Origin of the sequence: Kutzneria sp. CA-103260 (assembly GCF_018263855.1) — a bacterium.
Classification (GTDB): domain Bacteria; phylum Actinomycetota; class Actinomycetes; order Mycobacteriales; family Pseudonocardiaceae; genus Kutzneria.
This window is the reverse complement of the sequence record NZ_CP073318.1, coordinates 2,410,930-2,468,600: the sequence shown is the minus strand read 5'-3', so window position 1 is coordinate 2,468,600 and position 57,671 is coordinate 2,410,930. Positions and strand designations below refer to the sequence as shown.

Sequence of the window (57,671 nt, the reverse complement as noted above, 5' to 3'; positions counted from 1 at the left end):
CTGACCGAAGCCCGCCTGACGAAGCACGGATACTCGCCCGGAACCGGCCGCGTGGTGCGGCGCCGCCGCATCGAGGCGTCCCGGCGGCGATGACCCGCCATGTCCGGTGACGCCGTCGGACCGACCGAACCGGCCCAGGCGCTTTGGCGGATTGCTTCTGCCCAGCTTGCGTGCGCCGGGCTAGGGCCGGGCGACGTGACGGTTGGTGCTGTGCAGGACCAGGGCGATCGCGCCGAGAGCTTCGGCTCGATCACCCGCCTTGCCCAGCAGGACCGCGGCCTGCGCGTGCACGAAGGGCAGCGAGTCGCGCTCAAGCGCGGCACGCAGTGGCCCGAGCATGATCTCGCCGGCGGCCGCGAGTTCGCCGCCGATGATGACACGGTCGGGATTCAACAGGTTGCACAGCACGGCGGCCGCGGCCCCGACCCGGTGACCGGCGTCCGCGAGCGCTCGCGCGGACCTGCGGTCGCCATCGGTGGCGAGCCTGATCATCCGGGCGGCAGTCAGGTTCGGACCGTACTGGCCCTGCAGTTGGCCCAGCAGCGCCGGCACACCGACGAAGGTCTCCAGGCATCCCCGGTTGCCACAGCGGCAGATCTCCCCCGCGGGATCGACCGTGACGTGGCCGAACTCCGCTGCCGTGCCGCCCGCGCCCCGATAGAGCCGGCCGTCGATGACGATGCCCGCGCCGACGCCGGTGCCCAGCTTGAGGTACGCGCAGACCTTCGCGCCCTGGCCGGCGCCCCAGACGAATTCCGCGAGCGCGCCGAGGTTGGCGACGTTGTCGACCATCACCGGCAGGTCGAGCAGCGTGGCAAGGTCATCGGCAGGGCGAAGCCCGACCCAACTCGGTGCGATGCTGGAGGAGCCGATCGTGCCAGTATGCGCGTCGACCGGGCCAGGCAGCCCGGCACCGACACCGATCACCTTCGCACGGTCGACGTCCGTGTCGGCCAACAGACACTCCGTGAGCTCGGCGGCGGTGGCCATCGCCTGCCGGGCGTCGTGGTCGCGCGCCAGTGGCTCGTGCGCCTCGGCGAGCACCGTGTGCGCCAGGTCCGCGATCACCACCCGCACATGCGTGTGCCCGAAGTCGATGCCGACGGCGGCGCCGGCCGACGGGTTGAGGGTGAGCAGCGCCCCGGGGCGACCTGGCTGCGGCAGCCAGGTCGACGTCGCCGGACTGGTCTCGACGACGAGCCCGCCCCGCTGCAGCGCGCCAACCGCAGTGGACACTGTCGCCCGCGAGACTCCGAGCAGCCGCACGAGGTCCGCACGGGTCAGAGCGCCGCGCTTGCGTAGCAGTTCGACGATCCGTTCATGCGTGGGCACGGGAGGAGGTGAGACATCGAAAGGCCCAGGCATGACGGAACGTGTACACCTGCCCGGACTGGATGACAAGCTTTGAACAAATCACACCAGCAATCACCCCCGACGTCCGGATCACCTGACAAAACGTACCGGACCATCGGAATATAACGGAAGGGTTTGTTCAGTTCGTTGACATAACTTCGATTGCTGTCTGACGATCTGTGGCACTCACAGGGCGTTGCCCCCGGGTGTGGAAGGCAGGCGATGACGCCGTGGCTGAGAAGTCCTCACGACGCACGGCCGAACCGGCCGGCCACGACCCCGCCCACGTCACACCGCACTAGCGCGACCAGACCGGCGCCTCCACTCCGCGGGCACAGCGGGGGATCTCGCCGAGCGCCTAGGGAAAACCTTGCTCCGGAGCACCACGTCACCGCCACGACCGGCAGTCCGACAAGGAGTCTCCATGAAAACGCGATCACCGCGCTCCCGCCGCCTGAGGACCGCCGCCGGCGCTCTCGCGGTCATGCTGCCGCTGGGCATGACCCTAGCCGCGGAACCAGCCGACGCCACCACGCTCGCGACGACCGGAACCACGGTGGCCGTGCACGCCGACGGCTCCTACACCATCGACACTGCCGGCCCGAATTACCACTTCGCCGGTTCGGTCGGCACGCAGGTGAGCAACGTTCGACAGTCGGCCGGAACCGACAGCGTCGGCGCCTACCGCGAGGTCGACTTCGGCTACACGGCAGGAGGCGTCGGGCGTGGCAGCGGCATCCGGGCCTACGACAACGTGCCGGCGGTGCTGTTCACCACGACATACCGACAGGCCGGGGCCAACGCCGATCCGTTCCCGGCGCTGTCGGCCAAACCCGCCCTGCCGCACAACGAGACCTTCGCCAACAACTGCTTCGCGCCGCAGCAGTTCGATGCCGCCGGCGACCCCGGCTTCAGCCCCTACCTGGCCTTCGACGCGACCGGCGCCGGCTATCTGCTCTCCGCCGCGTCGGACTTCTCCACCGCTGTCACGAAATACGACGCCAGCGGCTCTCTCACCAGCGGCATCTCCGTGGGCGTGAGCACCCTGCCGGCCGGATTCACACACCGCACGATACTGGCCTTCGGCACCGGCATCAGCAACGTCTACCACACCTGGGGCCGGGCACTGACCGGCTTGTCCGGCAAGCACCTGGCGGCCTCGGACGCCACCAACACGTTGGCGAAACTCGGCTACTGGACCGACAACGGCTCCACCTACTACTACAAGCCCGACCAGAACCTCGGCTACCAGGGCACGCTGCGCGCGGTCCGCGCCGACTGGCAGGCCAAGGGCGCGCCCATGGGCAACCTCCAGCTGGACAGCTGGTTCTACCCCAAGGGGCCCAACGCCGACTGGGCCGACAACGCCGACGGCGAGTACCGGTACGAGGCGGACTCGACACTGTTCCCGAACGGGCTAGGAGCCTTCCAGCAGAGCGTCGGCGTGCCGCTGATCACCCACGCCCGGTGGATCGATCCGGCCAGCCCGTACCACCAGCAGTACCAGATGTCCGGCAACGTGATCACCGATCCGGCGTTCTGGCAGGACCGGATGAGCTACCTCAAGTCGTCCGGTGTCGACATGTACGAACAGGACTGGCTGTGCACCCACGCGCAACCCGCCTTCAACCTCACTGATCGGGACGCGTTCCTCGGCGGCATGGCCTCGGCCGCGGCGGCCAACGGCCTGGACATCCAGTACTGCATGCCGCTGCCCAAGGACATTCTGCAGAGCACCCTCTACAACGCCGTCACCAACAGCCGAGTGTCCGACGACCGGTTCGACCGGTCCAAGTGGGACCACTTCCTCTACACCTCGCAGCTGGCCGGTGCGGTCGGGGTGTGGCCATGGGCCGACGTCGCCATGAGCACCGAGACGCAGAACCTGCTGCTGCAGAACCTGTCCGCCGGGCCGGTCGGCGTCGGCGACGCCGTCGGCGACGAGAACGTCGACAATCTCCACAAGGTCGCCGAAGCGGACGGCACGATCGTCAAGCCGGACACCCCGATCGTCCCGGACAGCGCCACCTACGTCCGGGACGCCTCGGGCGAGGGCAACGCGATGGTCGCCACCACCGGCAGCCGGCACGGCACGATGTCCGCCGGCTACGTGTTCGCCTACCAGCGGCCGAACTTCACCCCGAAGCCGGACCACATCTACCAGGCCGAGGATGCCACCCTGGCCGGCCCGATCGTGGCCAGCGACAACCTCGGGCACACCGGCACCGGATACGCCGACTACCAGCACGACTCCGGCGACTACGTGCAATGGAACGTCACCGTTCCCACGACCGGCACCTACACCCTGCTGTTCCGGTACGCCAACGGCGGGACGACCACCAGGCCGCTCGCGGTGTCCCTGGACGGCACCGGCTCCGCGACGCCTGCGTTCGCCACAACCGGCGGCTGGAGCGACTGGTCCGTGCAGCCGGTCGTGATCACGCTGTCCGCCGGCCAGCACACCGTGCGGGCCACCGCCACCGGCAGCAGCGGTCCGAACATCGACTACCTCGGGGTGAGCGCCGGCACCGTCACCCCGAGCGCGACCACCGACACCGCATTCCGACCCGCCGACCTCGGTGTCACCGGTCAGGCCTACGTCTACGACTACTTCGCCGGCACCGGCAAGGTGGTCGACGGCAGCTCCGCACACACCATCACAGTGGACAGCAACGGGGCGTACTACCAGGTGGTGCCGGTGGGCCGGTCAGGGATCGCCTTCCTCGGCGATGCCGGGAAGTTCGTGTCACTGGGCCAGCAGCGGATCCGCTCGCTGAGCGACGACGGCGCCGTGCACGCCACCGTCGCGTTCGCCACCGGTGACAGCCCCGTCATCCTGCACGGCTACTCCCCCACGCCGGTGTCGGCGACCGCCGTCGGCGGCGGCGCCGACAACGTCAGCTATGACGCTGGCAGCCACCTGTTCTCGGTGCGGATCACCCGTGGCGGCGGCAGCACCACGTCAGTGACACTCACTCGGCGCTGAGCGGACTCGGGCCCGGCCACGCCAGGTCGGCGTGGCCGAGCTCAGGAAATCGATCCAGGGCATGCTCAGATCGAGCAGCACCAGTGACGGGCGTTGACGGCCTTGGCCACGCAGCCGCGCCAGTACCATGTCGCTGTCGTCTTTGAAGCAGGTCAGCGCTACGGCCAGGGTGAGGCGGGCGTAGTAGATGTTCGCCGCCAGCAGTGCCGGCACCAGACTGTGGATCAGCACCGCCAGCCGGTGTGGCGCAGCCAGTCCTCGAAGGTCATCACGTCGGGATGCAGGCGGCGCAGCAGGGTGATGTCCCGGTCCTGGGCGTAGACGTCCCGCTCGGCGAAGAACCGGAACATCGCCGCGTAGTCATGGCCGAAGTCGGGAACCGCGGCGCGCAAGTCGTCGTGCGACATCGGGACGTAGGTACTGGGAGTCCCCGTGACCTGGGCGAAGGTGGCCGCGATCTCGTCACCGGTGAGGCTGTCGCCGATCACCGCGAGGTCGCGGGCGCCCCAGGACTGCCAGTTGTCGAACATGTGGCCGGCGAACCAGGCGATGTCGGCCAGGGCGACGAGCGGGTAACGGGCGGCACCGAGAGGAAGCCTGAAGACCAGGCCGCCCCGACCGTCCGGCGCAGGGGTGAGCCGGTCCCGCAGGTTCTCGAAGTACGGCGCCGTGGTCAGTACCGAGACGTGCTCGGTGTACCAGCCGTCTGTCTCCTTGCGGAGCATCTCCTCCGACCGCATCAGGTTGATGTGGGCGGCGACGGCGGCCTTGCTGTCGAAGTGTGGGACGGGGTGGCCGGTCAGGGACACCGCGCTGTCCAACGAGGACCAGATGAACCGCTCCACGCCGGCCCGCCGCGCGGCGGCCAGCAGGTCCAGTCCTTGCCGATACTCCCCCACGGCGCTGCCCGCCGCGAAGAAGTCGGTGTTGGCGAACACTCGGTCGGCCGGCTCGACCAGGGCGTCGAGGGCAGTCGGATCGAAGCGGACCAGTCGCACCCGACCGGGCGCGGTAGCGGCGAGTTCAGTGGCGTGGTCGGAGTCAGGATGGCGGGTGGGGACGGTGACGGTGGCGTCTGCGGTGGCGAGCAGGTGTCGGACCATGTGGCGGCCCATGGCCCCGGTGCCGCCGACGACGAGGATGTGTGTCATGGCCTTTCTCCTTGGTGTGTAAGGACGTGTCCGGCCATCTGACCGTGGGTTGCGATCCAGACGTCGTCGGACGCACGGATGAGGTCGAGGATCTGGCCGACCATGCCCGCCAGGAGCGGCCGGCCGCCGACGTGGGCGTGGACCGTGAGGTGGAAGACGCTCGGGCCGGGAGCGGCGAGTAGTTGATCCAGCAGCGCACGGTGCAGGTCACGGTAGGCGTACGGGCCGGCCGCGGCGTCACGGACATCGGAATGGTCGCTGTGCATGACAGAGACCAGGGGCCCGTGTGCGGTGGGCAGGATCTGGGGAAGGTCATGGTCGCCGTGATCGCCGGTCCAGCGGTAGCCAGCCTCGGTGAGCAGGTTGGAGGTGTGCTTCGAGCCCGTCGCCCGTGGGCTCATCCAGCCGGTCGGCCGGACGCCGGTGACACGATGGAGAATGTCGGTACAGCGGCGGATGTTGTCCCGCTCGGCGTTCAGGTCGAGTAGTGCTGGTACGACGTCCTGGGTCCAGGAGTGCGCGGCGATCTCGTGTCCCGCGTTGTGGATGGCCACCACCGTGTCGGGATGTCGTTGGGCGACCAGGCCGTTGACGCCGACGGTGGCGGGCAGGTCGCCCAGGACGTCGAGCAGCCGCCAGATGCCGGTGGTGACGCCGTAGTCCACCCAGGAGGTGCTGTGCGTGTCATCGACACCGGCCAGCGGCCACGCCGCCGCCATCGGCGCGTAGGCGGGCCAGTGCCCCGGCGACCACAGCTCCAACGCGACCGTGACCACCGCGGCGACCTTCCGCCCGCCCGGCCAGCCGATCTCCGTGTTCATGTGGTTTCGCTGTTCAGTGGCTTCACGCCGTCGACGCTAATCAGGCGCCAGGTACCGCGAGGTTCCTGGCGGCGGGCTACCGTCGGGGTGTGCGCGAGTACTCCGGCAGCGTTTTCCTGGCCGACTGTCCGGCCCGGTTGGCGATCGAGATCATCGCCGACAAGTGGGCTGTGGTCACGGTGTTCGCGTTGAGCCGGCAGCCGTGCCGGCACGGCGAATTGGTCGCCCTGATCGGGGGGATCTCGCGGAAGGTGTTGACCCAGACGCTGCGCCGGTTGCAGGGTTACGGTCTGGTCGTCCGCCACGCCAAGGCCGGGAAGGTCGAGTACAGGCTGACGGATCTGGGTCGGACGTTGGTGAAGCCGATCGCCGTGCTGACCGAGTGGGCCCACGAGCACGGCGGGGCAGTGGTGGAATTCCAGGAGTCCACATAGAACAGACGACCCGGGAGGACGCCGCTCCAGCAGTGACGCGGCAACAGTGACGACGGAATTCCTTGCAGAAACCGCCACGCACGCTTGGCGCCGGTAGCGCGGCGATCTCTGCCAGGCCGGGAAAACCATCCGGGGCGGCAGGACTACAGGCCCCAGCCCCAGCGCAGCTGAGCCACGCCGGAAGCATTGTTCACCGCCAGGCCGCTGCCGCTCTGCCGCGTGATCGAATAGGTGTCCCCGGAGCGCAGGCCGGGCCAGTAGACGACGCCGATCTGCCGGGACCTCGCCAGGTCGGTGGTGGCGGCGAAGTAGGCGGTGAAGTTGTTGCCGTCCTGGTGCCCGGCCGAGTAGTCCAGTCCCGTCGTCATCGGGGCGCCGGCCTCGTCGATGATGGTGCGGGACGAGTACGAGCCGAGCCGGTTGCTGAGGTTGGTCGTCCACGCCGCGCGAGTTGTGTCCGAGGCCCAGTAGCCGTAGAAGTGCAGCGACAGCAACGTGCCGTTCAACGCGCTCGCCGCGCCGACGCCGGTCACGTTGTCGTTGTAGCCGGTGCCGCTGATCACGACCCGGCCGCGGGGGATGGTCGAGTGCCGGGACAGCCAGGTCGAGCAGAACGAGACCCAGGCGTTCAGGCTGTAGCCGAACGGCTCGTTCATCGGTTCGAAGTAGACGTTGCCGTTGCCGCCGTAGTCGGCGGTGACCTGGTCCCACATGGTGTTCCATGCGGCCGTGTCGTCGACCAGGCCGTCCTTGTTCGCTTCCCAGTACCCGAAAATGACCTTCATGCCGTGGGCCAGCGCCGAGTCGGCGGCGCCCTTGTACCGGGACCACCAGTCCGAGTTGACGCTCTGCGGGTTGATCGGCAGCCGCACAGTGTTCGCGCCCAACTGCTGCTGAAAGCCGGCGATGATGCCGTCCGCCTTGGTGCGGACGGTGTTGTAGCTGTCCCCGGCGGTGAGCCCGGTCGGGATGACCCACCCGTCCACGTAGTTGTCACGACTGTCCGCCCAGTTGACGCCGCGGAAGGTGTTGGTGGCGGCGGAGGCGGCGGGCGGGACCGTGAGCAGTGGCACGGCGAGAACGGTGGCGATGACGGCGCGTAGCAGGGCGCGGGAGCGCTTCATCCGAACTCCGATGTCCGAGAGTGCTGCCGATGTTTACGTCAACATGCGTTGCGAGAATGCGCCCGCCCCGTGACAGTGTCAAGCCCCAGAGCCGTGCGACCTCGACCGGGACACCGGCCGAGGTCGACCTTCCAGACCGCAGTCCAGCGACGACGCGCCGATGACTTCGATCGATTCGACGCCAGGTTCACACGGAACAGCTGGATTCGCTGCTGGGTCAGCGCCCGCCTCAGTCAACCTGACCTCGCTCGTCAGGTACGCACGGGCGAAAAGACCATCCCGTCAGCGGCTTCTCACGCTGCGGCATCCTGGCAACCTCGTGATCAGCTGGCAGATTCCGCAGACACGGGAAGGACCGCGATGACCGGAACAGCCCTACTCATGATCGACATGCAGAACGGCTACCTCGCCAACGACGGGGTGCGAGACGCACTCGGCTGGCCACCGATCTGGCAACTGGACAGAGTCATCACCACGTGCGCCGACCTCCTCGCCCACGCGCGCTCGCACGGGATCCCGGTGCTGTACTCGCGCGTGGTCGCCAGCCAGGCAGGAGCGCTGGGAACGAACCCCCGGTCCGCCCGCCATCTGCGGAGCCGCGCCAGCCGGATGCCTGAGGTGTCCGACGAGCACAAGCAGTGGAAAAGCCGGATCATCGATACGGTGGCGCCACAGCCAGGAGACCTGGTGCTCGACAAGACCCGACCCAGCTTCTTCACGTACACCGAACTGGAACCGCTGCTCAGGAATCTCGCCATCACCCGGCTCATCGTCGCAGGCCTGCAGACCAACGTCTGTGTCGAAGCGACGGTGCGCTCGGCGTTGGAGCGAAACTTCGAAGTGGCCGTGCCAGAAGACGCGGTATCCACCGACGGACCCGCACTGCACTTCGGCGCGCTCAACTCAATGCGGGTGCTCTACACCGAAGTCGCTCCCTGGCGCGAACTGGTCGCACCAGACGCACCCTGGGATCGGGCCTTCCGGACCCCCGACTACGGACGCGACCCGCGGTACTGGACCGAGACCGCGTCAGACGAACTCCACCACGAGCAAGCATAGGATGTCCGTCCCCCGTCACCAACGTCACGGCCTCGTACAAGCTAGTCGAGCGTTCGGGGCAGGCCGAAGTACGGCGCGACCGCCGTCTCGAACCGGGTGAACTCGCAGATCCTGTCGCCGGCGAGGCCGACCACGATGACGCCGGCGAGGTGCAGGCCACCGGTGACGTGATCGCGCATGTACTCGCCCCACGCCGGCTGGCCGTTCGCCCGGACCGGCACCATCCGGTCGATCCGCCCCAGCAGGGCGCTGATCGCGCTGAAGAAGCGGTGCCCGTCGGCGCTCCCGCGGTATTCGAATGGAAGCGGCGGCATCCGCACCCAGATGTCGTCGGTCATGAGCGCGATGAGCGTGTCGACGTCGAGTTCGGTGAAGGCCGTGACGAAGCGGTCGAGCAGCGCACGTTCCTCCGGCCCGCCGAGTGGGGGTGGTGGCGGGTTGAGGGAGCGAGTCGCGTTCATCGTCGCGCGGGCGCGTTTGAGGGCGCTGGTGACCGCGTCCTCGGTGAGCCCAAGCACCTCGGCGGTTTCGCTGGCGCGGTACCCGAGCACGTCGCGCAGCAGGAGCACGGCGCGCTGGTTCGGTGGCAGCAGTTGGACGGCGGTGACGAACGCGAGCGAGATCGCCTCGCGGGACTCGTACCGGGCTTCGGGCCCGGGTGCCTGATCGGAGAGCTCGTCGAGCAGCACGTCGGGATACGGCTGCAGCCAGAGCACCTCACCCAGGCGGCTCGGCTCCGGCAGTGGCGCCGACGCCGGCGCGGTCACCGGCTGCCGGCTGGCCGAGCGCAGCAGGTTGAGGCACCGGTTGGTGGCGATGCGGTAGAGCCAGGTGCGCAGGGACGAGCGTCCCTCGAAGCCGTCGAGGCCGAGCCATGCCGCCAGCAGCGTCTCCTGCAGCGCGTCCTCGGCGTCCTGCAGCGAACCGAGCATGCGGTAGCAGTGCACGCGTAGTTCGCCGCGGTGCGGCTCGACCAGGGCACTGAACGCGTCCCGGTCGCCGGCGCACGCCCGCTGGAACAGTTCCATCTGCCACCTCCGTCTGAATCCTCTCTCGTACTGACACCGGCGGGCGGCAGAACTGGTCGCCGTCGACGCGCCCAGTTTCGGGCGGGCGCCGTGTCTGTCCCCTGTGAACGCATCCACTTCATCAGGAGACGGCATGACCATCACAGACACGACGGTCCTGGTGACCGGGGCCAACCGAGGCATCGGACAGGCACTGGTCGAGGAGGCCCTGCGGCGAGGCGCAAAGCGGGTGTACGCCGCGGCGCGCCGGCCCGTGGCCCATCCGGACGGGCGAGTCACGCCCGTGACACTGGACGTGACCAGCGAGGAGCAGGTGCAGGCCGCCGCACAGATCGTGGCATCGCTCGACGTCCTCATCAACAACGCCGGCATTGCCCTCCCCGACGACCTCAGCGATCCGTCCGCGCTCGAACAGCACCTCGCTGTCAACCTCTTCGGCACCTACCGCGTGACCCAGGCTTTCCTGCCGGCGTTGACCCGCTCGCAAGGAGCCATCGTCAACGTGCTGTCGCTCGCGTCGCTCGCCACGGTGCCGATCACTCCGGCGTACGCGGTCTCCAAGGCGGCCGCGTTCTCGCTGTCGCAGTCGCTGCGCGCCCTGTTGGCGCGGCAGGGCGTGACCGTGCATGCCGCCCTGCCCGGCCCCGTGGACACCGACATGATCCGCGACTGGGACATCCCGAAGACCTCTCCGGCCTCCGTCGCACGAGCCATCGTCGACGGGCTGGAGAACGGCGAGGACGACATCTTCCCCGACCCCATGTCGGCGGCGCTGGCGGAGAGCTGGCGCAACGGTGCCGTCAAGGCGCTCGAACGGCAGAACTCGGCACTGCTCGACGCCGTGCCGGTGAACTGACAACCAGGAGTGACAGTGCTGCTCGACAAGAAGAACGCGATCGTCTACGGCGCCGGCGGTGCCGTAGGAAGCGCGGTCGCTCAGGCCTTCGCCGCGGAGGGCGCACGGGTCTTCCTCGCCGGACGCACCAGCGCCACGCTGGAGGCGATCGCCGACAAGATCCGGGCCTCGGGTGGCGTCGCCGAGGTCGCCTTGGTGGACGCGCTGGATGAGAACGCCGTCGAAGCGCACGCCGACGCGGTGGTCAGGGCCGCCGGTGCCCTCGACATCTCGTTCAACGCGACTAGCCTGCCTCAGACCGGCATTCAGGGCACGAGGATGCTCGACCTCTCGCCCGACGCATTCGACCTGCCCATCACCACCTACTCCAGGGCCAACTTCCTGACCGCCAGGGCTGCCGCTCGGCGGATGACCGCGCAGGGATCGGGCGTGATCGTGACGCTCACGGCGAGTCCGTCACGGATGGCCGTCCCGCTCATGGGAGGCATGGCGCCGGCCTGGTCGGCGATCGAAGGTCTGTCCCGGGGGCTGGCCGCCGAACTCGGACCGTCTGGCGTCCGAGTGGTGTGCCTGAATGCGGCGGGGATGCCGGAAACGCCGCAGCTGTCCGAGGTGTACGGCTTGCACGCCAATGCCTACGGCATCACCCGCGACACGTTCACCAGCCGCATGGCCGACCTGACCCTGCGCAAGAAGTTGCCCACGGTCGCCGAGATCGCCAACGTGGCCGCCTTCGTCGCCTCGGACCGGTGCAGCGCGATGACCGGGGCAATCGCCAACCTCACCGGCGGCTTGATCGCCGACTGACGGTGCGCACTCACGACGTGAAGGACACTGATGACCGCTGACTTGAAGGCGTATGCCGTGCAGTTCCGGGAGCTGCATCACGCCGAGGAGATGCTCGTTCTGCCGAATGTGTGGGACGCGGCCAGCGCCAAGATCATGGCCGAGGCCGGGTTCCCCGCGGTCGCCACCAGCAGCGCCGCGATCGCGGCGATGCTCGGCTACCCGGACGGCGAGGGCGCGCCCTGGCCGGAGATGTTCGCCGCGGCCGGCCGGATCGCCCGTGTGGTGGCGGTCCCGGTCACCGTGGACGCCGAGGCCGGATACGGCCTGCCGCCGCGGGAGCTGGTGGACCGGTTGCTGGAGATCGGCGTGGTCGGCTGCAACCTGGAGGACACCGACCATCGTGCGGGCGGACTCGTCGACGCCGGTGCGCAGGCCGAGCGGCTGGCGGCCGTCCGAGCCGCCGCGGACGACGCCGGGGTGCCGATTGTTGTCAACGCGCGCGTCGACACCTTCCTGCCGGGGGCCGGGGTGGCCAAGGAGGAGCGGGTCGCGGAAGCGGTCCGTCGGGGCCGCCGCTACCTGGCGGCCGGAGCCGACTGTGTCTACCCGATCGGCGTCGGCGACGAGCGGGACATCGCCGCCATGGTCGCCGAAGTGCCCGGGCCGATCAACGCCAACACCACGCCAGACGTGCTTGACCTGGCCAAGCTCCGGGCGCTGGGCGTGGCGCGGGTCTCCTATGGCCCCCGGTTCCACCGCCAAGCGCTAGCCAACCTGAAGGTCGCGGTTCGTCAGGAACTGCGGGCCTGACAACGAGCCCGACCGGCGTTTGGTCCTCCGGCCAGCGCTCACGCCGCGCACCATTCGTCGTGGTGCGCGGCGTGAGCCGCTAGTAGCGCCGGGTTCACGGCAGGTATGACTGGTCGTCGAGCTCCACGCGGATGGGGGCGGCCTCGGGGGCGGTGAACTGCCAAGCATGGCCGGCCAGACCCGCGTCCGTGCAACCCTCGCAAGGGCCAAGCCCGGTGCGCGTGACCGGACGCGACTCGTGGTGGTGGCATGCCAGTCGCGTCCGGTCACCCCGCACTAGCCGGCCTTGACGGTGTTGGCGAAGTTGTAGCCGTTGGCCGCGTCCCAGTTGATCGACCAGTCCATCGCCCCGCCGATCCCGCCCCACGTCTGCGGCGGCGTGAACGAGCCGCAGTTGTTGCCCGTGGCCAGGCAGTCCAGCGCCTTGGTGACGTTGGCAGGGTCCTGGTAGCCGCTGCCAGCGCCGGACGACGAGGCCGGCAGCCCGAGCCCGACCTGGCTCGGGTTCAGCCCGCCCTGCAACTGGGTGCACGCCAGCGCCGTCAGGAAGTCCTCGGTGCCTTCAGCGTAGACGTTGCCGTCGCAGCCGTTCATGGTGCCGGAGTTGTAGTACTGGGTGTTGACGACGGTCAGGATGTCCTTGATGTTCAGCGCCAGCTGGAAGTAGCCGGAACTGGTGGACTGCATGTCAATGGTCTGCGGGGCCAGCGTCACCACGGAGGCGCCGGAGATCTGGTGCAGCGCCTGCGCCATGTACTGCGGGTTGATCCCGTTCTCCAGGTCGATGTCCACGCCGTCGAAGCCGTAGCTGGAGATCAGGGACGACACGCTGGTGGCGAAGTTGGTGGCGCTGGTGGAGTCGCTGACGCTGATGGCGCCGTTCTGCCCGCCGACCGAGATGATCACCTTCTGGCCGCGCGAGTGCAGGGTCGAGATGTCGTTGCGGAAGTCGCTGTCGCTGTAGCCGCCCAGCGCCGAGGACAGCCCCGAGTCGAGGCTGAAGGTGACCGCGCCGGGCGTGTTCGGGTCGGCGTTGGCGAACGCGACGGCCACGATGTTGTAGCTGGTCGGCACGTCGGACAGGCGTAACGCCGTGGCGCCGTTGGTGAAGTCCTGCCAGTAGCCGGTCAGCGTCTGCGCCGCCGCGTGTGGCTGGGCCGTCGCGACCGATGGGGCCGCGACAGCCAGTGCCAGCGTTGCTGAGAGCGCTCCCAACAGGGCAGGGATCCTGTTGTGTGTCATTCTCACCTCCATGTGGCCCCCTCACAAGATTGGACTAGACCACTTGGGTGATGTCAATCCCTACGAAAGTAGGACGGCTCGCCGAACAGGTCGCGGACCGTGCTCGTCGTCGCTCCGGGTCGATGTGCGGATATGGACGCGAGGGACAGTTGGCGTAACGACCCTTATCAGCCCACTACCCCACCACACTGCGCAGACCAGCACAAACGGTGCACGGCCGGGCTCGGCCTGCGCTCCGGACGGAGCTGGGACGCGGTCACGGAGCCATTACGGTCAAGCCGGAGAAGCCAAACCTGCCCGAGGGCTGTGGCCATGTCGCTCCCGGACATAGGTGAGGACTGCTCGACTCCTCACGACTGAGCGCAAGGCACACTCGCGGTGATCGGTTTGACCGTGGTGGTGAGACTGCTGTTCTCCCCCTGCCCACGACCGGCTTCTTGCAGTGCCGAACAAGGACGTCTGTGCTCGGCCGAGAACGACCGGTCCGGCCGCGGGATCTCAGTGCACTGTCCACTCGGGACGTCGGCGGTGACGTGGTCGAGCAGCCTGGCTGAGCCGACGTGCACCGAGACCTGGTCCACGTGGAAACCCCGGCCCGATGCCGCCGCCGGCGCGGGCGTCGGCACGGGTGAACCGGTCGAACGCCCGCGGCAGGAAATCGGGATCGAAGCCGGGCCCGTGGTCACTGACCTCGATCGCCGCCACGTGCTCGGTCACATCGGCGCAGACCTTGATGATGATCGGCGACGACGAGCACACGCTCGCCGTCACCAAGCCGATCTTCGACGGTCGCCGCGACTTCTACCGCCGCGCCACGCTGCTCGGCCGCGAACCCGCCTGACATCGACCCGCGTCTGGTGGCGTGATCCGGCCCTCGACCCGGATCACGCCACCCGCTCCAGTCACGCTCCAGCCGCAGTGACGATGGCGTCAGTCGCGAAGCCCAGCAGCAGGCCCACGAACACGCCCCAGGTGGTGATCTCCTTCAACGCCGCCTTGCGGGCGACCGCGAGCAGCTCGATCACGACGTAGAGGATCGAACCGGCAGCCAGCCCCAGAAACGCGATGGACAGGGTGTCGTTGACGAAGCTCTGGCCGACCAGCGTGCCGACGAAGGTGGGTCCGCCGCCGATCAGGCCGAGCAGCGCGAGGAAGCGCCAGGACGGCCGGCTGCCGGTGAGCGGGGCGACGATGCCGAAGCCCTCGGTGGCGTTGTGCAGGCCGAACCCGATGATCAGCAGCACCGCCAGCGCCAGCTGGCCCTGGGCGGCGGAGTTGCCGATGGCCAGACCCTCGGCGAAGTTGTGCAGCCCGATGCCGACGGCGATCATCAGCGCCAGTTCCCCGGAGGCGCTGCGCCACGTGCCGGCGGCGAGCTCGCTGACGGCGGCGGCGCCGGGACCGGGACGGGCCGCCCGGCGGGCCGACCAGCGGTCGAAGTAGACCAGCCCGAGCAGCCCGGCGCCGAGGCAGACCGCGAGCACGGCGCCGTTGCCCAGCGCGGACCCGATTTCCTGGTGGCCGAGTGCCTCGTCGATGGGCTCCCACGCGTGGGTGAGCACGTCCCAGAGCAGGAACGTCAGGATGCCGATCGCGACGGCGTTCAACCCGGCCCGCAGGCGCGGCATCGGCGCGCGCAGCCGGCCGATCGGCAGGCCGAGGTAGATGGTGAAGCCAGCGATGGCACCGAGCAGGGCGATCTGCGCGGATGACATGGATGTGACTCCCTGAGGTCGACGGTGTGCCCCCAAGCGGCGCACACCGTAACCCAGGCAAGCCTCACCTAACAACTACAGTAATGTAGATGTGACGTGATACCACTGAGGCGGCCGCACACCGGCTTCTCCGGTGGCGTGACGACGACATCGACACGGTCGGAGCACGCGGTCGTCACAATGCGCGATTCACACCAGCGTCGGTTCCGGACATGGGTCGATCTTCGTATACTCGGCGTTGCTGTCTTCAGCACATGTGAGGATCACTCGAATGTCTGACCGGGACCGCGGCAACCACCGCACGAGACGCTCGACCGTCATGTCGTGCACCGCCGGAATCAGCGGTCTCGCGCTGATGGTTGCCGGCGTCGTCGCCCCATACACGGCCGTCCCGCCAGGAGATGACTGGTGCTTCTCCTGTTCTGCGCCCACCGGCGGTCCACCAGCGCCCGGGACCTCGACGTCGCCGAGCCTGTCATCCTCAGCGCCGGTCGGGCTGGCGACCACAGGTGCGGTTCGGGCGCGACAGGACGTGGCCATTCCGACCATGCCCACAACAACGATCGCGGCAGACGATCCGCCACCGATTAATCCGGCGAGCAAACACGGTGAGCACGGCAACGGCGACGTCATCGCGCCCGGACGAGACGCGGATGACGACGGGCCGAGCTCACTGTCGACCGGGCGAGACCGAAACACGGCCACCCACCCTCGCCCGAAGCGGCAAGACGGCGACGCGCAGCACCGCGGTCAGCGATCCCAGCACAGGGTGACCGCTGACCGTGCACAGCACGCTGGAAAGTCCCGCACAGCCCTCATGGACCCGACGCCTGGATAGAAATGCTCACCGCGCCGCAGTACGGCTGCTGCGCAGCTGCCCCCGCACAGACAGGTGCGCCGCCGCGGAAACAGAAGCCGGATGATCACAAGATGTGATCATGGACCACGGCACCACCCCGTCAACCTCATCCCGTCACGCCACAAACACCAGGTCAGTCCCCATGACGTGGTTTCCGGCACCCACAAGGTCTCCGTCAGGCCCTTTCACCGAAGATAGATCGGCGTACCCATCCACCAGTTGCCCGGCGCATCGGGGTCGGCGCTGGACCAGTACTCGACGGTCGCCCGCGTGAATTCCTCGGTGGACAGGTGACCGTCGCCGTCGGTGTCCAGGTGAGCGAACGCGTCGTGGACCTCGGCGTCGCTCAGCCCCGGGAAATGGCCGGCGACAAAGTTCCGGAACTCGGCGATGTCGACCTCGCCGTCGTGATCGGTGTCGGCGATCGCCAGGAACGCCTCAGCCAGTGCGCCGACCGTCGCTTGGGCGGCGGCCGGGTCGGTGGCCAGCGTCAGGGTCGACCGCAGGAACTGCTCCTTGGAAATCTCCGTGCCGCCGCCCGGGATGTGCGGCAGATGCAGGTCCCGCCAGATCCGCAGGTACGCCGCGATGATCCCAGCCTCGGCCTCGGACCCGGGTTCATGGCCCAACGCCGCCGCGACCCGTTGCCCCATCAACACGTGATCGTGTTCGGTGAGCCGGCCGTCGCCGTCCACGTCGAGATGGTCAAACCCATAGTTGATCTTCGCGGTGAGGATGTCGGAGTCAGCCATGATCCCTGCGTAGTGCACCGCGCGGGCGGCCACCACCGCCGTGCCAGTGAACGTCACCCGCCAAGCTCGCTGTTGATCGGCCTACGGCGGCGCTGCGTCGTTGATGACGGGCAACTCCTGCCGGTTGCACGCCGGGCCTACACCGGCTCCTTCACCGCAGTTCGCTCACACCTCGATGTGCGAGCCCATGATGACCGTGCGGTCACGTGGCAGACCGAAGTATTCGGCCGCGTCGGCGGTGATGTAGGAGGTGGCGATGAACAGTCGCTTGCGCCAGGCGGCCATCGTCGGCGCCTGCCCACGCTGAAGTTCGATCTTGGACAGGAAGTAGGACGCCTCGTCGAGCTGCAGCTGCCCTTCGGTCGCGGCCGGGTCGAGCATCCTCAGCGCGCCGGGCACGTCCGGTGTTTCCATGTATCCGAAGCGGGCGGTGACGTGGGTGATCCCGTCATCGCCGTAGCCGAGGTCGTCGACCACGGTCCGCTCGGCAGCCGGGACGCGGGGAACGGGCTTGGTCTCGATCGCGATGATCACCACGTGCTCATGCCGAACGTGGTTGTGCTCGACGTTGGCCCGCATGGCCAGCGGCGCGGTCTGGGTGCCGCGGTTGAGGAAGACGGCCGTGCCGGGCACCCGTTGCGTCGACAGTCTCCGCTGGCGCAGGTTGTCGACGAACTCGCGCAGCGACCCCTCGCGCCGTTCGCGCTCCGCGGTGACGATCTCGCGGCCGCGCTGCCAGGTGGTCATGACAGTGAACGCGGTGAGGCCGATCAGCAGCGGCAGCCACGCGCCGTGAATCAGCTTGGTCAGGTTGGCCCCGACGAACAGCAGGTCCACCAGCAGCAACACGGCCGCACCGAGGCCGACCAGCCATCGGGGCGCACCCCACTTCCAGCGGGCGACGAAGAAGAACAGCAGTGTGGTGATGGTGATCGTGCCGGTCACCGCCATGCCGAAGGCGAAGGCCAACGCCTCGGAACTACGGAAGGCGAACACCAGGGTCAGCACCGACACCATCAACAACCAGTTGATCCACGGCACGTAGATCTGGCCCATCGTGGACGCTGAGGTGTAGGCGACCCGCAACCGGGGCAGGTAGCCCAGCTGCGCGGCCTGGGACGCGACCGAGTAGGCGCCGGTGATCACCGCCTGGGAGGCGATCACCGTGGCCGCCGTGGCCAGCAGGACCATCACCAGTCGCCCCCACTCGGGCACGAGCAGGAAGAACGGGCTGCTGACGTTGCCCGGATCCGCGAGAATCAGGGCGCCCTGGCCCAGGTAGCTCAGCACGCACGCGGGGAACACGAGGAACAGCCAGGCGCGGGTGATCGGCCGGCGGCCGAAGTGCCCCATGTCGGCGTACAGCGCCTCGGCGCCGGTGACCGCGAGCACGATCCCGGCCAGGGCGAAGAACGCGGTGCCGAAATGGCCGACCATGAACTCCAGCGCGTAGGTCGGCGACAACGCCTTGAGGATCTCCGGGTGGCCGACGATGCCGACCACGCCGAACGCGCCGATGGCCAGGAACCACGCGATCATCACCGGCCCGAACATCCGGCCCACCGCCGCGGTGCCCCGGCGCTGCACCAGGAACAGCCCCACGATGATCACCGCGGTGAGCGGCACGACCAGCGCGTCCAGCGACGGCTCCACGACCTTGAGTCCCTCGACCGCGGACAGCACCGAGATCGCGGGGGTGATCATGCTGTCGCCGAAGAACAGCGCGGCCCCGAAGATGCCCAGCGCCGCCAGCACAAGTGCGACCCGCCGCCCAGGCTGCGCGCTCCAGCGCCGCAGCAGCGTGATCAACGCCATGATTCCGCCCTCGCCGTCGTTGTCGGCGCGCATCGCCAGCAGCACATAGGTGACTGTGACGATGATCATCACCGACCAGAACACGAGCGACACCACGCCGAACACGCTGTCGGAAGTGATCGGGACGGGATGGGGGTCGCTGGGGTTGAAGACGGTCTGCAGGGTGTAGATCGGGCTGGTCCCGATATCGCCGAACACCACGCCGAGCGCTCCGATCACCAGCGCGGGCCGCACCGCGCCCTGTGCGCCCGGACCGTGTTCCGCCGGCGAGCCTGACGCGGATTCAGCGTTTGTCGTGCCCTGACTGGTCACCGTGACCCTCCTTCACAAAGGCGCTGGAGGTCCGGCGCGCCATGCCGGACGATACCGGCGCGCACTCTCAGCCGCTGTAGGCGGGCAACGATATGACGACGGTCAGCCCACCGCCGGGCGTGTCCTCGGCGCTGACGGTCCCGCCCATGGCTTCGGCGAACCCCTTGGCGACGCTGAGACCGAGTCCGATCCCCGTAGTGGTCTCCCGGTCGCCGAGTCGTTGGAAAGGCGCGAACGCCGTCTCGGCCGCGCCCTTGGGCAAGCCCTGTCCGTGATCGACGACACGGAGTTCGACTCGCCCCTGGTCGGCGCTGGCCCGGACCGCGACCTCGGGTTCGCCGGGGCTGTCCGGCAGGCCCTTCTTCCGCACTGCCTTGCCGTGGCGCAACGCGTTGTCGACCACGTTGGCGATCACCCGTTCCAGCAGTCCGACATCGGCGAGCACACGGGGCAACTGCTCGTCCACCTCGACCTCGACCCGGTGGCGATCATCCAGACCGGACAGTGCGCGGGCGACGACCTCGTCGTAGCCGACGGGCGTGAGTCGGGGGTGCACCGCACCGGTGGCCAGCCGCGAGGAATCGAGCAGGTTGTCGACGAGGCCCGACAGCCGGTCGGTCGATTCCGCAGCAGTGGCCAGCAACTCTTCGGTGTCCTCGGTGGACAGTTGCAGCTGCGGTTCCCGCAGACCGTCGATCGCGGCCTTGATCGAGGTCAGTGGCGTGCGCAGGTCATGTCCGACCGCCGAGAGCAACGCGGTGCGCAGCTCGGTGGCGTTCGCGCGGCGTTCCGCCTCGGTGGTCTGCGCCGCCAGGCGCTGCTGCCGCAGTGCCAGCAGCGCCTGGCCCGCCGCCGCCTCCAGCACGCGCCGGTCCGCCGCCGGCAGAGCCCGCCCACGCAGCGCCAGATGAACCTCCGGTGTCACTGGAATGTCCGCGTCGGCGTCGTCGGGCTCATCACAGGGCCGCGGTCCGACGCAGGCCACCCGCTCCCACTCCCCGTGCCGTTTCTCCAACAGCGCGACGGAACTGAGCCCGAAGTTCTCGCGCACCTTCTCCAGCAACCGCACCAACGGGGACGAGCTGGTGAGCACGATGCCGGTGTAGGAGGCGAGCAGAGCCGCCTCGGTGCGGGCCCGCGCCGCCTGGGTCGCCCGTCGGGTCGCGTTGTCCACCACCAGGGCGACGGTCACGCCGATCACCGTCATCGCGACCAGGGTGATCACGTTGGTCTGCGCGTCGACGCTGAGTGTGTAGAGCGGCTCGGTGAAGAAGTAGTCCAGCAACAGGCCGCCGAGGATCGCGGCGAACACGGCCGGCCCGAGCCCGCCGACCACCGCGACCAGCATCGTGGCCAGCAAGTAGTCGATCACGTTGGTGGACAGGATCAGCGTCGACCGAAGCAGCAGCCCGACCACGGTGGCGACCACCGGCAGCAGGACCGCGAGTCCCCAGCCCAGCATCAGCCGTGGCCTCGGCAGCGGGCTGCGGCTCGGCCGCCACCGCGCACCCCGGCGGGTCTCGCTGTGGGTGACCATGTGCACGTCGATCGGCCCGGAATCCTGCACGGTAGTCGCGCCGATGCCCTCCTCGAACAGCCGGGCGAACCTCGATCGCCGGGAGGTGCCCAGCACCAGCTGGGTGGCGTTGACGCCGCGGGCGAAGTCCAGCAGCGCGGTCGGCACGTCGTCGCCGACCACGGTGTGGAAGGTCGCGCCGACGTCCTCGGCCAGCCGCCGGTACTTCGCGATCGTGTCCGCGGGAACACCGGCCAGACCGTCACCGCGCAGAATGTGCAGCACCAACAGGTCCGCACCGGCCCTGGTCGCGATCCGGCGCGCCCGGCGGAGCAGGGTCTCGCTCTCCGGCCCGCCGGTGATCGCCACCACCACCCGCTCGCGAGTCTCCCAGGTCTCGGTGATCTTCTGCTCGGACCGGTACCGCTGCAGCGCCACGTCCACCTGGTCGGCCACCCACAGCAATGCCAGCTCGCGCAGCGCGGTGAGGTTGCCGACCCGGAAGTAGTTGCCCAGCGCCGCATCGATCTTGTTGGCCTTGTAGACGTTGCCGTGCGCGAGTCGCCGGCGCAGCGCCTCCGGCGTGATGTCGACCAGCTCGATCTGCTCGGCCTTGCGCACCATCTCGTCGGGAACGGTCTCCTGCTGCCGAACCCCGGTGATCCGCTCCACGACGTCGTTGAGGCTCTCCAGGTGCTGCACGTTCACCGTCGACAGCACGTCGACACCCGCGTCCAGCAGCTCCTCGACGTCCTGCCAGCGCTTCTCGTTGCGCGAGCCGGCCACGTTGGTGTGCGCCAGCTCGTCGACCAGCGCGACCTCCGGCCTGCGCGCCAGCACCGCGTCGACGTCCATCTCCTGGAACTCGACGCCGCGGTGGCGCAACGTCCTGCGCGGCACGATCTCCAGGCCGTCCAGCAGCTCCGCGGTCTTCTCCCGGCCGTGGGTCTCCACCAACGCGACGACCACGTCGGTGCCGCGCTCGATTCGCCTGCGCGCCTCACCGAGCATCGCGAACGTCTTGCCGACTCCGGGCGCCGCACCCAGGTAGATCCGCAGTTCCCCCCGACGGCGGGTGGTCGGCCTGTCTGACTCCATGTCGTCAGCCCTCGCTCGGTCGCGGTCCTCCGCCGGACCGCCTCGGCTGACAGGGTGCTGCGTCTTGACGCCGATCCAGGCCGACTTTTACACGATCTTGACGCCACGGCGGGGGAAGAACCCGGCAAGGCCGTTAAGACGTCGTACTGTCGGGCGCGCCCTCATTGTGCTGGTGGCGCCGTTGCCCGTTGGATTGACAGTCATGAGCATCCGTCCGCGGCGCGTGCCCTGCTGGCCGACCGCGCCGGTCGGCGGGCTGCGCCACGAGGATCAGCCGCCGAGTACCCCGGCCCGCTGACCTCTTCTCCCGCCACCCGGTGCCGGGTGGCTTCTCCCCTGCTGGCAACAGCTTCTCGTGCGTATCCGCACACCTCATTGGATGGGACATGTCCACAACTCAATCCGCCGGGCGCACGGTGCTGGTCACCGGCGCCGCCGGCGGCATCGGCTACGAGACGGCCCGCCGGCTGGTCGTCGACGAGCACGCCCACGTCGTGCTGCACGCCCGGACCGCACAGGATGCCGAGGACGCGCAGGAACGCCTGGTCAAGGGCGGGGTGGACCCGCTGCTGCTCAGCGTCACCGCGGCGGACCTCGCCGACCTCGACGAGGTCGCCGCGATGGCCCGGTTCGTCATGGCCGGGCACCCTCGCGTCGACGTGCTGGTCAACAACGCCGCCGTTGCCGCCCCCGAAGGCCGCACGCTCACCCGTGACGGCCATGAGCTGACGTTCCAGGTCAACTACCTCGCCCCGTACCTGCTCACCCGACTGCTCGAACCGGCGCTCGTCGCGACCGGGAAACCGCGCGTGGTCAACGTCTCCTCCTCGCTGCACCGCAGCGGCAGTCTCAACTGGACGGACCTGAACCGGTCCCAGCACTACTCGCGGCATGCCGTGTACGCCCAGTCGAAACTGGCGCTCACGCTGTTCACCAAGGGCCTGGCCGAGTTCGGGCCGCATGGCCTGACCGCGATCAGTGTGCACCCCGGCATTGTCGACACCGGCTTGCTCCCGCTCTACAGCCACGTCGGCCGACCGGTCACCGACGCGGCGGCGGTCGTGGCCCGGATGTGTTCGTCGGACACCCAGGTCCTCAACGGCGCCTACTACGACGAGCTGCTGCCCGGCACGCCGTCCCCGATGATCGGCGACCGCCGCGCGATGCAGCGGCTGGACAAGCTCAGCGCCCGGCTGACCGGGCAACTCTGACCGAGAGGAACCGCGATGTCCAAGCGGGCCAGGAAGAAGCGTTCCCGGCGCAAGTCCAAGGCCAACCACGGCCGCCGGCCGGGCGCTTCCTGACGATCGGTGGCGGGGTGGAGCTCCCACCCCGCCACTTCCCGCTCAGATGGCGGGCAACGGGGTCACCGTGCCGGGAAACCAGGGCTGGTCGCACAGCCAGGCCAGGACCGCGCCACGCTCGTCCTCGTCGATCGGCGCGGCGTGCACCAGGACCTGATAGCCGCGCGCGGCGATCGCCCTGGCCAGTGGCGCGTGGTCCTTCTGGCAGCTGTCGAGCTTGCCGGTCAGCACCACCAGCGGCACATCCGTCGCGCCCCGGGGAAAGTAGCGATGGGCGCGCAGTGAAGCCCCGGCCGGTAGGGGAACCCGCAAGCCCCGCTGCACACCGACCCGGTGGACTTCCTCGTCGCCGAACCTCAGTCGGCGGGTCACGAACCAGGTCACTGGAGCCAACTCCCTCGGCCGGCGCGTCGTCATCCCGACGCCGACCAGGCTTCCCGGCTCCCCTGAACCTCACGATGGTAAGGCGTTGCGCGAAGCAGAACGCCCGTTATTGACGGAATCCGAACAGCGGAGCCGATCCCGTGACGATATGTTCGCTGTGCGTCAACGGGAAGGAGTCGACATGTGGGCACCACTCTCGTTCGGACTTCTCATGGGAGCGGCGGGCGGCGTCAGCGCCGGCCGGGTCGGTCTCGGGGTGTTCTTCGCCGTCCTGCTGGTCATCCTGCTGGCGTTCACGGCGCTGCGGTCACGCCGCTCCGCGTAGTGGTGGCGTAAGTGGATCCTCTGCCACACAATGGATCCCTTAGGCTGGCCGGCATGCGTACGGTATTTCGAGCACAGCTCGACCAGTGCGTCGGCCACCTCGCGACGATGTGCGACCTCGCCGTCGACGCGATGCGCAGCGCTACTCAGGGACTGTTGAACGCCGACCTCAGGCTGGCGGAACAGGTGATCGCCGACGACGCGCTGTTGGATCAGGCTCGGGTTTTCTGCGAGGACAGGGTGCAGTCACTGCTGGCTTTGCAGTCGCCGGTGGCCGGAGACCTCCGTGTGCTCATCGCGGCTCTCCACACGGCGGACACCCTTGAGCGCATGGGTGACCTGGCCGTTCACGTCGCGATGACCGGCCGGCGCCGACACCCGCATCCGGTACTTCCGGCCCAGCTGCGCCCGGCGGTGGCGAGCATGGCACACACGTCGATCACGCTAGCGGACTCGGCCGGACTGGTTCTGCGCAACCTTGATCTCACGGCCGCGGTGTCCGTCGAACGCGGTGACGACGTCGTCGACGAGCAGCACCGGCACCTGCTCACGTTGCTGATGAGCGAGGACTGGCCCTACGGAGTCACGACGGCGGTGGATCTCGCCCAGCTGAGCCGGTACTACGAGCGCTACGCCGACCACGCCGTTTCGGTGGCCCGCCGCATGATCTACGTGCTCACCGGGCAGCCTCGGCCGCCACGGCTCGACCGGGCGGCCTGAGACGTTGTTTGCGTCAGGAACGACGTCGACGGCCGTCCAGACGGCTGGCGCTCACGGTGGCGTCACCGAGCCCTTGATCCGGGCGCGCCGACGTAGGACCACGGGACGGACGGCGGCCGCACCCATCGCGGCACCGAGCAAGAGGCCGGCCATGGCGACGTCAGAGCCCCCGACGACACCGAGTTGCCCATGGGCGTGGGTCACGAAGCCGGAGTAGAAGAACCAGCCCAGTCCACCGATCCAGACAGCGCCCGGCACAGTTGTCCACCACCCCATCAGGCCAGCCCCTGTCACCAGCAGCGCGATGCCGACCAGAGGGCCGTCGTGCGCCAGCGAGATCACCATGGCGGCGATCATGTATCCGCCGAACCCGAGAGCCCCGGAGGCGGCGGCGGGTAATCGGCGTTGGACCGGCAGGCCGGGCACGTACCAGCGAAACATCATCGACACGCGGCAAGTTGATGCCCGGCCGACGATGCCGGGCACTACCGCTGACGAAGTCTTTACGCAGCCCGCGCCAACCTGCACGTCGTCTTGACGATGTTCAGCGGTACTCGGCCAGCCGCGGCCGTGTCCCGGTCAGGACGAGTCCGACGACGAGCAGGGCGCCGACGGCGGGGATGGGCCAGGTCCAGCCGCCGAGTTCGCCGTTTCCGTCCCGGATGGCCGTGTCGAACGCGCGCTGGTTGATGGCAATCAACGCCGTGAGCGCGCTGTCATAGCCGGCGAAGTCGGCGTTGGACTGCCCGGCGGCGGTGCCGACGTCGAGGGCGATCGCGCCGTGCAGGTCGCCGGCGGCGTTGAGGGCGCGGATCCTGCGGTCGTCCGTCTCATACCGCTGGTACGCGGCGAGGGTGCGTTCGGCCGCGGCACGTTCGCCGGTGAAGGTGATGTTGTTCAGCTCGGTGCCGAAGAACCCGCCGATGCGGACGTCGGAGTTGTTCTCCTGGTACGCCTTGAGTGCGGCGTCCAGCGCGGCGTCGTACCCGGTGATCGTGGCGCCGGGCAGGCCGGCCAGCGACTGGGACTTGTCCAGGAATGCCTGCTGGTACTGGCCGGCGCGGGCCGGGTCGACCAGGTACCGGCTCTCGTCGGCGTTGGCGTCGTAGCTGATCGCCCGGGCCTGGGACAGGGCGACGATCGAATCGAACGCGTTGCTCTTGGCCACGGTGAGATGTCCGGACTCATCGGCGAGCACGGCGACGCCGGCCACGGTGAGCCCGGCCGTCACGAGAGTCGCCAGGAGCAGCGCCGGATTGACCCGCCGGCGCAGCCGCCGCCTCAGGTGGACCTGCCCGGCGACCAGCAGCGCCACCGTGACGATCCCGACCAGCGCCACCCACACTCGTGCGGTCACGGTGCCGTCGACGTCGCTCTGGTAGGTGGCGTTGAGCAGGTCGTGGTTGGACTTGGTGATGGCGTCGACGGAGTGCAGTGTGGTGCGCATCAGATCGGTGGCCTGACGGTGCAGGTCGAGCACGTCGGCGGAGGGCCGTCCGGCCGCGCCGTTCCGGTCGAGCAGGATCACTTGCGCCGCAAGGGATTCGTACTGGCCGAGTTGGTCGAGCACAGCCCGCACGGATTGCCGAGTGGACGGATCGGTCGCGATCTGCTGCAGGTCGGCGTCGGCCTGGTTACGTCGCTGCGTGTAGGTGTCCAGCGCCTGCTTGCGGTCGGCGGCGAGGGTCGGGTCGTTGCCGGCGAGCAGGTCGTTGGCCAGTTGGGCGTCCATGTCGCCGAGCGCGAAGTACAGGTCGGTCGCCGCGCTGACCTGTGGCGCGGCCCGGTCGCCGATGACGCCCAGCCCGTCCCGGACGCTCGCGAACACGCTGCCGAGCACCACAGCCAGTACCAGCGCCGCCAGCACGGATCCCGCGGCGAGCGCCCGGATCCACTGCGGTGTCGTCCATTTCATGCGTGCTCGCCTGCCCTGATGGTGATGGTGGTCCATGCCCCGACATGGATGCGGTCGCCGTCGCGCAGCGGCACCGGAGTGCCGACGGCGATGGCGTCGGGGTCGTCGTTGACGGTGGTTCCGTTGGTGGAGCCGGGATCGGTCAGCGTCCAGCCGCCGGCCGGGTCGGCGCGCAGCACCGCGTGCCGGTGGGAGACGCCGGGATCGCCGGTCAAGTCGATCTCCGCCGTGTCACTCCGTCCGATGTGGACTTCGCCGTCCATCAGCGGAACCACTCGTTCCCGCTGCGCCAGGGGAAACACCAGTTCCTCGTCGGCGGAGGTGACGGAGTCGAAGTGTGCGCGGTCGGCGGCGACCACGGCCGTCCAGGTGGTCACCGAGACGGTCATGTCGTGGCCGCAGCCCTCGCAGAACCGGCCGGTGACCGGCTCCCCGCACACCGGACACGGCTTTTCCGCCGTGGCCACAACGGGTGCGGCGCCGATCTGGCGGCCACAGACGTCGCAGAAGTCGTCGGTGGCCGAGTCGTGGCCGTCCGGACAGGTCGGCATCGCTCAGCCCCTGCGCACGCGAGAGGTCTTGGTGGAGCGGGTGTCCAGCGTCATGGCGTCGGCCTCGCTGACCTTGGCCTTGAGCCGCACAGTGCCGGTGACCGGGTCGACCACGTCCACGACCTTGGCCAGCAGCGCGGCGGTGTCGCTGTTGCCGGACTCGGACGCGAGCTTGACCGCCCGGCCCAGCTTGGCGGTGGCCCGGTCCAGGTCGCCGGCGCGGCGGGCCTGCATGCCCTCCTGGATCACGCCCGCGAGCTCGGCCTGCCCGGTGTAGTGGGCGACTTCCTTGCTGATCCGGGTGGACAACGCCTCGTCGTCGGTCCAGACGGCCTTGACCTTGCCCTGCCCCAGAACCTCGTCGCCGGCGAGCAGGCTGATCCGGCCGGCGAGCATGACGTCGCCCACCGCGCCGGGGTTGACCTCGACGCACACGTGGTAGTCGCGGGTCTCCGAACCCCAGGAACCGGTCGGGTAGTCGCCGTGCCGTGGGCCAGTGTCGGCACGCTTACCGGACAGGTCGACCATCGTCGGCGCGACCTGCTTGACGAACTTGACCTTCGCACCCTGCGGCGTCCACAGCCGCAGGCGGACGTCGGCGACAGCCTTGCCCATCGCGTCGGCGGTCATCGCCGTGAAGTCGGCGGCCAGCCCGGCCGGGTCGGCCACGATGTCGACGGTGCCGAGCAGCGCGGTGGACACCTTGCGCAGCTCAGCGACCTCCCAATCGGTGCCGACGCCACGGCAGTCGCACACGAACCGGCCCTCGCACTCGGCCAGGACACGGTCCAGGTGGGCCGGCTTCTCGTGCTCGTTGCGGCCGTCGGTGAGCAGGATGGCGTGCCGCAGGGCGTCCTCGTGGCCGCGGAACAGGGTGTTGGCCAACGACAGCCAGCTGCCGATCGCCGTGCCGCCGCCGGCCTTCAGCCGCTGCACGGCCGCCTTGGCCTCGCGACGGGTTCGCTGGTCGGCCGCGACCAGCCCGACGGACGGGTACACGGTGGACGCCGTGTCGGTGCCGGCGACCACCGCGAACGCGACGCCATCACGCAGCGCGTCGATGGCGGCACAGGTGGCCTGCTTGGCGGCGACCAGCTTGGTTCGCGGGTACTCCATCGATCCTGAGCAGTCGATAATGATCACCTCGGCCGCCGCTGTCGGGGCCGCCGTGACGCCGCTCGCCGTGACCGTGACGATGGCGTTGACCTCACGCGCCCCGGCGGTCAGGTATTCGTTCTGGTAGACGTCGACCTGAAAACTCATGGTCTGTCGCTCCTCGTGCTGGTCGGTGGCAGCGGCGCGACGACGACGGTGATGTTGTCGTGGCCGCCCATGCCGATGGCGAAGCGCACCAGCTCGGCCGCGGCCCGATTCGGCGCGGCGGCGAACGGGCGCAGCCGGTCGGCGAGTTCGTCGGCGCTGCCCAGGTAGTTCCACAGGCCGTCGCTGCACAGCACCACCACACCCGGCCCGGCCGGGAAGTAGGTGGTGATGTGCGGGACGACCGCACCGGCGTCAGCGCCGAGCCACGCCGTGAGGGCATGGCCGCGGGCGTCGTCGACGGTCAGGAGCAGCGCCTCGGTGGCGCCGATCCAGTAGGCGCGGCTGTCGCCCACCCAGCCGACCGTCACCTCGGTCGGCGTGATCACCGCGGAGACGTAGGTGCAGGACGGCGCCGAGTCGTCGTAGCGGATCGGCAACTCGGCGACGGCGGCCGCCGCAGCGGCCACGGCTTTCTCCGTCGAGCCGGCGGCCATGAGCACTTCGATGGCCGCATCCACGGCCGCCAGCGACGCCTCGTCGGCCAGGTCCGAAGTGGACACCCCGTCCGACACGACCGCGAGCACGGTGTTGTCCTTGACCTGCAAGGCGACCGCGTCCTCGTTGCGGTGGTGCACCAGACCGCGGTCGCTGACGCCGGCGGCCGGCCCGAGGTCGATCTCGACGTGGTCACGGCCGGTTGGCTGGCCGAGCCCGCACTGCTCGCAGAAGTTGTCGCTCGGGGCTACCGCCGAGCCGCATCGGGCACAGGTCATCGTCACACCCATGTCAGCGGTCGCACCGAGTTGGCCAGGTCCACCAGCGCGATGCGCTGCTGCTTGGTCGGCGCCAGCCGGGCGAGTTCGCGGTAGCAGCGCTCCAGTCCCCGGCTCAGGCCCATCTCGGTCAGCGCCGAGCCGAGCAGGGTCCGGCCGGACGCGGCGCTGACTCCGGCGGCGGCTCGGTCGCGGGCGCAGGCAAGCACCTCGACGGAGACCAGGGCGCGACGCTCGGCGTCGAGTTCCACCGCCTCCAGCCGGTTCGCCGCGGCGATCAGCTCGTCCTCGACGATCTCGGCCGGTATCCGGTCGTGCGTGCAGGCCCGGATCGCCGCCAACTGGGCGACCAGGTGGTGGCTGGAGCTGGCCGGCACGGAGTCGAGCGCCTCGATCGCGCGGGCCCGCTCGGCCCGGCGCAGCCGGGTCCGCGCCAGGCCGAAGGCGGCGCTCACGTGGCTGTGGTCGGTGCGCCACACCGTCTCGTAGTAGCGGCCGGCGGCGGCGTAGTCGCCTTGGCATTCCAGGGCGGCGGCGATGGCCAGCTTCGGCGCGGCCTCGCCGGGCACGACGTCGTAGACGGCGTTGAACCGCGCATACGCCTCGGCCGGATCGCTGGCCGCGAGCGCCGCCAGGCCCTGGTACCAGTCGACCCGCCAGTCCCACTCGTCCTCGCCGCGCACCTCGGCCAGCACCGCCTCGGCGCTGGCCAGGTCGCCGAGTTCGATATGCGCGCGGGCGACCCGCAGCTTGACCTCCACAGTGGACAGTCGCGCCCCGGACAGGGCGGCCAGCAGTCCGGCCGGATCGTCGGTGGCCACGGTCGCCAGCAGACCGGCGGCCGGGTCGGCGGTGTCCACCTGCGGCACTGGCAGCGCGGTCACCAGCTCCGCCGGACTCAGCGGAGACGGCCACTCGTGCGCGCCGAAAACCTTGCGCTCCACCGTGAACAGCGTGGAGAAGCCCGGCCGCGGCACGCCGTCCTCGGCGGCCATCACCTCCCGCAGCACCCCGGTCAGTTGCTCGCCCATCTCCTCGGCCGACACGAACCGGCGGTCCGGGTCGCGGTCGGTGGCCCGGCTCAGCAGCCGGTGGAACGAGTCGTGCCGGGCCAGCACCGGCACCTCGGCCGGACTGGGCAGGCTGTCCCGGTAGGCGCCCACATAGTCGAAGTTGAACGTCAGGACCGCCAGGGTGCGGCCGACGGTGTACAGATCGGCGTCGACCGACGGGCCCTGCTCGGACAGCTCCGGCGCGCAGTAGCCGTCGGTCTTGTAGACGGCGCTGTCCTCATCGTCGATCCGGCGCACCGCGCCGAGGTCGATCAGCTTGAGCTGCTCCTCGCTCTGGATCACGTTGTCCGGCTTGAAGTCGCAGTACAGCAGGCCCTGGCCGTGCAGGTAGCCCAGCGCCGGCAGCACCTCGACGGCGTAGGCGATGGCCTGGCCGACCGGCAGCGGCTTGAGCCGGTCATGCTCGTCCCGCTCGGCCCGCAGCTGCTTGAGCGAGCGGCCGCCGACGTACTCCATCACGATGTAGCCGACCATCGTCCCGGTGCGCGGGTCGGGGTGCTCGACGAAGTTGTAGATCTTGACGATGTTCGGGTGCTCCACCTCGGCCAGGAACCGCCGCTCGGCCACCGCGGCGGCCATCGCCTCGGGGTCGCCGGTGTCCAGCAGGCCCTTGAGCACCACCCAGCGGCCGTTGACGTTGCGGTCCTGGGCCAGGTACAGCCAGCCGAGGCCGCCGTGGGCGATGCAGCCCAACACCTCGTACTGGCCGGCGACCACGTCGCCCTTGCCCAGCTTGGGCGAGAACGAGTAGCCGGAACCGCACTTGGTGCAGTAGCCCTCGGTGCGGCCGGGCCTGCCGTCTTTGCCCCGGCCGACCGGGGCCTCGCAGTTGCCGCAGAACCGGCGGTGCTCGGCGACTTCCGGGTTGGCCAGCACCGCGTTGGCCGGGTCCCGGTACGGCACCGCCGGCACCTCGACCAGGCCGGCGCCGAGCCGTCCCCGGCGGCTGCGGCCGGTGCGGTTGGACCGGCTGGAGGCGCGGCGGGAACCCGTGGTGCGGGTGCTGACCTGGTCCGGGTCGGTGGGGCTCTGCGTGGCGGGCGCGAGGCCGCATTCGTCGCAGAAGCCGTCCTGGATCGTGCCGGTGCAGCCGGCCCTGACGCACGCGGTCATCGCGCCGCCTCCCTGTCGCTGATCGCCCGCTGGTAGGCGTTGAGTGCCCTGGTGGCCGCGGCGAGGTCGCACGGCGCGTGCCAGAGCAGGTCCTGGGCCTGGCGGTGCAGGTTCGTGAGCGCCGGATCCTCGCTGTGACCCAGCCGGGCGGCCTTGATCCGGTACGCGTCCAGCCGCCCGCGCAGCTCGGCTCGCCGGTCCAGCAGTTCCCGGGCGTTGTCGGCGGCGCGGTCGAGTTGGCCGGCGGCTGTGGTGATGGCCTGGGTGACGTCCTCGATGCCGCGGGCCAGTCGGGCCAGATCGCGGGTCTCGGCGAGGGCGTCGATGCGGAGCCGCAGCGAGGGCACGGGATCGGCGGGCGGGCTGAGTGAGCCGGCGATCTTGTCCTGGGCGGTCGCGACGAGCTGTCTGGTCGTGTCGAAGGCGGCGGCCAGGCCGCGCACGGACTCACGCAGCTGCGCGATGCGGGGCTCGGCCTCGTCACGTAATCGACGTAGCGCGGTCAGTTCCACGGTCGCCTCGGCCAGCCGCGAATCCAGTTCGGCCAGTCGAGTGTCGTTCTGTGGCAACGAAAGTGGATCCGACAGCACCTGCGCGCGAACCGTCGCCAACGTGTCCGCGGCCGGGCCCGGGACGCCGAGCTCGTCGGCGATCGCGGTCGCCGAGCGCAGTCGCTCGTCCAATCGGTCCAGCGTCCCGACCTGAGACCACGCCGCGTCGGCCGCCGACACGATCTCACGCACTTCGCGGCAGGACGCCGTCATCGTCTCCAGCAACTCCGCCAGCGTGACCTGGCGCAGGTCGGGTAGCGAAACGGCAGGCCCGCGCAGCAGCGTAGTCAGCCGGACCAGGTCCTTCGTGCCCTCGGCCGCCGTGAGCACCTGCTGAAACTGTGCATAGTGCGCCCACGCCGCACCCATGACCGTCTTCGCGGCGGTCCACCGGGCCAGCGTGACCCCCGACAGCATCGCGCCGTCCAGGAATCTCCGACCCGGGCTGTCCTCGACCGCGACCAGCTCGGCCGCGACCCGTTCCCCGGCCGATCTCAGCTCGCGCAGCGCGAGCTCGGCCTCCCGGTGATTCGTCACCGGTGTGGCGGCAGCGCCCACCGATGTCACTTCCCCCTCTGACACTCACCCCGTTGATACCAAAGTCGTTGTATAACGCGAAGATCGAGCGCCGCCGCATGAACGGCGTCAAGAACGGACGCGAGCCGTCAAGGACGCGTAAGTGTCCACGCCGGCGTCAGTGGCGAGGGCGGCACGACCAGCACCGGGCATCCCGCCCGAGCCGCGCAATACCGCGGCACCGAGCGGATCAGGGCCCGGCGCAGCCGATTGCGACTGCCCGCGCCGACGACGAGCAGGTCGTTCTCCTCGTCGGCGATGTCGACCAGGACCGGCCCGGCCCGGCCACAGGCGACGACCAGCAGCGGGTCGACATCAGGCGGAACACCCCCGAGGGCGTCGTCCCAGGCCTTGGTCAGCCGCTGCCAGGCCGACGACTCCCGCAGTTCCCGCAGATACCGGTCGACGCCGGGTCGATGGACCATCTCGCCCTCGGCGGGATACCAGGCCAGCGCCGAGACGAGTGCGGCCCCGCGGGATCTGGCCTCGGCCACCGCCCGCAGGCTGCCCGGCGAGCCGTCCACTCCCACCACAACCCGGCGACCGCGGCCGTGCACGTTGGCGTCCTTCCGCCGTACTGAGGTTCGCCCTCACGGTGGCACGCGTGGCGCGGTCGGCCGTGTCCCGCTGACGCCGTCCCAACGTCGCTTGCCGCGGTGTTGACGAGGTCCTTGCGGCTGCCGGACGAGGTAGGCCGCGGTCTCGGTGAGCCGCTCCCGGAGGGAACCCCACCGTGTCGACCATTCGCCGCCCGATGCTCCACGGCGCCGCCTACCAAGGAAGCCTGGCGCTGCCGTCCCGGGCACTTCCTCGTCCACTGCCAGCCGCTCGCGATGGCCCGGATCAGCACCAGCTGGCACCCGGGCCAACCAGGAGACCGTGCCCGAACCTCATGAGCCGGCCGGCAGCCGCGCCGCCAGGCCGTCCAGAATCGTCCGCACACCGGCTTCAAGCTCGTGCTCGGGTGTCGTGTCCGGGCCTGTCCAGGTCTCGCTGCGAGCGCGCAGCCTCGGGAACTGCCGCGCGATTTCGGTCACCCGCTCGACGACATCCCGTTCGTCTCCGCCGGCGCGGCGCAGCCGGGTCTGCCAGGCGATCTCGGACGTGGCTGCGAGGGCTGTCCCGAGCACGAACGTGCACACCACCGTCGCGGCATGATCCGCGTCACTGCCGCTGAATCCGGCTGCCTCGAACAGGGCCAGGCAGTGATCGTCGTGGCGCGCCTTGCCAGGCCCGTAGATCAGGTGGGTGCTCATGGCCGGTACCAGCCACGGATGCCGGACGATCATCGTGAACAAGTCCTTGGCCATCGCCGTGGCCGCCGACCGCCAGTCCACCGCGTCGAGATCGGGCAGGTCGACCTCGGCCCACACGGCGTCACCGGCCAGCGTGATCAGGTTGTCCTTGCTCTTGACGTGCCAGTAGACCGCCGTCGCGGCGTTGCCGAGCCGCTCCCCCAGCCGCCGCATGCTCAACCCGTCGATCCCCTCGGCGTCCAGCAGCGCCACGGCGGCTTCGACGATCTGCTCCCGGGTCAACGTCTCACGTGGCATGCCGCCAGCGTAAAGCCAAGACTTGCACACTGTTCAAGCGCGGCCCTACCATCCGACTTGAACAGTGTGCAAGTCAAAGGGGGGCATTGTGTCGCACCAGTTCGTCTCGGTCGTGCAGTTGCTGTTGGCGGCGACGTTCCTGATCGTTCCGATCGTCGCCTACCGCCACGGAACCGCTGCCCAGCACGCCGCCGAGGCACAAGTGGAAAGTCAGGGCTACGAAGCCGAACTCCTGAGCAGGCACCGAATCCGGTTCGCCGAGTCCGGCGCCGAGATGCTCCTGCCGTTCGCGATCGCCGTGCTGATGGGCACGCTGGCCGCGCTCAACGCGTTCGACACCGGGATCGGTCGGATCCTGTCGCTGGTCGTTCAGCCTCTGCTGTTACTCGCCGGCGGCGTCGTCACCGCGGGCCAGGTGTTCGTCGTCCGGTTCACCGAGTCGGCGCTCAGGAAGTCCGGCGACGCCGCAGTGCGAGACCTCGACGTGAAGGCCTTCATCGACGCGGCCGAAGCGGCCTTTCCGAGCTGGCTGCGCTACCTCATCGTCACGCGATTCGTTCTCGTGACGATGGGTTCGGCATTCGTCGTGCTGGTGCTCGCGACCGCATAGCCACCCGGCACCGGTGTCAGCGCGGTGACTGCCCGGTGTCAGCGCGGCCGGTGAAAGTACCGCCATGCCAACTTTCGAGACCCCCAAGCCGATCACCGCCACGCTGTCCACCGCGGGCGCCCGGGTGCGCATCGCCGCCGGCGAACGGGCGGACACCGTGGTCCTGGTCGAGCCCGTCAACGCCGGAAGCAAGACCGACGTGAAGGTCGCCGAGAAGACCGCGGTCGACTTCTCCGACGGACAGCTGTCGGTCAAGACGATCAAGGCCGGCGACAGGAACGGCTCGGTCGCCATCACGGTCGAACTGCCCGTCGGCTCCCGGCTGGTCCTGCACACCGCCTGGTCGGACGTGCAGGCCGACGGCGTGTTCGGCGACTGCGAACTGGAGGTGGCATCGGGACAGATCCAACTCGACCACGTCGCCGCGCTGCACGGAACCCTCGCCGCCGGCAGCGTCTCGATCGGACACGTCGCCGGAACCGTCGAGATCGACGGCGTCTCCGCCGGGCTGCGGATCAGCGAGGTCGAAGGCCTCGTCCGGTATCACGGCACATCCGGAAGGGTCTGGATCGGCCACGCCGTGTCCGATGTCGATCTCAGGGCGGCCAGCGGCGGCAGCTTCGACATCGACGTGGCCGAGGGCAGTGTCACCGCCGAGGCGGCCACCTGTCCCATCCGGATCGGACGGATGACGCGCGGCCACGCCGAGCTGAGGAACGCCGCCGGAGGCATCCAGGTCGGCATCAGCGAGGGTACCGCCGCCGTGGTGGACGCCAACAGCACCAAGGGAACCGTCCGCAACTCGCTGCCCTCGCGGGACAACGCCGACAACACCGTCAAGGTCCACGCCCGCACCCGGCTCGACGACGTCGTCATCCACCCCGCCGCCTGACTTCTGTTTCCAGCAAAGGTCAATCCGATGACCAAGCACACCCCGCGGGCGGTCACGGGTGACAGTTCCACAGGCAGGAGGTGGAGCTGCCAACCGGTCGGTCCTGGGAAACCTGTTGGGCCGGTCGGGAGCCCCACCCCGCGCATCAGGAGGTACTGCGTGGTCAGTACTGCGTGCTCACGGTGACGCCGCTGAATGCGGTCTGGCCGTACAGGCTGATGTACCGATAGCCCGCACTCGTGTTGGTGACGGTGATGTTCTGGGCGTTGCCGGAATTTGTCGACTTCGCGGTGTAGGCGGACGGGCCCGCCCATGTGGTGGGGTCGTAGTACAGGTCAGCGTTACCGGTGCCGCCACTGGTGGTGATGGTCAGCGTGGTGGTGCCGGTGGGCAGGTAGATCCACAGGTAGTCGGTGTCGCCGGCCGCGGCCGACTGGTTGGTGCGAGAGCAGTTCTGGCCCATGGCTTGGGGATTGGCGTCCGTGCAAGCCGGCAGCGTGCCGCTGCCGCCGCCCGCGACGGCGGTGAGCCAGTTGTCGAAGTCGGCGTCGTAGGCGGTGCCGATGTTGTTGTAGACCGCGTAGCCGCCGGTGTAGTCGCCGGTACGGAAGTGGCTGAGCATGGCGTTGATGTCCGCCGGATGCTTCTCGAACATGTAGCGAACGGCCAGGTAGCCCCAGTAGTAGGTACGGGCCGTGTCATCGACGGTGTAGTTGTTCTGGAACAACGTGCTGAGCTTGTACGTGTGCTGGCCGGCCGCGGTGATCGCCTCGGGGTAGCTGACGTTGCGGTAGGTGTAGGAGACGTACTCGGCCACACCCTCGATCCACCACACGTCGTTGACGGAAATCTGGGTCGCGAAGTCGCCCTTCAGGTCGTACGCGCCGTCCAGGACGTGGGTGTACTCGTGGTTGAGGTTCCACACTCCGGCGACGAAGCCGTCGTCAGGCGACTTGATGTACTCCACCGAGACCACGATGTTGTTCGGGTCGGACGGGTTGCCGTCCAGGGTCTCGCCACCGTTGTCGGTGTCGTTGCCGTAGATCACCCAGGAGTAGACCGAGTAGTCGAACTTGGTGGCCCAGACGGCAAGGGTGTACTTGGACTCGTACTGGCCGGGAATCGGGCCGTTGTCCTTGACCAGGCCGTGGAAGAACGGGTCCTGGTTGCGCAGGCTGGTGCAGACCGCGGCCGCGTCGCTCGTGCTCAGCGACTGCGATTTGATGGTGCGGTTGTCACAGGTCTGGCTGTTGGGCAGTGAGACGGCGGTGAGCTGTGCGGCCAGGTTGCAGGTGCCGTAGTAGGAGCACTCCGAGGCGGCATCGTCCACAGTGGTCCGGAAGGCGACGTGCACCCACAGGTTCGCCGTGGGGCCGGTGACCGACGAGGCGCCCAGGAGACCCTTGACCAGCGGGCGTGTCTTCGCCTGCAGCGCCGGGATCTGGAGCATGTTGGCCAGGTCGTTGCCGGCGTTCCAGTCCAGGGCGTCGTTGTCGCCACCGAGGAGGCCCCGGTGGCTGAGCGTGAAGCTGTTCAGCGTGTCCGCGATACCGGGGTCGGCGGTGACTGCCGTGACGAACGTCGGGATTCCGGGGCCGCGCCACAGCGGCGTGTAGATGGCGTTCAGCGCCCGGTCCATGGCCGGGTACGTGTCCCAGGAGCTGTTGTAGGCGTTGAGGTACCGGCGGTAGACGTTCAGGTAGTCGCCCTGCACCTGCGCGCTGTCAGTCACGATGAACGCCTGGTAGAGCACGTCGCCGTTGCCGGCGCTGACGTCGTTGGCGTGGGAGCTGTTGAACAGGGTGGTGAACCCGGACTCGACCGCGCCGGTGAGGCGGGAGTCGTAGGTTCCGACATCGGCCGGGTGGATGGACTGCACGTAGTAGCCGGCGCGCAGGAAGTACAGCAGTTCGTAGATGCCGGCGGAATCGTCACCGGCGTAGTTTGCGGCCGCGCTCGCGACACCGTTGGCCACGCTGAACATCTGGGATTCCTGGAATACGGCGCGTGCGTCGGATCCGGTCAGGTCGAACAGCGGGTTGATGCAGGCGTACCAGTCCACGGTAGTGATGAAGGAGACCAGGGCGGCGCCGGAGCGGCTGGCGAAGTCAGCCGTGGTGCACGACGTCACGGCCGCTGGGGACGTCGCCGTCGCGGACCGCTTGGCTCGGGACGGCCGGGCAGTACCCGCGCCCGGCATGGTCACCGCAGGTGCGCCACGTTGGGCCGCGGCAAGTGGCTTGGTCCGTGACGCAGGACGTTCCGTGGCTGCACCGGTGTCGGCCCCAGACAGGTGGGACGCCACTGAGCCGGTGCGAGCTGATGGCTTTGACGGGGACGCCGACGACGGTGCGGCCAGCAGGCCGACCACGAGGCTGGCGGCGGTCACTGCGACGGCAACGATTCTGGGCAGGGTTGATCGCTGGCGCACGGGTGCTCCTTGAGGGAATGTGGCTGACGCCTCCAGAAAGCGGCGAGGCGTGGGATGAAACATCGCACCCTGACGAATGGGAAGCAATGGGTTGAGGTACAACATCTTGCGCCCGGCGGTCACAACATCTGAACGGCGCGGATTCCGGATCGCTACGAGCTCGACGTCTTGTATGTGCGCAGCACCCACGCCTGGAAATGCGGCGACTGCGCGATCTGCTCCCGGTAGGCCGCACGGGCGGCCGCGAAAAGCGCTTCGGCAAGCGAGGCGGACACGCTGTCCTGACGCCAGGCAAGCACGTATCGACACCACACAGGTGTGCCGGTCAAGGCCTTGACGATCACCCCGGCCGCCGGCCGGAACGTGGCCTGCACCGGTGAGACCCCGACGCCGGCGGCAATCATTCCCTGGAGTTGCCGGTGGTCTCCGAGGAACTCGTGCACTTTCACCGGGGTGAATCCCGCAGCCGCACAGGCCGCGTAAAACACACCCGGCCACCCCGCGCCGTCGTCGGGGGTCAGAAACCATGCCTCACCCGCCAGATCAGCCAACCCCACTTGCAGGCGCTGGCGCAGCGGATGGCAGGCCGGGAGCGCCACAAAGGTGGGCTCGGTCGCGATACCGCGGTGCGCGACCGCGTCCGAGTGCCCCAGCTCCAAGCCTGGATAGTCCGCGGCGATCGCCGCGTCCAGGTCGCCGCGTTCCAACCGCTCGACCATGTCGGATGAGGCGTAGGCGCTGCTTACGGTCAGTCCCAGACCTGGTAGTTGGTCGCTCAGTCGGGCGGTCATCCCGGCCAGCACCGGCGAGTTCGTGGCGGCCAGCCGCAGGGTCCGGCTCGGTGTGGCCGTCTCCTTGGGCATCCTGCTGATCGCGTCCGCGCGGACCACGACGTCCCGGGCCTGCGCCAGGATCTCCAGGCCGTACCCGGTCGGCCGCACACCGACGGGGCTGCGCTCGAATATGGCCCGGCCGAAGTGCTGCTCGATGCGATGCAGTTGGGCGCTGAGAGCCTGCTGCGAGTATCCGAGGACCGCACCGGCACGGGCGACGCTGCCGGCATCGGCTATGGCGCACAGTATCCGCAGGTGGCGAAGCTCCAGATCCATGCCCAGACCCCTCGTCTGCACACCCGATCCACCAGGGCCGGATGCGAGGTCTCATTGAAGCAGGCCGTGATGTCGCCCTCAACAGTTTGTCGTTGTGGAGCCGTGCTGCGGCGGCGGCTCGAACGTCTGCCGCCGCAGCAAGGCGCGCTGGGTCAGTCGAGGGTCACGGCAGCTTCCACTGCTGGTTGCCGCCACCCGTGCAGTCCCACAGCTGCAACCGGGTGCCATTCGCCGAACTGGCACCGGTAGCGTCCAGACACCGCTTCGACACCGGGTTCAGCAGCTCCCCGTCGGGCTGCGGCTGCCACTGCTGCGCACCGCTCCCATTGCAGTCGAACAACTGCACCAGCGTGCCATTGCCCGTGCCGCCGCCGGCCGCGTCCAGGCAGCGGCCCATCGCGTGCAGGGAGCCGTCCTGGCTGCGGGTCCAGTCCTGGGCGCCGGTCTGGTTGCAGTCGTACAGCTGGATGGCGGTGCCATTGGTCGAGCCGGCCCCGTTCACGTCCACACACTTGCCCGCGATGCCGGTGATCGGGCCGCTGGGCTGCGGAATCTGCCACAGTTGGTTGCCGCCGCCCGTGCAGTCCCACAGCTGCAACCGGGTGCCATTCGCCGAACTGGCACCGGTAGCGTCCAGACACCGCTTCGACACCGGGTTCAGCAGCTCCCCGTCGGGCTGCGGCTGCCACTGCTGCGCACCGCTCCCATTGCAGTCGAACAACTGCACCAGCGTGCCATTGCCCGTGCCGCCGTTGGCCGCGTCCAGGCACTTGCCCATGACCTGGACGGTGTGGTCAGAGGAGACGGTGAGGTCCTGGGCGGCGGTGCCGTTGCAGCCGTAGAGCTGGATCGCGATGCCGTTGGCGGTGGACGCCCCGTCGACGTCCACGCACTGGCCGCCGATGCCGGTGATGTGGCCCGACCAGCTGGTCGCGGTGGCCACCGGGGCGACCTGCACCGAGCCGGAGAGCCGGGCGTCACGGGAAGAGGCGCCCAAGGTGACCTTGTACGTGCCGCCGGGCACCTGCCAGCCGTGCTTGACCGTGTCCCAGACCGAGAAGGCGCTGCGGTCCAGCGTGAGCACGACGTGCCGCGTCTGCCCCGGCGACAGCGTGACCTTGGTGAAACCCTTGAGCTGCCACGGTGGTTCACCGGCCGAGGAGGGGAACCCGAGGTAGACCTGGGGCACTTCCGCCCCGGCCCGGGAGCCGGTGTTGGTCAGGTCGAGGCCGACCTGGACATGACCGCTGGCGTCCGGGCCGGTCACGCTCAGGTTGGCGTAGCGGAAGCTGGTGTAGGACAAACCGAAGCCGAACGGAAACAGCGGCGCGGTGCCGGTGGCGTCGTACCACCGGTAGCCGAGCTCGAGGCCCTCCGAGTAGGTGTAGACGTTGTTGACGCCCGGGTACTGCGCGGTGGTCTGGATGGGGGTTGCGGCCAGCGAGGTCGGGAAGGTGACCGGCAGCCGTCCGGACGGGTTGACATCACCGAAGACCACGTCGGCCAGGGCATTGCCGTCCTGCTCCCCCGGGTACCAGGCTTCCAGGAGGCTGTGCACGCTGGACAGCCAGGGCATGGTGACCGGCGCGCCGGTGTTGAGCACGACCACGGTGTGCGGGTTCGCGTTGGCCACCGCCTGGATCAGGGCGTTGTCGTTGCCCGGCAGGTCGATCGACGGGCGGTCGCTGCCCTCGTTCTCCTGATCGCCGACGACCACCACGGCCGCATCGGCTGCCTTCGCGGCCGCGGCGGCCGAAGCGGTGTCACTGCCGTCGTTGGTGGTCACGTTCACCCCGGAGCCGACGCGGGCCCTGATGCCGTCGACGGGTGAGACGGTGTACTGGCTGTACGGGGTGACGTGCGAGGAACCGCCGCCTCCGGTGTACGCCTTTCCGGCCCACGGGCCGATCACGGCGATCGAGTGCAGCGCGGAGGCGCTCAGCGGCAGCAGACCGCCGTCGTTCTTCAGGAGGACGGTGCCTGCCGCAGCGGTGGCGCGGGCCGCCGTCGCACCGGCCGCCGGGTCGGCAGTCGGCGTGGTGCCGCCGTCGAACACGCCGGTGCGGAACATCAGGCGAAGCACTCGGCGCGCCTGATCGTCCACAACGGACTGGGCCAGCTGGCCGCTGGTGACCGCGTTCGCCAACCCACTGAAGTACGAGCTGCCGCCGAACTCCTGGTCCTCCCCCGCGACTGCGGCGTTGACCGTGGAGTGAGTCGCCGGGTAGTCCGAGGCGACGACCCCGTCAAACCCCCACCGACTGGACAGGATGTCGTGCGACAGCGGGAAGTTCTCGCACGACCAGTGGCCGTTGACCTGGTTGTAGGCGCACATCGCCGACCAGGATCGGCCGTTGCGGACCGCGGCCTGGAAGGCGGGCAGCTCCATCTCGTTGAGCGTCCGCTCGTCCACGTTCGAGGTGGAGTTTCCCCGGTTGTTCTCCTGGTTGTTCTCGGCGAAGTGCTTGACCTGTGCGGCGACGCCCTTGTCCTGGATGCCCTGAATCTCCGAGGTGGCCATCTGTCCGGTCAGGTACGGGTCCTCACCGAGGGTCTCGAAGTTCCGCCCACCCTGGGGAACGCGCACCAGATTGATCATCGGCGAGTACAGCACCTGATAGCCGCGCGCCTTGGTCTCGCCACCAAGGACCGAGCCGTACCGGTTGGCCAGCGACGTGTCGAAACCGGCCGCCAGCGAGATGGGCGCGGGCATCGCGGTGGCCGGCTGCCCGTCCCGCACTCCCGCCGGCCCGTCGGTGAGCTTCAGTCCCGGGATACCCAGGCGCGGCACACCGTTCACGTACCCCACCGCGTTGACACCGGAGGGTGCGCCGACGCCCTCAAGAAGCGTGGTCTTGTCCTGCAATGTCATCTGGCCGAGCAGTTCATTCACACGCTGCTCCAATGGCTGGGACGGATCCAGCCACGGGCTGGCCGCAGGCGCGGCATGGGCGACGGTTCCGGCACCCGCGCCGGCCGCGACGACGAGGGCGCTCACCGTGAGCACCAGGGCCCGTCTCCGGGGAGGACCGAGGATACGCATGCTGCTACTCCGATCACATGCTGAATCAGCGTTGGGTCGACGTGAGCGCGAATGGTCAGGCCGGCAGGGCCCACTTCTGGTTGGCGCCGCCGTTGCAGTCCCAAATCTCCAGCTGGGTGCCGTTCGTGGTGGTGAAGCCGGGATCGTCCAGGCAGAGTCCGGACAGCGTGCTCTTCAGACTGCCGTCCGGCTGTGGTTGCCACTTCTGGTTGGCGCCGCCGTTGCACTCCCACAGTTCGACCTTGGTGCCGTTGGTCGTTCCCGCGCCGGTGACATCGAGGCACAGGCCCTCATGGGTCAACGCTGCGTTCACCCACGTCCAGGACTCGGCGGCCTGGCCATCGCAGTCGCTGATCTGCGCCGGGTTGCCGTCCTCGGTGACGTTGACCAGCCGGGTCGCACCGGCGTTGAGGCACTTGCCCGCCAGGCCCGAAGCGACCTGGCCGGACGGCGCGGCCGCGGTGGTGCCCGGGGTGACGGCGAAGTTGTCGAACTGGTCGGTCTGGTAGCCGCCCACCCCGAAGCCGGCCTGGCCGTTGGGGAAGGACGAGTCCGTCGCGCTGCCCACGGACTGTCCGTCGATACTCGCGGTGAGGGTGGCGCCCTGCATGCTCAGGGCTATGGTGTGCCACTTGTTGGTGCCCAGCGGGTTGGTGGTGCCGGACTTCAGCGTGGTGGTGGCCCAGTTCTGGTCGGTCTTGACGATGGACCACGCGCCGGTGTCGGCCACGCGGAGGTGGTACGCGTCCAGGCCGTTGTTGTTCTGCTTCTGGCGCATGACCCGGCCCAGTATCTCGACCGTGCCGGGCTGCGTCAGCATGGTGTCCACGGAGACCGTGTAGTTGCTCCACGCCGCGTCCCCCATGATGGTGTAGGGCGCCTTGTCGGGCTCGCCGGTCCAGTGGATCGGTGCGGTGGGCGCCATCTGTTGCACGCATGAGCCGCCCCGACCGCGGCAGGCCTCCCTCGCGAAGGCGCCGTTCATGTCGGAGAAGTACTGCGGCGAGGTGCTGGCCGCCGCGGCGTCGAAGTTGTCGCGGTAGGGCAGTGCGAGCGGCTTCGTGGGAGGCGGGGTCGCGGTGCCTTTGACGCCGGCCGGGTCGGTGGTGGTGAAGGTGTAGACGTGGCCCGGTTGCAGGGTAGCCGTGTAGTGGCCGCCAATCGGGGTCAGGTCGGGCTGGCGGACGAACCAGTCGGCGGGGTTGTTCGAGTTGACGTTCGTTGCCCAGACGTGCACCGCGCCGGTGGACAGGCCACCGGTGACAGCGACGTTCGCGGTCTGTGCGGCGGCCGCGTCCATGGTCTCGACCACGGTGGTGTAGTCGGTGTTGTTCGTCGACTTCAGCGTGACGAAGCTGCCGTTGGCGCCACCGCCGGCGAGGTAGCCACTGGCGGCGTCGATGTAGTGCCAGCCAGGACGGGTGAACTGCGTGGTTTGCGCGGTCACCCACGTCGTCTTGCCGATGCTGTAATGCCCGGACCACGGCTGGTTGGCGACCGACATCCCGTCGGTGGCGTAGTACAGGTTCGGGTACAGCGCGGCGATGATCGGCCAGTTGATGTACGAGGTCATTCGGGCGTCGATGTAGTCGCGGTTGAGTGCCCGAGCCACCGACGGGGCGCCGGTGTTGGTGTCCTCCGAACCGTTCTCGCTGGCCCACAACGGATTACTCAACTGGGTCTGGGCGCTGCCGATCGTGCCGCAGGAGCTGAAGCCACTGTTGTAGCCGCACGGGTAGTGCACACCCACGATGTCCACCGCGGCCCACAGCGCCGGATCTGTGATCATGTCGTTGGCCACCGACCAGTCGTTGTCCGCCGCGACGACCTTGGTCGAGGCATTGCCGTTGCGGTTCAACGCGGACCTGAGGTTCTCGTACCAGGTCTTGGCAGTGGTGTCGCCGCCGGTGTAGCGCTCGTTCCAGCCGCCAAGGTAGTCGATGCTCAGGTTGTGCTTCTTGGCGCAGCCCAGCCAGTCCGTCAGATAGGTGATCGCGTTGGTGGTGTAGAAGTTGTTCGCGGTGGCGTTGACCCAGCCCGGCGCACCCCAGGACAGCCCGTAGAGCTTGATGTCGGGATTGCGGGCCTTGGCCTGTTCTGCCAGCCACCACTCATAGCCCTGGTCGCAGTCAACCGTGCCCTGGGTGTGCTCATGGCTGGCTTCGGCGCCGTCGGTGGAGTTGGTGTCACCACCGATCTCGATCTTCAATATCTGCAGGGACGCGCCATAACCGGGTTTGAACAGGTAGTCCAGCAGTTGGCTGCGCTGCGGCTCGGGATAGTCGATCAGCAGCCTGGTGTTGCCACCGCCGCCGCTGATGGCCCCGACGCCGTCGAACACCCGACCGGGCTTGCCGCCGTCGACGGTGATCGAGGTCGAAGTCGCCGCGTGTGCGGAAGGAACTACCAACACGCCTACTAATGCAATGAGAACCGCGAGGACGGGCGAACGTCGTCTTACCGCACAGATCATGTCGACTCCTTCGGGATTCGCCGGACGGTGAAACCTCGATCTGTTGGGGTTTCCCGGATCACAAGGGCAGGGTGGGAAGTGGTTCCGCCCGGGGCACTTACACCCGAGCGGAACCACCGGTCAACCGCCCCTTCGGGCCGACTAGCTGAACGGCCGGTTGAACGCCTCGAACGAGCGGATCGAGGCCCAGCAGCCGGTGTCCAGCCCGGTCACCGTCAGCCGCAGGTACCGGACAGTGCCGGTGCACGGCAGGGTGTGCACCTGGCTGCTGTCGGTGTTGGCGGTGCGGTCGACCAGCGTGGTCCAGGTGGCGCCGTCGGTGGAGCCCTCGACCCGGTAGCGGTAGGTCTTGTTCGCGAACTCCCACGCGATCCGCACTCCGGTCAGCGGGGTGGGGGTACCCAGGTCGACCCGCAGCCAGTGACCAGTGCCGCCGTCGGCCGCGCACCAGCGGGTCGAGGTGTCCCCGTCGGTCGCCTTCGGCGCGAGGTTGCCGTGGTTGGACTCCTCGCTGTCGGCGGTGGTGAGCTTGCCCCGGGCGATGTCGCCGGCCACCACCGATCGGTCCAACACCACCGCCAGCACCGTGTCCTGCGGGTGCACGCCGCGGTCGACACTGGTGATCGTGACCCGGCCGTCGGCCCCCACGGTGTAGGGCAGATCCCGCTTCGTACGCACGTCGTAGACCCGTTTCACCCGGGCATCGCCGACCGAAGGAGTCGTGAACGCTCCTTGGGGCTGTCCGGGCAGCAGGTGGGAGTAGAACGTGCTGTCCCGCCAGGTGTAGCCGACCTGACCGTCGACCGGATTCCATGGCCCGCCACGGGTGTTGTAGACGGACTCGCCGACATCGGACAGGAACGCGCCAACCTGCTTGAGCACGGCCACCGAGTCCGCCGGCACCACGCCGTGCCGGTCCGGCCCGACGTTGATGATCGTGGTCATGTTCCGCACCAGACTGTTGACCACCACCGCGAGGATGTCGCCATAGCTCATCACCGACGCCCCGGCGTCGTAGCCCCAGGTGCCACGAATGGTGAACGCCTTCTCCACCACACCGGCGCGTACCGGCCCGGTCGGTACCGAGCCGCCCTCCTCGACCTGGTAGTCGCCGGCCCACCCCGACCGGGGCGTCACCACGACGTTCGGCTGATGCGCGCGCACCATGCCCATCAGCCCCAGAGGCTTTCCCGTGCCGGACTCGGTTTCGCCGTAGTTGCCCACCGGCCACTGGTTGCTAGGGTCGCGGTACTGGCCGGGTTCCCAGAAGAACGCGGCGTCCGCGTCGTTGCCCTGCTCGGCCAACCAGCCGCCGTCCCACCACAGGTCGTCGATCGGGCCGTAGTCGGTCACCAACTGCTTGACCGCCTGATAGACCTCCTCCTTCATCACCCGCGCGTTCGCCTTGTAGTCGAAGTGCGCCGGGTCGGTGCCCTCGTAGTTCCACGGCGGGCTGGACAGGGTTGCGCCCTTGACGTTGTAGTAACCCGGGTAGCGCCAGTCGATCGGCGAGTAGTACAGCCCCACCTTCAACCCGGCGGCACGTACGGCGGTGACGTAGCCGGCGATGAAGTCGCGGGCCAGCGGCGCCTGGGCGGCCGTCCAGGCGTTGGGGTGCGAGTTCGGGTACAGCCCGAATCCCTCGTGGTGCCGCGAGGTGAGCACCACGTACTTCGCGCCCATGTCCTTGGCCAACCGCGCCCACGCCGTCGGGTCGTACTCGTCGGCGGTGAACTGCTGCGGGGAAGCGTCGGTGAGGAATTTCCGATAGACGCTCGGTTTTACCTGGGCGTTGCGCTCGTACCACTCACCCTGGGCCGGCCCGGCGTAGACACCCCAGTGGATGAACATGCCGATCTTGGCGTCCTGCAGCCACCCGACCGTCGAGTCGGGCTGCTGCGCCAGTCCCATGTCGATCTGGGGCACCCGCAGCACGGGCAACGGCACCCCGGCCGGGCCGGCGGCGGCCTCGGCGGTGCCGACCGACAGGGCGACCGGCAGCACGGACAGCGCGCCGGCCGCGGCGGCGCCGGCCAGGAAATGGCGGCGCGATAACGGTGGTTCGGACGGAAACGTCATTGTCTACCTCCTGCGGCGGTAGGGAGGGACGACCGATGGTTTCGATAGACATCGGATCTCTAGGCCGACGTTACAGCGATCTGCGTCACACGGTCAAGACGGCTTTTGTTTGATCGCCGCCGGGTCTTGTTTGTTTGTGCGCGGTCCGGACATCTTTCACGCGGGACAGTAATCGCCGTTCAGGCAAGGCTTTTCTCGACCACGCCGCGATCTGCGCAGCACAACGACCGCCACGGACACCTGGTCGTGACGGTCGCGACGCACGTGACGGCCCAACCCCGACGCAAGGGTCAGACATCGGATCTATTGCTCGGTGGCGACACCTCCACGAATTGTCGAAATCGAATCAGTCGGCGAAGTCCTGGGTCATCCAGACCGTGCCGGAAGCGTTGCGGGACACCACGATCCCGACCCGCGTGAACGACGAGCTGAGGATGTTCTGCCGGTGGCCGTCGTTCGGCGGCTTCTCGTCCAACATGCCCTGGGTCAGGCCGAGCGCCATCTTGGCGACGGGGTCCGTGGAATTGCCGACGGGCCCACCGTCGCCGATGTTCTCGCCGCAGGCGCCCCAGCGCACACCAGCGGCCGTCTCCCGGTCACCAATGCCGGGTTCGCCGGTGCACTGGTGCGACAAGCCGCAGCCACCGGCCATCGTCTGGTTGTGCGCGGTTGCGCTGCCGATCAGGCTCGTGTCCATCCGATACGGCGGCAGGCCGGCCGCAGCCCGCGCCTGGTTCATCAGCGCCAGCACCCGGTCGGCCGGCGAAGTCGGCGCGGTGCTGGTGGAAGTCGGTGTCGCGAGGTGCGGCTGGGCTCGTGGCGGCGTGGTGGTCGTGTGCGGCACCGGCGCCGAGGACGAAGTCGCCGACGTCGTGGTCGTCGGTGCCGGCCTGGACGTCGTGCCGGACGGGGTTGCGCCGATCGACGGCGCGCTGGAGGCGCTGGCTGTGCTGCCCGATGCGCCAGCCACCGTCTGAACAGACGTCTGGCTACCCGGTACCAAAACGACCGCGGCCAACACAGTGGCGCACACGGCGCTCACCCCAACCGGCACCAGGACCGGCTTCGCCACGACGGCGTCGGCGATGCGCTGCCAAGGGCCCGAGGGCTGCGCTGCTTGACGGGCAGACTCATCCTCCAGACGGCCGAACTGCGCAGTCGCCACGGACGACTGCGCCTCGCCGGGTATGTGCGACAGCACGAACACCGCGTAGCCGGAAGGAAGCGCCGCCAGGCCCATCCCCATCAGCAACCGCTCGACGGGCACCAAGTCGGAACCCGCCCTGCGGCAACGTCGGCACGTGTCGACATGGCGCAGGAAGCGCTTACGCCACAACGGGTTCGGCTCCCCCGGCCACTCGTTCGCCAGCTCCACCAGCTGCGGGCAGCGCGGCGTGCCCGAGAAGGCCCGCACCAGCATGCGCGTGGCCTCCAGCCGGTTCTTCAGCCTGCTCACCCGGACCGTGACGCGATGGGCGTTCAGCCGCAGGGCACTGGCGACCTCCGCGCGCGTCAGGTGCCCGCCGCACTCCAGCGACCACAACGACAGCAGCTCGCGATCCTCCCCGTGCAGCCACCGAGCCGCATGCTCGGTCTCCCGCCGTTGCTGTGACACGTCGAGCTCGGTCAGGGCACGGTCGACGAACTCGGCATTGGGGTCCGGTCGCTCGTCGAACTCCTCCTGGGGCGTCACGGCGGTCTGCCACCCTCTGCGGTGCTCGCGGATCTGGTTCATCGTGATCGCGACCAGCCACGACCGGAACCGATCCGGCTCGCGCAGGCCACCGATCCCCCGCACGACCCGGACCATCGTGTCCTGGACGACGTCGTCCACGTCGGCGTCCGACGACAGCGTTCGGCGCACGATGTTGTAGACCAGCGGCAGGTACTCCGTCACCAGGTCGTCCAGGGCCCTGTGATCCCCCGAACGTGCCGCGGCCACCCTCGTCGCATCCACCTCGTCGGTCATGCCGCCAACCTCACCTTCACCAAAAACTGCTCGCACAACCTTGGAGACGGCGGACAACCACCCAGGTCACACAAATCCTGGAGACCAGGAGGAAGATTCGAGCGGACGCGGGCAGTTTCGGGGGCTCACCGCGCCGCAGGGGCAGTTGCCGATGGATTTCCCGATGCCCGGGTCGCGGGTGCGCTGGCACGCCGTACGGCGGTGGCCCCACGTCAGGGCCACCGCCTTCGGATCTCTCACGATCTCAGTTGATCGTCCACTCCTGGAGCGCGGAGTTGGTGTTCGCCTGCTGCGTGACCAGCGCGCCGTTGGCGGTCGAGGCCGTGGTCAGCGGCAGTCCGGTGTGGACATTGGCGATCGTGTAGGCACCGCCGGCCAAGCGGGCGGCAGTCCAGTGCTGATTGGTGTTGCCGGTGCAGGTCCACTGGATCACCCGAGTGCCGGGAGCCGTGCCGCCGCCCTCGTCGTCCAGGCAGAGCGTGGAATACGCGTTGACGATGGTGTACGAGCCGTCGGTCTGCTGGGTGAACACCCAGTTCTGGTTCGCGCCACCGTTGAGTTGCCACGTGTCGAGTTGGGTCCCGGCGGTGGTGGACCAGTCCGGGTCGTCGAGCGCCTGACCGGACAACGAGATTCGGTGTGTGCCATTGAGATTCGACACGCCAACCGGGGTGAGGCCCAGGGTCTGCTCGGCCGCGCTCCGCGATCCGCCGACCGGGTTGCCCGTGGTGTTGGTCCAGGACCGGGCGGGGGTCGTCTCGGCGAGCCGGGTCGAATCCGACGACAGCCCCAGCACCAGGCCGCTGTGCCGGTTGACCAGTCGATACGTCCCCGTCTTGGCCCCGGCTGCGGACGTGTTGGCGAGGAGGAACCACTGCTGCCCGACGGCGGGACCGGTGGATCCGATCGGGGTGGACGTCGGCCTGGTCGCCCAGGCCCGGTTCGCGGTCGAGGTGGAGTCGACGCCGAGGGCCTGGCCAGTGGCGGCGTTGGTGATCGTGTAGGAGCCGTCGCCGTTGCCGGTGAAAGCCCACGCCTCCAGGTTCGAGCCGGTCGCCGCCGGCACAGATGTGGTCGCGGAGCTGCCGGCGACCTGGGCGAGCACGCGTCCCGATCCGCTGCTGATCCGGTAGGTCTTGCCCAGGTCGACCGGCGACGCCGCGGGCGAGGTCGAGTCCACGGTTTCGTTGGCGTACTCGCCGTCGGAGGTCGCGCACGCGATGGAGCAGTAGGAACGGAAGGTCTTGCCGATGATCGTGGAGTTCGTCCTGTTCGCGCCGTCGACGAACCAGCGGTACCAGGACCCTGACTTGTAGCTGCCGGAGTCGCCGATCAGATACCACTTCTGGGTCGCCAGGTCGTCGGTCACGTAGTAGCGCTGCGGCTCCTTCCCGTTCTGCAACAGGGCCTCGGGCTCGCCGATGTACAGGCCGAGGTAGGCGTCGTAGGCGATGTTCATGACGAACAGGTCGGACTTGGGCGGCAGTTCACCGGCCGCGATCTGCTGCTCCACGGAACCGGGATTGCTGGGCTTGTAGTCGTGGTCGACCGGGGTGTAGCCGGACGGGTTGGCCGCCGTCACCGGTGTCATGTTGCTTTCCAGACCGCCCACGCCAGGCTGCGACCAGGAGCCGTTGTACCACTTCTGCCACGAGCCGGTCGCCATCTTCGCCGACATCGGCGCACGGGCGACGTGCGCCAGACCGTCGAAGGTGCCGGCAGTGCCGGCCTTGGGCACGATGCGGGATCCGTAGTAGACGTAGAAGTAGCCCGACGCCTGGTCGACGAACAACCTGGGGTCACCGTCGCCGTAGTCGAAGGTCCCGTTCGGGAACGCGGTGGTGTCGCCGCGAACCGTGCTGTACGGGGAGGTGATGGCGTGCCCCTTGATGGTCCACACCTTGCCCTGGTCGGTCGACACGGCGTAGTCGATCGCGTCGTAGTGCGAGAACGAGTTGGCGCCGAACGGCTCCGGGGTGAACTCGTTGTGCACCAACCCGTACCAGTTCCCGGTGTCCGGATCGACCCACACGCCGACCAGGTCGCAGAAGTTCTTCTGCGAGTAGGACGAACCCGAGGGCGGGTCGGTGGCGGCGACGCCGGTGGGGCTGTTGTCGCACCGCCAGGTCGTGTCGTTGTTCTTGTCCCTGGGCTCGGCGGGGTTGACCGCGGTGCTGATCGCGGTCGACCGGGTGGCGGAGTCGAAGTCCCGCCCGGTGTAGAAGTCCCAGTACCGGGGATCCGTCGCGCCGTAGAGGGACGCGGACTGCTGGAAGTAGAACGTGCCGTCCTTGTCGAGGAAGGGGGACGCCGGGGTGTCGGTCGGGTACTGGTACGGACTCGTCGACCCGATGGTGATCGTGTAGCCGGAGGTAGGGGGCGTCGCCGAGGCGGTCGGCGGTGCCAGCCCACCGACCGCCACCGACGCCACGGCCGCGACGACCTTGATCGCGATCCTCTTGCCACCTACAGGACTCTTGGCGATGACGGACAGGGGGCGCATCGCAACTCCACTACGTGAGACAGAACGCGGGACGGTTGTGGTCGGCTCTTGACTCCACGCCGGGTTAGTTATAACACTAGCCGAACTAATTCCGACAGGGGGTGTTCGGCCGTGAGACAGCACGTGGCGTCGCGGTGTCGGCGGGAGAGCCCGGAGCGGGGCGACGCGTGAGCGCGGTCTACCTCGACACGGTGACGCTGCCCGTCGCCGCGGTGGGCCCGGACAATCCGCTCCCGCCGCTGGCCCCGCCCCGGCCGGTGACACCGCTGGTCGACGCCTCGGCCGCCGACCCGGACATGACTCGCAACCTCGCGTACGGCCGGCCGGCGACGCTGTTGCCCTACACCGTGCAGGACGCCTACACCCGCGATCTCACCGACCGGAAGCTGGCGGTGGCCGTGGTGGACAACGGCATCCTGCGCGCCGAGTTCCTGCTCGACTTCGGCGGCCGGATGCGATCGCTGGTCCACCTGCCCACCGGGCGAGAGTTGTTGCACCGCAACCCGATCCTGCAACCAGCGAACCTGGCGCTGCGCAACGCCTGGTTCGCCGGCGGCATCGAGTGGAACCTCGGCACCACCGGCCACACGCCACTCACCTGTGCCCCGATGCATGCCGCCCGAGTGGTTCTGCCCGACGGCATCGAAGTCCTTCGCATGTGGGAGTTCGAACGCAGCCGCGAACTGGTCTACCAGATCGACGCGTACGCACCCGAGGGTTCCGCCGTGCTGTACGTGCACGTGCGGATCATCAACCCGAACCAGCATGAAGTCCCGGCCTACTGGTGGTCCAACATCGCCGTGCCCGAGACGCCAGGCACCCGAGTACTGGCGCCGGCCGACGCGGCCTACCACCTCGCCTACGACGGCGTGCTCCGCCGCGTACCGATCCCCGTCCACGACGGCGTCGATCGCAGCTACCCGGCCCGCGGCCGGCACGCCGCCGACTACTTCTACGACATCGCGCCGCACCGCCGCCGGTGGATCGCCGCGCTGGACGCCGACGGCACCGGCCTGGTGCAGTCCTCGACCGACCTGCTGCGCGGCCGCAAGCTGTTCCTGTGGGGGCAGGGCACCGGCGGCCGCCGCTGGCAGGAATGGTTGTCCCCGCCCGGCCACCCCTACCTGGAGATCCAGGCTGGCCTGGCCCGCACCCAGCTGGAACACCTGCCGATGCCGGCCGGCGCCCAGTGGTCATGGCTGGAGACCTACGGACTGCTCACCGCGGACCCCGCCACGACACGCCACCCCGACTGGGACATCGCCTGCGCCGCGGTCGAGGACGCGCTGCACGAGCTGGTCCCCCGCCACCTCGTCGACGCCGAGCACGACGCCGCCCGGCGGTGGATCGACCAGCCGCCGACCGACCGGCTGCACACCGGATCCGGCTGGGGCGCGCTGGAACAGCTCCACCGGTCCGCGACCGGCGATCATTCCTTGGAACTGCCGGGTGTCCCGTTCGACGCTGACACCCTCCGCCGCGAGCAGGAACCGTGGCTGACTCTCCTGGCCACCGGCGACATCCCCGCGCCGGCGCCCCTGGACACCCCGCGCTCCTACCAGGTCTCCCCTGGCTGGCGGCAACGGCTCGAACACGCCCGGGACAACTGGTTCACCTGGCTGCACCGCGGCGTGGCTCGGTGGCACGCGGGCGAGGCCGACGCCGCTCGCGACGCGTGGCTCGCCTCGCTGGAGGCAACCGCCAATCCCTGGGCATTGCGTAACCTGGCCGTGCACGACCTGCGTGCCGGGCGGGCCGACAACGCCGCGTCTTCGCTGCTTCGCGCCAGTGCCATGACGCCCACCGTTTTGCGGGCACTCGCGGTGGAAACACTCCAGGTTCTTCTCGCCGCGGACCGCTCCTGGGAAGCCCTTGCCCTCGTCGACCGACTGGCACCGGACCTTCGAGCGGACGGACGAATCCAGCTGCTCGAATGCGCGGCGGCCCTCGCGGCGGGCCGCCTGGACCGGGCCGCCCGCCTCGTGGACACCGGTATCGTCGTGGCCGATCTCCGGGAAGGCGAGGACGCCCTCGACCAACTCTGGTTCGCCTACCACGACCAGCTCACGAGTCACACTCACAGCACCATGCCGGCCACGGACCGCCGTGCTCTCGTCCAGCGCGTCCATCCGCTGCCCTGCCGCTACGACTTCCGCATGACCGGCAACTGATCCGCAGACCAACGCCAAGGCCGGACCGGTCGAGTTCACCGCGGCAACACGGCAAACTCGACTGTCCACAGTGCACCGACCGGCCTGGCGCTTCTGGTGGATGCCGTGGCAGCTCTGGTCAGGCGGGCGGCGCGGACACCGAGCCCGGGTCGTGGAACACGGACTCCAGCGCGTCCTGGGCCGCGCCACGCGCGGCGCTGGTGAACCCCAGCGTCGAGACCAGCAGCTGACATCCCCCGGCGTGCGGCGCCATGACGCGCTCGCCGACGAGGCGTCGGGTGGTCTCCAAGAGATGGTCGCCAAGAATCGCGAAGTATCCGCCGAGCACGACCGCCTGCGGGTTGAGGACGTCGATCAGCAGGCCGATGCCCAGGCCGAGGCCGTGCGCGATGCGGTCGAGCGCGGCCAGGGTGCGGCCGTCCCCCACCGCGGCCCGGGTCCGGATCTCGGCCAGCCGGACCTCCAGATCGCGATCCGGGTCACGCACCGGATCGTCGGGATCGGCGGCGTGCCGCATGAGGGCGGACAGGCCGACCATGGTCTCCCAGCAGCCACGCCGGCCGCACGTGCACTGTTGCCGCTCGGGATCCAGGGGCATGTGGCCGACCTCGCCGGCGAATCCGGCGGCCCCCAACAGCAACTGGCCGTTGGTGATGATGCCGGCGCCGACGCCGACCTCGCCCGTGATGTAGATGAGGTCGTGGATGCCGACCGGGCTGACGATGGCGTGCTCGGCGATCGCGCCGAACTTCGCGTCGTTGCCGACCGTGATGGGCGGGGCGTCGGGTTCGAGCCGGGCGGTGAGCCCGGCCACGACCGGCAGCCTCGACCAGCCCATGTTGGCGGCGAAGAGCACGACCCCGGCGTCCCGGTCGATCTCGCCCGGCGCGGCGACGGTGACGCCGACGACGTCGATCCCCTGCGCGCGCATGCTGTCGATGGCGCGCGTGACCAGCGCGGCCACGGCGTCGAGCAGCACGTCGCTGTCACGCTCGGCGTTGATGGTGATGCGCTGGTCCAGCAACGTCTCACCGCGCAGGTCCAGCGCGACCGCCCTGGCGTAGTCGACGCTGATCTCCACACCGAGTCCACACAGCTTCCGGCCGTGCAGCTCCACAGCCTGCCGGGGCCGACCGACGCTCCCACCACGCTGCACATCGCCCTCGCGGACGAGGTTGCGCTCGACGAGTTCGTTGACCAGGTTGGAGACCGTGGCCTTGGGCAGGCCCAGGTCCTCGGCGAGCTGGGTACGGGACCGGGAGCCACGGGCACGCAGATGGCGAAGGACCAGGCCGAGATTGGTGCGCCGGATCGAGGCCCGGTTCGCGACGTCAAGGTGTCGCATCGACGCCGTCTCGGGTACGCGCTGGTGCACCGTCACCCACAATCTCGCTCGTGACTCCGAACGCGTTAATTATAACACTAGCCGAACTAATCAGGTAGCAGCGCGGAGGGAGCCGATCGAACGCTCGCAGATGGCGTTCGTACCCGTTCCCGTTCGCCGTGTGACGCCTGCTCGCGGCACGCCAAGCCGCAGTTTCAGGAATTCGGCTGGTCCGCTGACGGCACGGCCGCGCCGAGCGACTCGCGTTCGGTGCGGCGGGTGGGAGCACCTGCCGCGTAGGCGGCGAATCCGAGCGCCACGATCGCCACCAGCGGCACGACCTGGCTCAGGGTGTACGACCAGCGCTCCCCGCTGAAACTCTTCGGCAACGAAGCCGCCGGGTCGCCTTCGGTCCCGAACCAGCCGACCCCGAATCCCGGCCAGATCAACACGATCACGGTGTACAGCACCATGGCCGTGGTGACGCCGGCGACGATCCGCACCCCGGTCCGGCCCCCTGGCACGCGATAGGGCCGCGGCACGTCCGGCAGCTTGCGGCGCAGCACGGCCAGCGCCGGGAAGGTGAAAACGTAGGAGATGAAGTTCGTGGAGATGGCCAGGCCGAGGCCGGCGGCGAAGTACTTCTCCGCGGAACCGTCGCTGAACACGAAGGCGACGACCATGACGACCGAGGCGAGCAACCCGGAGAACACGTTCACCCGCACCGGAGTCCCGAAGCGCGGCGAGATCTGGCCGAACCACGCCGGACCGGCGCCGTCGGCGCAGGCCACCGCCTGCGCCCGGTCACCGCCCATCGCCCACGTGATGCCGCTGGTCAGCACGCCCAGAATGAGCCCGGCGGCGGCGATCGACGCCAACACCTGACCCCAGCCGGACAGCGTGACCGTGCCGTCCGCGGAAACTGAGCCGCCGTAGACGGTGAACACGGCCTTGACCGCGTCGATGAACCCGCTGAGGCTGCCGATCGCCTTCCCCGGCAGCACCAGCAGGATCCCCACGATCGGGCCGCCGTAGAGCAGGAATGCCGCCAGACCGGACCGAAGCACCGCGAACGGGACATCCCGCCGCGCGTCGGTCATCTCCTCCGAAGCGGTGCTGGGCAGCTCGAACCCGACATAGTTGAAGATCAGCACCGGCACCAGGCCGACAAATCCGGCGTAGGTCGGCGTGAAGTCCCGCACTGACAAGGGCTGCAGGCCGTTGCGCACCGCGTAGATCACCACGGAGACAGCGAAGAAGGTCAGCAGAACGACACGCGCCAAGGCGCCGATCGTCGGCAGCCACTTGCCGACCCGCACCGTCAACAGCACCGCCAGCACGCCGGTCCAGATGAACACCAGCCCGGCCACGTACTTCCAGACGCCGGGCAGCGGCACGAAAAACGCCTCGAAGGTGCTGATCGCGACAATGCACAGCGAGCCGCCTATCCACAGTGGATTGGAAAACCAGTACAGGAACTGGTTCACCGCGGCGACCATCCGGCCGAACGCGAGCTTCGTCCAGACGTACGGGCCGCCCTCCACCGGAAAGGCCGCGCCCAACTCGGCCACCATCAGGCCGTACGGCAGGAAGAACACCACGGCCAGCACGACCTGCCAGGTCAGTCCCTGTGGTCCGTTCGCCGCGGCGGAACCGATCGTGTCCAGGCCGACCAGCGTGCAGACGAGGAAGCACAGCACGTCGAACCGATGGAAGTCGCGGCGCAGGCGGCCACGTTGCAGGTCCCACATCCCACCCAGCCCGGCTGGGGTGTTGTGTTCAGCCATGATCCCCCACCTCCGAGCCGGACGGGTCCATCAGCACGGGCTGCCCGATCAGTCCGGATCACTGTCCTCGCCCGCTCCCGCCGTGGTCAAGCCCGGAAGATCGTCAGCCACGACGCGCGACGGCGGGCCCGTGGGCATCGCCATTGCCCGCGTGTCGGTCCGGTACGCCATGCTGATCACCATGACCGACGATGCGGGATGGGCCAGCCTCGGTTGGCAGGCCTGGACAGACCTCGACCAGGTCCGGGCGAGGCTGGACGCGGGTGCCGACCCGAACGCCGTTCTCCGGTGGCCCGGACCGCCGCTGCACGTGGCGGCGGAACATGGCTCGGCGGAGGTGGTGGCCGAGCTCGCGCGGCGCGTGGACGACGTGGACGCACTGGCAGGCGGGCGTACCGCGCTGTGGCGTGCGGTGGCCGCGAACCGCCCGGACAACGCCACTGCGCTGATCGCGGCCGGCGCGGATCCGTGGCAGGACATGATGTCCGGCTGGTCGCCGGGTCGGCTGAGCCTCGCGGGGCCGACACCGGAGCTGTTCGGCTCGGACGCGTCGCTGGGCCCGGAGGAGGCCGCCATGGTGGCGGAGAGCCGCCGGCTGATCGCCGCGATTGGAGATCCGCACTACGAGGGCCTCGGCATCGCCTGCGTGGCGGGCATCGACGTCGCCGAGGCGGTGCGCAGGCTCGACGCCGAGATCGTCGAGGACGATCGCGATGGGGTGATGGACGCGTGGATGGAGGACCCGAACGACGACGGCGTCATCCGCACGATGTGGGCCACCGACGTGCCGGGCGGTTGCGTGCTCGCGCAGCCGTGGGGCTATGGCCCGGAGATGCCGGGAGTGACGAAGGCGCTGTCGGCGGGCACCACCTGCTACGGCATGTACGCCAACCCCAAGAGCGGCAACCAGGGCAGCATCCTGCGTGACGGCGAGGTTGTCGGCTGGGACCTGCATCCCGGCGGGGATCCCGACGAGGACGGCGAGGTGCTGTTGTCCTACCTCTACCAGGACAATGCGCTCGCGTTCTGCTTCGCTCACGTGGGACTGCGGCCCACCGACAACCGTGCGGTCGTCGGACCGCCGGACGTCTGGATCCGCCTACCGGAAGGCGATTACTGGCACTGAACCGGCAACCGTCGCGGTGGGTCATCCGTCTCGGAGAACGTGCAGACAATGCGGCATAGGCCGATCCTCACCCTGACGGCGGTAGGCGCCGCGATGATCGCGGCGGTCGTGCAGTATGCGGTGCCGCCGGCAGTGTCGGTGTTGCAGCGAACACCCGGGGCGCTGGAGGCGGGCCAGTGGTGGCGGTTGGCGACACCACTGTTCGTGCAGACGCTGGGTTGGTACCAAGTGGTCACGAACCTGGTGACGTTGGCGTTGGTGGGAATGGTCGCCGAGCGGGAACTGGGTCGCGGGCGATGGCTGGTGCTTTTCGTCGCGGGCACTGTTGGCGGCC

Annotated in this window: 46 protein-coding genes and 1 pseudogene (2 of these 47 only partly in view); 16 read left to right on the top strand and 31 right to left on the bottom strand. The window is 69.0% G+C overall.

All coding sequences use genetic code 11. The features are described from left to right. Positions 1–93, top strand: partial view of a DUF5313 family protein gene (locus JJ691_RS10695; protein ID WP_211768624.1) — the final stretch only. The gene continues 276 nt to the left of window position 1, outside the view; only the last 93 of its 369 coding nucleotides appear in the window; the start codon falls outside the window, past its left edge; its stop codon occupies positions 91–93. Between the two features lie 87 nt (positions 94–180). Here the strand turns inward: JJ691_RS10695 and JJ691_RS10690 are convergent, their stop codons facing one another. After that, positions 181–1,332 (bottom strand): ROK family transcriptional regulator, encoded by a 1,152-nt coding sequence (locus JJ691_RS10690; protein WP_211768623.1) that lies wholly within the window; start codon positions 1,330–1,332, stop codon positions 181–183. 445 nt (positions 1,333–1,777) lie between these two features. Between JJ691_RS10690 and JJ691_RS10685 the strand changes: the two genes are divergently transcribed. Beyond that, positions 1,778–4,339 (top strand): carbohydrate-binding protein, encoded by a 2,562-nt coding sequence (locus JJ691_RS10685; protein ID WP_211768622.1) that lies wholly within the window; start codon positions 1,778–1,780, stop codon positions 4,337–4,339. Here JJ691_RS10685 and JJ691_RS10680 read toward each other — a convergent pair. Genes JJ691_RS10680 through JJ691_RS10670 form a run of 3 tightly spaced genes read right to left on the bottom strand, consistent with a single transcriptional unit; the run spans position 4,316 to position 6,311 of the window. Then, the gene (locus tag JJ691_RS10680) at positions 4,316–4,570 is read right to left on the bottom strand and encodes a hypothetical protein (RefSeq protein ID WP_211768621.1); all 255 of its coding nucleotides are present in this window, start codon (positions 4,568–4,570) and stop codon (positions 4,316–4,318) included. The genes JJ691_RS10685 and JJ691_RS10680 overlap by 24 nt on opposite strands. Further along, positions 4,564–5,490, bottom strand: a complete 927-nt coding sequence (locus JJ691_RS10675; protein WP_211768620.1) for an NmrA family NAD(P)-binding protein — start codon at positions 5,488–5,490, stop codon at positions 4,564–4,566. The genes JJ691_RS10680 and JJ691_RS10675 overlap by 7 nt, the downstream gene beginning before the upstream one ends. After that, positions 5,487–6,311, bottom strand: coding sequence for a polysaccharide deacetylase family protein (locus JJ691_RS10670; protein WP_249227822.1), 825 nt, complete (start codon positions 6,309–6,311; stop codon positions 5,487–5,489). Before JJ691_RS10670 ends, JJ691_RS10675 begins: the two co-directional genes overlap by 4 nt. 89 nt (positions 6,312–6,400) lie before the next feature. Between JJ691_RS10670 and JJ691_RS10665 the strand changes: the two genes are divergently transcribed. Then, positions 6,401–6,745: a winged helix-turn-helix transcriptional regulator gene (locus JJ691_RS10665; protein WP_211768619.1), complete on the top strand. Its 345-nt coding sequence runs from the start codon at positions 6,401–6,403 to the stop codon at positions 6,743–6,745. 143 nt (positions 6,746–6,888) lie between these two features. Here JJ691_RS10665 and JJ691_RS10660 read toward each other — a convergent pair whose 3' ends face one another. Further along, a complete protein-coding gene (locus JJ691_RS10660; protein ID WP_211768618.1) occupies positions 6,889–7,869 on the bottom strand; it encodes a glycoside hydrolase family 5 protein in 981 nt (326 codons plus the stop codon). Between the two features lie 381 nt (positions 7,870–8,250). Between JJ691_RS10660 and JJ691_RS10655 the strand changes: the two genes are divergently transcribed. Beyond that, the gene (locus tag JJ691_RS10655) at positions 8,251–8,928 is read left to right on the top strand and encodes a cysteine hydrolase family protein (protein ID WP_249227821.1); all 678 of its coding nucleotides are present in this window, start codon (positions 8,251–8,253) and stop codon (positions 8,926–8,928) included. 41 nt (positions 8,929–8,969) lie between these two features. Here the strand turns inward: JJ691_RS10655 and JJ691_RS10650 are convergent, their stop codons facing one another. Further along, the gene (locus JJ691_RS10650) at positions 8,970–9,956 is read right to left on the bottom strand and encodes a sigma-70 family RNA polymerase sigma factor (RefSeq protein WP_211768616.1); all 987 of its coding nucleotides are present in this window, start codon (positions 9,954–9,956) and stop codon (positions 8,970–8,972) included. Positions 9,957–10,089: 133 nt separating this feature from the next. Between JJ691_RS10650 and JJ691_RS10645 the strand changes: the two genes are divergently transcribed. Genes JJ691_RS10645 through JJ691_RS10635 form a run of 3 tightly spaced genes read left to right on the top strand, consistent with a single transcriptional unit; the run spans position 10,090 to position 12,411 of the window. Beyond that, the gene (locus JJ691_RS10645) at positions 10,090–10,812 is read left to right on the top strand and encodes an SDR family NAD(P)-dependent oxidoreductase (protein ID WP_211768615.1); all 723 of its coding nucleotides are present in this window, start codon (positions 10,090–10,092) and stop codon (positions 10,810–10,812) included. 15 nt (positions 10,813–10,827) lie between these two features. Further along, positions 10,828–11,619 carry an SDR family NAD(P)-dependent oxidoreductase gene (locus JJ691_RS10640; RefSeq protein ID WP_249227820.1) on the top strand — a complete coding sequence of 264 codons (792 nt, stop codon included), beginning with the start codon at positions 10,828–10,830 and terminating at the stop codon, positions 11,617–11,619. Between the two features lie 30 nt (positions 11,620–11,649). Then, a complete protein-coding gene (locus JJ691_RS10635; RefSeq protein WP_211768613.1) occupies positions 11,650–12,411 on the top strand; it encodes an isocitrate lyase/PEP mutase family protein in 762 nt (253 codons plus the stop codon). Between the two features lie 276 nt (positions 12,412–12,687). Here the strand turns inward: JJ691_RS10635 and JJ691_RS10630 are convergent. The 6 genes and pseudogenes from JJ691_RS10630 to JJ691_RS10605 all read right to left on the bottom strand — a co-directional run. Then, a pseudogene (locus JJ691_RS10630) lies at positions 12,688–13,545 on the bottom strand (glycosyl hydrolase family 18 protein); the annotation flags it as partial. 606 nt (positions 13,546–14,151) lie between these two features. Next, entirely contained in the window at positions 14,152–14,358 is a 207-nt protein-coding gene (locus JJ691_RS53230) for an ATP-binding protein (protein WP_331474460.1), read from the bottom strand. A gap of 197 nt (positions 14,359–14,555) precedes the next feature. Beyond that, the gene (locus JJ691_RS10620; protein ID WP_211768611.1) at positions 14,556–15,368 is read right to left on the bottom strand and encodes a ZIP family metal transporter; all 813 of its coding nucleotides are present in this window, start codon (positions 15,366–15,368) and stop codon (positions 14,556–14,558) included. Between the two features lie 1,044 nt (positions 15,369–16,412). Further along, a complete protein-coding gene (locus tag JJ691_RS10615; RefSeq protein WP_249227819.1) occupies positions 16,413–17,036 on the bottom strand; it encodes an EF-hand domain-containing protein in 624 nt (207 codons plus the stop codon). A gap of 108 nt (positions 17,037–17,144) precedes the next feature. Then, positions 17,145–19,106 (bottom strand): potassium transporter Kup, encoded by a 1,962-nt coding sequence (locus JJ691_RS10610; RefSeq protein WP_211768610.1) that lies wholly within the window; start codon positions 19,104–19,106, stop codon positions 17,145–17,147. Positions 19,107–19,173: 67 nt separating this feature from the next. Beyond that, complete coding sequence (locus JJ691_RS10605) at positions 19,174–21,720, bottom strand: sensor histidine kinase (protein ID WP_211768609.1); 2,547 nt, start codon at positions 21,718–21,720, stop codon at positions 19,174–19,176. Between the two features lie 386 nt (positions 21,721–22,106). Between JJ691_RS10605 and JJ691_RS10600 the strand changes: the two genes are divergently transcribed. Together JJ691_RS10600 and JJ691_RS53300 are read left to right on the top strand one after the other, a co-directional pair. Further along, on the top strand, positions 22,107–22,931 hold the full coding sequence (locus JJ691_RS10600; RefSeq protein ID WP_211768608.1) for an SDR family NAD(P)-dependent oxidoreductase: 825 nt from the start codon (positions 22,107–22,109) through the stop codon (positions 22,929–22,931). Positions 22,932–22,946: 15 nt separating this feature from the next. Further along, the gene (locus tag JJ691_RS53300) at positions 22,947–23,024 is read left to right on the top strand and encodes a 50S ribosomal protein bL37 (RefSeq protein WP_442912771.1); all 78 of its coding nucleotides are present in this window, start codon (positions 22,947–22,949) and stop codon (positions 23,022–23,024) included. Positions 23,025–23,066: 42 nt separating this feature from the next. On the opposite strand, the gene JJ691_RS10595 is transcribed toward JJ691_RS53300, so the two are convergent. Beyond that, positions 23,067–23,408, bottom strand: a complete 342-nt coding sequence (locus tag JJ691_RS10595) for a hypothetical protein (protein ID WP_211768607.1) — start codon at positions 23,406–23,408, stop codon at positions 23,067–23,069. 181 nt (positions 23,409–23,589) lie between these two features. On the opposite strand from JJ691_RS10595, the gene JJ691_RS10590 reads away from it, so the two are divergent. Further along, positions 23,590–23,733, top strand: a complete 144-nt coding sequence (locus tag JJ691_RS10590) for a hypothetical protein (protein WP_211768606.1) — start codon at positions 23,590–23,592, stop codon at positions 23,731–23,733. Between the two features lie 53 nt (positions 23,734–23,786). Further along, complete coding sequence (phoU, locus tag JJ691_RS10585; RefSeq protein WP_211768605.1) at positions 23,787–24,452, top strand: phosphate signaling complex protein PhoU; 666 nt, start codon at positions 23,787–23,789, stop codon at positions 24,450–24,452. A 51-nt stretch (positions 24,453–24,503) separates the two neighbouring features. On the opposite strand, the gene JJ691_RS10580 is transcribed toward phoU, so the two are convergent. The 9 genes from JJ691_RS10580 to JJ691_RS10540 all read right to left on the bottom strand — a co-directional run bounded on the left by JJ691_RS10580 (position 24,504) and on the right by JJ691_RS10540 (position 33,820). Further along, the gene (locus JJ691_RS10580) at positions 24,504–24,902 is read right to left on the bottom strand and encodes a hypothetical protein (protein ID WP_211768604.1); all 399 of its coding nucleotides are present in this window, start codon (positions 24,900–24,902) and stop codon (positions 24,504–24,506) included. 94 nt (positions 24,903–24,996) lie between these two features. Beyond that, positions 24,997–26,367: a hypothetical protein gene (locus tag JJ691_RS10575; protein ID WP_211768603.1), complete on the bottom strand. Its 1,371-nt coding sequence runs from the start codon at positions 26,365–26,367 to the stop codon at positions 24,997–24,999. Next, positions 26,364–26,918, bottom strand: coding sequence for an FHA domain-containing protein (locus tag JJ691_RS52175; RefSeq protein WP_211768602.1), 555 nt, complete (start codon positions 26,916–26,918; stop codon positions 26,364–26,366). The genes JJ691_RS10575 and JJ691_RS52175 overlap by 4 nt, the downstream gene beginning before the upstream one ends. Before the next feature lie 3 nt (positions 26,919–26,921). Next, entirely contained in the window at positions 26,922–28,181 is a 1,260-nt protein-coding gene (locus tag JJ691_RS10565; protein ID WP_211768601.1) for a vWA domain-containing protein, read from the bottom strand. Further along, the gene (locus JJ691_RS10560) at positions 28,178–28,954 is read right to left on the bottom strand and encodes a protein phosphatase 2C domain-containing protein (protein WP_211768600.1); all 777 of its coding nucleotides are present in this window, start codon (positions 28,952–28,954) and stop codon (positions 28,178–28,180) included. The genes JJ691_RS10565 and JJ691_RS10560 overlap by 4 nt, the downstream gene beginning before the upstream one ends. Positions 28,955–28,956: 2 nt before the next feature. Continuing rightward, on the bottom strand, positions 28,957–31,140 hold the full coding sequence (locus tag JJ691_RS10555) for a serine/threonine-protein kinase (RefSeq protein WP_211768599.1): 2,184 nt from the start codon (positions 31,138–31,140) through the stop codon (positions 28,957–28,959). Beyond that, a complete protein-coding gene (locus JJ691_RS10550; protein ID WP_211768598.1) occupies positions 31,137–32,249 on the bottom strand; it encodes a hypothetical protein in 1,113 nt (370 codons plus the stop codon). The genes JJ691_RS10555 and JJ691_RS10550 overlap by 4 nt, the downstream gene beginning before the upstream one ends. 107 nt (positions 32,250–32,356) lie before the next feature. Then, complete coding sequence (locus tag JJ691_RS10545; RefSeq protein ID WP_211768597.1) at positions 32,357–32,824, bottom strand: universal stress protein; 468 nt, start codon at positions 32,822–32,824, stop codon at positions 32,357–32,359. 333 nt (positions 32,825–33,157) lie between these two features. Then, positions 33,158–33,820, bottom strand: coding sequence for a TetR/AcrR family transcriptional regulator (locus JJ691_RS10540; protein ID WP_211768596.1), 663 nt, complete (start codon positions 33,818–33,820; stop codon positions 33,158–33,160). A gap of 124 nt (positions 33,821–33,944) precedes the next feature. On the opposite strand from JJ691_RS10540, the gene JJ691_RS10535 reads away from it, so the two are divergent. Continuing rightward, the gene (locus JJ691_RS10535) at positions 33,945–34,430 is read left to right on the top strand and encodes a hypothetical protein (protein ID WP_211768595.1); all 486 of its coding nucleotides are present in this window, start codon (positions 33,945–33,947) and stop codon (positions 34,428–34,430) included. Positions 34,431–34,494: 64 nt separating this feature from the next. Further along, the gene (locus JJ691_RS10530) at positions 34,495–35,322 is read left to right on the top strand and encodes a DUF4097 family beta strand repeat-containing protein (RefSeq protein WP_211768594.1); all 828 of its coding nucleotides are present in this window, start codon (positions 34,495–34,497) and stop codon (positions 35,320–35,322) included. A gap of 163 nt (positions 35,323–35,485) precedes the next feature. Here JJ691_RS10530 and JJ691_RS10525 read toward each other — a convergent pair whose 3' ends face one another. The 7 genes from JJ691_RS10525 to JJ691_RS10495 form a co-directional block, all read right to left on the bottom strand. Then, positions 35,486–37,453 carry a collagenase gene (locus JJ691_RS10525; protein ID WP_211768593.1) on the bottom strand — a complete coding sequence of 656 codons (1,968 nt, stop codon included), beginning with the start codon at positions 37,451–37,453 and terminating at the stop codon, positions 35,486–35,488. Between the two features lie 452 nt (positions 37,454–37,905). Further along, the gene (locus JJ691_RS10520; protein WP_211768592.1) at positions 37,906–38,862 is read right to left on the bottom strand and encodes a LysR family transcriptional regulator; all 957 of its coding nucleotides are present in this window, start codon (positions 38,860–38,862) and stop codon (positions 37,906–37,908) included. Positions 38,863–39,025: 163 nt separating this feature from the next. Beyond that, on the bottom strand, positions 39,026–41,860 hold the full coding sequence (locus JJ691_RS10515) for a glycoside hydrolase family 3 C-terminal domain-containing protein (RefSeq protein ID WP_249227818.1): 2,835 nt from the start codon (positions 41,858–41,860) through the stop codon (positions 39,026–39,028). 100 nt (positions 41,861–41,960) lie between these two features. Further along, complete coding sequence (locus tag JJ691_RS10510) at positions 41,961–44,318, bottom strand: ricin-type beta-trefoil lectin domain protein (protein WP_249227817.1); 2,358 nt, start codon at positions 44,316–44,318, stop codon at positions 41,961–41,963. 201 nt (positions 44,319–44,519) lie between these two features. Then, positions 44,520–46,457, bottom strand: a complete 1,938-nt coding sequence (locus tag JJ691_RS10505) for an alpha-L-fucosidase (protein WP_211768589.1) — start codon at positions 46,455–46,457, stop codon at positions 44,520–44,522. Positions 46,458–46,803: 346 nt separating this feature from the next. Further along, entirely contained in the window at positions 46,804–48,426 is a 1,623-nt protein-coding gene (locus JJ691_RS10500) for a sigma-70 family RNA polymerase sigma factor (protein ID WP_211768588.1), read from the bottom strand. 244 nt (positions 48,427–48,670) lie between these two features. Further along, complete coding sequence (locus JJ691_RS10495) at positions 48,671–50,929, bottom strand: RICIN domain-containing protein (protein WP_211768587.1); 2,259 nt, start codon at positions 50,927–50,929, stop codon at positions 48,671–48,673. A 167-nt stretch (positions 50,930–51,096) separates the two neighbouring features. Between JJ691_RS10495 and JJ691_RS10490 the strand changes: the two genes are divergently transcribed. Further along, positions 51,097–53,100, top strand: coding sequence for a DUF5107 domain-containing protein (locus JJ691_RS10490; protein ID WP_211768586.1), 2,004 nt, complete (start codon positions 51,097–51,099; stop codon positions 53,098–53,100). Positions 53,101–53,218: 118 nt separating this feature from the next. On the opposite strand, the gene JJ691_RS10485 is transcribed toward JJ691_RS10490, so the two are convergent. After that, positions 53,219–54,445 (bottom strand): ROK family transcriptional regulator, encoded by a 1,227-nt coding sequence (locus tag JJ691_RS10485; protein ID WP_211768585.1) that lies wholly within the window; start codon positions 54,443–54,445, stop codon positions 53,219–53,221. Positions 54,446–54,639: 194 nt separating this feature from the next. Then, on the bottom strand, positions 54,640–56,211 hold the full coding sequence (locus tag JJ691_RS10480) for an APC family permease (protein ID WP_211768584.1): 1,572 nt from the start codon (positions 56,209–56,211) through the stop codon (positions 54,640–54,642). Positions 56,212–56,341: 130 nt separating this feature from the next. On the opposite strand from JJ691_RS10480, the gene JJ691_RS52170 reads away from it, so the two are divergent. After that, positions 56,342–57,337, top strand: coding sequence for an ankyrin repeat domain-containing protein (locus tag JJ691_RS52170; protein WP_249227816.1), 996 nt, complete (start codon positions 56,342–56,344; stop codon positions 57,335–57,337). A gap of 93 nt (positions 57,338–57,430) precedes the next feature. Next, positions 57,431–57,671, top strand: the 5' end (the start) of a protein-coding gene (locus JJ691_RS10470; protein WP_211768583.1) for a rhomboid family intramembrane serine protease. It continues 401 nt past the right edge of the window; the window shows 241 of its 642 coding nt (coding positions 1–241); the start codon lies at positions 57,431–57,433; the stop codon falls past the right edge of the window.

What these genes read in the sequence shown, in the direction of transcription:
- JJ691_RS10540 (WP_211768596.1), bottom strand. Translation starts at nt 33,820, where the DNA reads ATGCCACGTGAGACGTTGACCCGGGAGCAGATCGTCGAAGCCGCCGTG.
- JJ691_RS10520 (WP_211768592.1), bottom strand. Translation starts at nt 38,862, where the DNA reads ATGGATCTGGAGCTTCGCCACCTGCGGATACTGTGCGCCATAGCCGAT.
- phoU (WP_211768605.1), top strand. Translation starts at nt 23,787, where the DNA reads ATGCGTACGGTATTTCGAGCACAGCTCGACCAGTGCGTCGGCCACCTC.
- JJ691_RS10480 (WP_211768584.1), bottom strand. Translation starts at nt 56,211, where the DNA reads ATGGCTGAACACAACACCCCAGCCGGGCTGGGTGGGATGTGGGACCTG.
- JJ691_RS10530 (WP_211768594.1), top strand. Translation starts at nt 34,495, where the DNA reads ATGCCAACTTTCGAGACCCCCAAGCCGATCACCGCCACGCTGTCCACC.
- JJ691_RS10565 (WP_211768601.1), bottom strand. Translation starts at nt 28,181, where the DNA reads ATGAGTTTTCAGGTCGACGTCTACCAGAACGAATACCTGACCGCCGGG.
- JJ691_RS10555 (WP_211768599.1), bottom strand. Translation starts at nt 31,140, where the DNA reads ATGACCGCGTGCGTCAGGGCCGGCTGCACCGGCACGATCCAGGACGGC.
- JJ691_RS10485 (WP_211768585.1), bottom strand. Translation starts at nt 54,445, where the DNA reads ATGCGACACCTTGACGTCGCGAACCGGGCCTCGATCCGGCGCACCAAT.
- JJ691_RS10650 (WP_211768616.1), bottom strand. Translation starts at nt 9,956, where the DNA reads ATGGAACTGTTCCAGCGGGCGTGCGCCGGCGACCGGGACGCGTTCAGT.
- JJ691_RS10675 (WP_211768620.1), bottom strand. Translation starts at nt 5,490, where the DNA reads ATGACACACATCCTCGTCGTCGGCGGCACCGGGGCCATGGGCCGCCAC.
- JJ691_RS10685 (WP_211768622.1), top strand. Translation starts at nt 1,778, where the DNA reads ATGAAAACGCGATCACCGCGCTCCCGCCGCCTGAGGACCGCCGCCGGC.
- JJ691_RS10670 (WP_249227822.1), bottom strand. Translation starts at nt 6,311, where the DNA reads ATGAACACGGAGATCGGCTGGCCGGGCGGGCGGAAGGTCGCCGCGGTG.
- JJ691_RS10635 (WP_211768613.1), top strand. Translation starts at nt 11,650, where the DNA reads ATGACCGCTGACTTGAAGGCGTATGCCGTGCAGTTCCGGGAGCTGCAT.
- JJ691_RS10660 (WP_211768618.1), bottom strand. Translation starts at nt 7,869, where the DNA reads ATGAAGCGCTCCCGCGCCCTGCTACGCGCCGTCATCGCCACCGTTCTC.
- JJ691_RS10575 (WP_211768603.1), bottom strand. Translation starts at nt 26,367, where the DNA reads ATGAAATGGACGACACCGCAGTGGATCCGGGCGCTCGCCGCGGGATCC.
- JJ691_RS10605 (WP_211768609.1), bottom strand. Translation starts at nt 21,720, where the DNA reads ATGGAGTCAGACAGGCCGACCACCCGCCGTCGGGGGGAACTGCGGATC.
- JJ691_RS10655 (WP_249227821.1), top strand. Translation starts at nt 8,251, where the DNA reads ATGATCGACATGCAGAACGGCTACCTCGCCAACGACGGGGTGCGAGAC.
- JJ691_RS10645 (WP_211768615.1), top strand. Translation starts at nt 10,090, where the DNA reads ATGACCATCACAGACACGACGGTCCTGGTGACCGGGGCCAACCGAGGC.
- JJ691_RS10495 (WP_211768587.1), bottom strand. Translation starts at nt 50,929, where the DNA reads ATGCGCCCCCTGTCCGTCATCGCCAAGAGTCCTGTAGGTGGCAAGAGG.
- JJ691_RS10600 (WP_211768608.1), top strand. Translation starts at nt 22,107, where the DNA reads ATGTCCACAACTCAATCCGCCGGGCGCACGGTGCTGGTCACCGGCGCC.
- JJ691_RS10560 (WP_211768600.1), bottom strand. Translation starts at nt 28,954, where the DNA reads ATGACCTGTGCCCGATGCGGCTCGGCGGTAGCCCCGAGCGACAACTTC.
- JJ691_RS10590 (WP_211768606.1), top strand. Translation starts at nt 23,590, where the DNA reads ATGTGGGCACCACTCTCGTTCGGACTTCTCATGGGAGCGGCGGGCGGC.
- JJ691_RS10500 (WP_211768588.1), bottom strand. Translation starts at nt 48,426, where the DNA reads ATGACCGACGAGGTGGATGCGACGAGGGTGGCCGCGGCACGTTCGGGG.
- JJ691_RS53300 (WP_442912771.1), top strand. Translation starts at nt 22,947, where the DNA reads ATGTCCAAGCGGGCCAGGAAGAAGCGTTCCCGGCGCAAGTCCAAGGCC.
- JJ691_RS10505 (WP_211768589.1), bottom strand. Translation starts at nt 46,457, where the DNA reads ATGACGTTTCCGTCCGAACCACCGTTATCGCGCCGCCATTTCCTGGCC.
- JJ691_RS52175 (WP_211768602.1), bottom strand. Translation starts at nt 26,918, where the DNA reads ATGCCGACCTGTCCGGACGGCCACGACTCGGCCACCGACGACTTCTGC.
- JJ691_RS10620 (WP_211768611.1), bottom strand. Translation starts at nt 15,368, where the DNA reads ATGTCATCCGCGCAGATCGCCCTGCTCGGTGCCATCGCTGGCTTCACC.